Origin of the sequence: Brevundimonas sp., from assembly GCF_032055285.1 — a bacterium.
In the GTDB taxonomy this organism is placed as follows: domain Bacteria; phylum Pseudomonadota; class Alphaproteobacteria; order Caulobacterales; family Caulobacteraceae; genus Brevundimonas.
Genome location: NZ_DAMBRE010000009.1, coordinates 1 through 54824, shown reverse-complemented (window position 1 = coordinate 54824; position 54824 = coordinate 1). Strand labels below are relative to the sequence as shown.

General features: G+C 68.2%; 57 protein-coding genes and 1 tRNA gene (1 of these 58 running past the window's edge). 35 read left to right on the top strand and 23 right to left on the bottom strand.

Going from position 1 to position 54824, the window contains the following annotated elements; translation table 11 throughout:
• A protein-coding gene (gene recQ / locus RTY13_RS15995) for a DNA helicase RecQ (protein ID WP_312784939.1) crosses the window boundary here: on the bottom strand, positions 1–1135 show its 5' portion. The gene continues 740 nt to the left of window position 1, outside the view; 1135 of the gene's 1875 nt are visible here — the first part of the coding sequence; the start codon lies at positions 1133–1135; the stop codon falls past the left edge of the window.
• Positions 1136–1338: 203 nt separating this feature from the next.
• Here recQ and RTY13_RS15990 point away from each other — a divergent pair, with 203 nt between their 5' ends.
• The 8 genes from RTY13_RS15990 to RTY13_RS15955 all read left to right on the top strand — a co-directional run bounded on the left by RTY13_RS15990 (position 1339) and on the right by RTY13_RS15955 (position 8445).
• The gene (locus tag RTY13_RS15990; protein ID WP_312784937.1) at positions 1339–2238 is read left to right on the top strand and encodes a class I SAM-dependent methyltransferase; all 900 of its coding nucleotides are present in this window, start codon (positions 1339–1341) and stop codon (positions 2236–2238) included.
• 68 nt (positions 2239–2306) lie between these two features.
• Positions 2307–2996 carry a pseudouridine synthase gene (locus RTY13_RS15985; RefSeq protein ID WP_312784972.1) on the top strand — a complete coding sequence of 230 codons (690 nt, stop codon included), beginning with the start codon at positions 2307–2309 and terminating at the stop codon, positions 2994–2996.
• A 37-nt stretch (positions 2997–3033) separates the two neighbouring features.
• Complete coding sequence (locus RTY13_RS15980; RefSeq protein ID WP_312784935.1) at positions 3034–3672, top strand: phosphoribosylanthranilate isomerase; 639 nt, start codon at positions 3034–3036, stop codon at positions 3670–3672.
• 32 nt (positions 3673–3704) lie between these two features.
• Entirely contained in the window at positions 3705–4919 is a 1215-nt protein-coding gene (gene trpB / locus RTY13_RS15975; protein WP_312784933.1) for a tryptophan synthase subunit beta, read from the top strand.
• 2 nt (positions 4920–4921) lie between these two features.
• Complete coding sequence (locus RTY13_RS15970) at positions 4922–5410, top strand: hypothetical protein (protein ID WP_312784932.1); 489 nt, start codon at positions 4922–4924, stop codon at positions 5408–5410.
• A complete protein-coding gene (gene trpA / locus RTY13_RS15965) occupies positions 5407–6249 on the top strand; it encodes a tryptophan synthase subunit alpha (RefSeq protein ID WP_312784931.1) in 843 nt (280 codons plus the stop codon). Before RTY13_RS15970 ends, trpA begins: the two co-directional genes overlap by 4 nt.
• Positions 6250–6259: 10 nt before the next feature.
• The gene (locus tag RTY13_RS15960; protein ID WP_312784930.1) at positions 6260–7150 is read left to right on the top strand and encodes an acetyl-CoA carboxylase carboxyltransferase subunit beta; all 891 of its coding nucleotides are present in this window, start codon (positions 6260–6262) and stop codon (positions 7148–7150) included.
• A gap of 8 nt (positions 7151–7158) precedes the next feature.
• Positions 7159–8445 carry a folylpolyglutamate synthase/dihydrofolate synthase family protein gene (locus RTY13_RS15955; protein WP_312784929.1) on the top strand — a complete coding sequence of 429 codons (1287 nt, stop codon included), beginning with the start codon at positions 7159–7161 and terminating at the stop codon, positions 8443–8445.
• 62 nt (positions 8446–8507) lie between these two features.
• Here RTY13_RS15955 and trxA read toward each other — a convergent pair whose 3' ends face one another.
• The 7 genes from trxA to RTY13_RS15920 all read right to left on the bottom strand — a co-directional run bounded on the left by trxA (position 8508) and on the right by RTY13_RS15920 (position 18584).
• Positions 8508–8840, bottom strand: a complete 333-nt coding sequence (gene trxA / locus RTY13_RS15950) for a thioredoxin (protein WP_292085218.1) — start codon at positions 8838–8840, stop codon at positions 8508–8510.
• Between the two features lie 129 nt (positions 8841–8969).
• Positions 8970–12419: a double-strand break repair helicase AddA gene (addA, locus tag RTY13_RS15945; protein WP_312784926.1), complete on the bottom strand. Its 3450-nt coding sequence runs from the start codon at positions 12417–12419 to the stop codon at positions 8970–8972.
• Complete coding sequence (gene addB / locus RTY13_RS15940; RefSeq protein ID WP_312784924.1) at positions 12416–15493, bottom strand: double-strand break repair protein AddB; 3078 nt, start codon at positions 15491–15493, stop codon at positions 12416–12418. The genes addA and addB overlap by 4 nt, the downstream gene beginning before the upstream one ends.
• 2 nt (positions 15494–15495) lie before the next feature.
• Positions 15496–16209 carry an N-acetylmuramate alpha-1-phosphate uridylyltransferase MurU gene (murU, locus tag RTY13_RS15935; protein ID WP_312784922.1) on the bottom strand — a complete coding sequence of 238 codons (714 nt, stop codon included), beginning with the start codon at positions 16207–16209 and terminating at the stop codon, positions 15496–15498.
• Positions 16206–17294 carry an N-acetylmuramate/N-acetylglucosamine kinase AmgK gene (gene amgK, locus RTY13_RS15930; RefSeq protein WP_312784920.1) on the bottom strand — a complete coding sequence of 363 codons (1089 nt, stop codon included), beginning with the start codon at positions 17292–17294 and terminating at the stop codon, positions 16206–16208. Before amgK ends, murU begins: the two co-directional genes overlap by 4 nt.
• Positions 17287–17748: a tRNA (adenosine(37)-N6)-threonylcarbamoyltransferase complex ATPase subunit type 1 TsaE gene (gene tsaE / locus RTY13_RS15925; RefSeq protein ID WP_312784918.1), complete on the bottom strand. Its 462-nt coding sequence runs from the start codon at positions 17746–17748 to the stop codon at positions 17287–17289. Before tsaE ends, amgK begins: the two co-directional genes overlap by 8 nt.
• A complete protein-coding gene (locus RTY13_RS15920; RefSeq protein WP_312784916.1) occupies positions 17745–18584 on the bottom strand; it encodes a GNAT family N-acetyltransferase in 840 nt (279 codons plus the stop codon). The genes tsaE and RTY13_RS15920 overlap by 4 nt, the downstream gene beginning before the upstream one ends.
• 140 nt (positions 18585–18724) lie before the next feature.
• On the opposite strand from RTY13_RS15920, the gene RTY13_RS15915 reads away from it, so the two are divergent.
• Complete coding sequence (locus RTY13_RS15915) at positions 18725–20830, top strand: S9 family peptidase (RefSeq protein WP_312784914.1); 2106 nt, start codon at positions 18725–18727, stop codon at positions 20828–20830.
• A 71-nt stretch (positions 20831–20901) separates the two neighbouring features.
• Here RTY13_RS15915 and RTY13_RS15910 read toward each other — a convergent pair whose 3' ends face one another.
• Positions 20902–21234, bottom strand: a complete 333-nt coding sequence (locus RTY13_RS15910; RefSeq protein WP_312784912.1) for a hypothetical protein — start codon at positions 21232–21234, stop codon at positions 20902–20904.
• 203 nt (positions 21235–21437) lie between these two features.
• On the opposite strand from RTY13_RS15910, the gene RTY13_RS15905 reads away from it, so the two are divergent.
• From RTY13_RS15905 to RTY13_RS15895, 3 genes are all read left to right on the top strand, one after another.
• Positions 21438–23606: a TonB-dependent receptor gene (locus RTY13_RS15905; protein WP_312784910.1), complete on the top strand. Its 2169-nt coding sequence runs from the start codon at positions 21438–21440 to the stop codon at positions 23604–23606.
• On the top strand, positions 23606–24694 hold the full coding sequence (locus RTY13_RS15900; protein ID WP_312784908.1) for a PepSY-associated TM helix domain-containing protein: 1089 nt from the start codon (positions 23606–23608) through the stop codon (positions 24692–24694). Before RTY13_RS15905 ends, RTY13_RS15900 begins: the two co-directional genes overlap by 1 nt.
• Positions 24695–24764: 70 nt before the next feature.
• Positions 24765–25454, top strand: a complete 690-nt coding sequence (locus RTY13_RS15895; RefSeq protein ID WP_312784907.1) for an alpha/beta hydrolase — start codon at positions 24765–24767, stop codon at positions 25452–25454.
• Here RTY13_RS15895 and RTY13_RS15890 read toward each other — a convergent pair.
• A complete protein-coding gene (locus RTY13_RS15890; RefSeq protein ID WP_312784905.1) occupies positions 25451–25978 on the bottom strand; it encodes an SRPBCC family protein in 528 nt (175 codons plus the stop codon). The genes RTY13_RS15895 and RTY13_RS15890 overlap by 4 nt on opposite strands.
• A gap of 111 nt (positions 25979–26089) precedes the next feature.
• On the opposite strand from RTY13_RS15890, the gene RTY13_RS15885 reads away from it, so the two are divergent.
• On the top strand, positions 26090–27535 hold the full coding sequence (locus RTY13_RS15885; RefSeq protein ID WP_312784903.1) for an AMP nucleosidase: 1446 nt from the start codon (positions 26090–26092) through the stop codon (positions 27533–27535).
• A 108-nt stretch (positions 27536–27643) separates the two neighbouring features.
• Here RTY13_RS15885 and RTY13_RS15880 read toward each other — a convergent pair whose 3' ends face one another.
• Positions 27644–28390 carry a methyltransferase domain-containing protein gene (locus RTY13_RS15880; RefSeq protein ID WP_312784901.1) on the bottom strand — a complete coding sequence of 249 codons (747 nt, stop codon included), beginning with the start codon at positions 28388–28390 and terminating at the stop codon, positions 27644–27646.
• Between the two features lie 101 nt (positions 28391–28491).
• On the opposite strand from RTY13_RS15880, the gene RTY13_RS15875 reads away from it, so the two are divergent.
• Genes RTY13_RS15875 through RTY13_RS15860 form a run of 4 tightly spaced genes read left to right on the top strand, consistent with a single transcriptional unit; the run spans position 28492 to position 31573 of the window.
• Positions 28492–29118, top strand: coding sequence for a hypothetical protein (locus RTY13_RS15875; RefSeq protein WP_312784899.1), 627 nt, complete (start codon positions 28492–28494; stop codon positions 29116–29118).
• Entirely contained in the window at positions 29118–29432 is a 315-nt protein-coding gene (locus RTY13_RS15870; RefSeq protein WP_292085233.1) for a transcriptional regulator, read from the top strand. The genes RTY13_RS15875 and RTY13_RS15870 overlap by 1 nt, the downstream gene beginning before the upstream one ends.
• 33 nt (positions 29433–29465) lie before the next feature.
• On the top strand, positions 29466–30248 hold the full coding sequence (locus RTY13_RS15865; protein WP_312784896.1) for a tyrosine-protein phosphatase: 783 nt from the start codon (positions 29466–29468) through the stop codon (positions 30246–30248).
• A complete protein-coding gene (locus RTY13_RS15860; protein ID WP_312784895.1) occupies positions 30245–31573 on the top strand; it encodes a chorismate-binding protein in 1329 nt (442 codons plus the stop codon). Before RTY13_RS15865 ends, RTY13_RS15860 begins: the two co-directional genes overlap by 4 nt.
• Here RTY13_RS15860 and RTY13_RS15855 read toward each other — a convergent pair.
• The 3 genes from RTY13_RS15855 to RTY13_RS15845 are packed head-to-tail and all read right to left on the bottom strand — an operon-like array spanning position 31570 to position 33079.
• Positions 31570–32127, bottom strand: coding sequence for a TadE/TadG family type IV pilus assembly protein (locus RTY13_RS15855; RefSeq protein WP_312784894.1), 558 nt, complete (start codon positions 32125–32127; stop codon positions 31570–31572). The genes RTY13_RS15860 and RTY13_RS15855 overlap by 4 nt on opposite strands.
• On the bottom strand, positions 32124–32633 hold the full coding sequence (locus RTY13_RS15850; protein WP_312784893.1) for a TadE/TadG family type IV pilus assembly protein: 510 nt from the start codon (positions 32631–32633) through the stop codon (positions 32124–32126). The genes RTY13_RS15855 and RTY13_RS15850 overlap by 4 nt, the downstream gene beginning before the upstream one ends.
• A 44-nt stretch (positions 32634–32677) precedes the next feature.
• Positions 32678–33079 (bottom strand): pilus assembly protein N-terminal domain-containing protein, encoded by a 402-nt coding sequence (locus RTY13_RS15845; RefSeq protein WP_312784891.1) that lies wholly within the window; start codon positions 33077–33079, stop codon positions 32678–32680.
• On the opposite strand from RTY13_RS15845, the gene RTY13_RS15840 reads away from it, so the two are divergent.
• From RTY13_RS15840 to RTY13_RS15795, 10 genes are all read left to right on the top strand, one after another.
• Positions 33078–33368 (top strand): hypothetical protein, encoded by a 291-nt coding sequence (locus tag RTY13_RS15840; RefSeq protein ID WP_312784889.1) that lies wholly within the window; start codon positions 33078–33080, stop codon positions 33366–33368. The two genes, RTY13_RS15845 and RTY13_RS15840, sit on opposite strands and share 2 nt — an antisense overlap.
• A complete protein-coding gene (locus RTY13_RS15835; protein ID WP_312784887.1) occupies positions 33361–33531 on the top strand; it encodes a Flp family type IVb pilin in 171 nt (56 codons plus the stop codon). The genes RTY13_RS15840 and RTY13_RS15835 overlap by 8 nt, the downstream gene beginning before the upstream one ends.
• A 117-nt stretch (positions 33532–33648) precedes the next feature.
• Entirely contained in the window at positions 33649–34161 is a 513-nt protein-coding gene (locus tag RTY13_RS15830) for a prepilin peptidase (protein ID WP_312784885.1), read from the top strand.
• 106 nt (positions 34162–34267) lie between these two features.
• Complete coding sequence (gene cpaB / locus RTY13_RS15825) at positions 34268–35221, top strand: Flp pilus assembly protein CpaB (protein ID WP_312784884.1); 954 nt, start codon at positions 34268–34270, stop codon at positions 35219–35221.
• Between the two features lie 11 nt (positions 35222–35232).
• Positions 35233–36774: a type II and III secretion system protein family protein gene (locus RTY13_RS15820; protein ID WP_409450324.1), complete on the top strand. Its 1542-nt coding sequence runs from the start codon at positions 35233–35235 to the stop codon at positions 36772–36774.
• 5 nt (positions 36775–36779) lie between these two features.
• Positions 36780–37472 carry a CpaD family pilus assembly protein gene (locus RTY13_RS15815; RefSeq protein WP_312784880.1) on the top strand — a complete coding sequence of 231 codons (693 nt, stop codon included), beginning with the start codon at positions 36780–36782 and terminating at the stop codon, positions 37470–37472.
• 5 nt (positions 37473–37477) lie between these two features.
• Positions 37478–39040 (top strand): pilus assembly protein CpaE, encoded by a 1563-nt coding sequence (locus RTY13_RS15810; protein ID WP_312784878.1) that lies wholly within the window; start codon positions 37478–37480, stop codon positions 39038–39040.
• A 4-nt stretch (positions 39041–39044) separates the two neighbouring features.
• Entirely contained in the window at positions 39045–40622 is a 1578-nt protein-coding gene (locus RTY13_RS15805) for a CpaF family protein (RefSeq protein WP_312784876.1), read from the top strand.
• Between the two features lie 6 nt (positions 40623–40628).
• A complete protein-coding gene (locus RTY13_RS15800; protein WP_312784875.1) occupies positions 40629–41606 on the top strand; it encodes a type II secretion system F family protein in 978 nt (325 codons plus the stop codon).
• A 22-nt stretch (positions 41607–41628) separates the two neighbouring features.
• Complete coding sequence (locus RTY13_RS15795; RefSeq protein WP_409450325.1) at positions 41629–42603, top strand: type II secretion system F family protein; 975 nt, start codon at positions 41629–41631, stop codon at positions 42601–42603.
• A gap of 13 nt (positions 42604–42616) precedes the next feature.
• On the opposite strand, the gene RTY13_RS15790 is transcribed toward RTY13_RS15795, so the two are convergent.
• On the bottom strand, positions 42617–43048 hold the full coding sequence (locus tag RTY13_RS15790) for an SRPBCC domain-containing protein (protein WP_312784873.1): 432 nt from the start codon (positions 43046–43048) through the stop codon (positions 42617–42619).
• A gap of 28 nt (positions 43049–43076) precedes the next feature.
• Entirely contained in the window at positions 43077–43451 is a 375-nt protein-coding gene (locus tag RTY13_RS15785) for a hypothetical protein (protein ID WP_312784872.1), read from the bottom strand.
• An 82-nt stretch (positions 43452–43533) separates the two neighbouring features.
• Between RTY13_RS15785 and RTY13_RS15780 the strand changes: the two genes are divergently transcribed.
• From RTY13_RS15780 to RTY13_RS15765, 4 genes are all read left to right on the top strand, one after another.
• Entirely contained in the window at positions 43534–44853 is a 1320-nt protein-coding gene (locus tag RTY13_RS15780; RefSeq protein WP_312784870.1) for an amidohydrolase, read from the top strand.
• Between the two features lie 66 nt (positions 44854–44919).
• Positions 44920–45063: a hypothetical protein gene (locus tag RTY13_RS15775; protein WP_312784868.1), complete on the top strand. Its 144-nt coding sequence runs from the start codon at positions 44920–44922 to the stop codon at positions 45061–45063.
• 30 nt (positions 45064–45093) lie between these two features.
• Entirely contained in the window at positions 45094–45435 is a 342-nt protein-coding gene (locus RTY13_RS15770) for a RidA family protein (protein WP_312784866.1), read from the top strand.
• On the top strand, positions 45435–45644 hold the full coding sequence (locus RTY13_RS15765) for a hypothetical protein (protein ID WP_312784864.1): 210 nt from the start codon (positions 45435–45437) through the stop codon (positions 45642–45644). Before RTY13_RS15770 ends, RTY13_RS15765 begins: the two co-directional genes overlap by 1 nt.
• On the opposite strand, the gene RTY13_RS15760 is transcribed toward RTY13_RS15765, so the two are convergent.
• The 3 genes from RTY13_RS15760 to dapE form a co-directional block, all read right to left on the bottom strand.
• Complete coding sequence (locus RTY13_RS15760) at positions 45641–46546, bottom strand: sigma-70 family RNA polymerase sigma factor (protein WP_312784862.1); 906 nt, start codon at positions 46544–46546, stop codon at positions 45641–45643. The genes RTY13_RS15765 and RTY13_RS15760 overlap by 4 nt on opposite strands.
• Positions 46533–46997, bottom strand: a complete 465-nt coding sequence (locus RTY13_RS15755) for a carboxymuconolactone decarboxylase family protein (protein WP_312784860.1) — start codon at positions 46995–46997, stop codon at positions 46533–46535. The genes RTY13_RS15760 and RTY13_RS15755 overlap by 14 nt, the downstream gene beginning before the upstream one ends.
• A 78-nt stretch (positions 46998–47075) precedes the next feature.
• Entirely contained in the window at positions 47076–48269 is a 1194-nt protein-coding gene (dapE, locus tag RTY13_RS15750; protein WP_312784858.1) for a succinyl-diaminopimelate desuccinylase, read from the bottom strand.
• 49 nt (positions 48270–48318) lie between these two features.
• Between dapE and RTY13_RS15745 the strand changes: the two genes are divergently transcribed.
• Positions 48319–48795, top strand: coding sequence for a cupin domain-containing protein (locus RTY13_RS15745; protein WP_312784856.1), 477 nt, complete (start codon positions 48319–48321; stop codon positions 48793–48795).
• Entirely contained in the window at positions 48792–50096 is a 1305-nt protein-coding gene (locus tag RTY13_RS15740; protein WP_312784854.1) for an MFS transporter, read from the top strand. Before RTY13_RS15745 ends, RTY13_RS15740 begins: the two co-directional genes overlap by 4 nt.
• Before the next feature lie 40 nt (positions 50097–50136).
• On the opposite strand, the gene RTY13_RS15735 is transcribed toward RTY13_RS15740, so the two are convergent.
• The 3 genes from RTY13_RS15735 to RTY13_RS15725 all read right to left on the bottom strand — a co-directional run bounded on the left by RTY13_RS15735 (position 50137) and on the right by RTY13_RS15725 (position 52251).
• Positions 50137–50442, bottom strand: coding sequence for a hypothetical protein (locus RTY13_RS15735; RefSeq protein ID WP_312784852.1), 306 nt, complete (start codon positions 50440–50442; stop codon positions 50137–50139).
• 70 nt (positions 50443–50512) lie between these two features.
• Positions 50513–51799, bottom strand: a complete 1287-nt coding sequence (locus RTY13_RS15730) for a hypothetical protein (RefSeq protein WP_312784850.1) — start codon at positions 51797–51799, stop codon at positions 50513–50515.
• A 74-nt stretch (positions 51800–51873) separates the two neighbouring features.
• Positions 51874–52251, bottom strand: a complete 378-nt coding sequence (locus RTY13_RS15725; RefSeq protein WP_312784848.1) for a nuclear transport factor 2 family protein — start codon at positions 52249–52251, stop codon at positions 51874–51876.
• Between the two features lie 199 nt (positions 52252–52450).
• Here RTY13_RS15725 and RTY13_RS15720 point away from each other — a divergent pair.
• Positions 52451–52527: transfer RNA gene (locus tag RTY13_RS15720), tRNA-Arg, on the top strand.
• A gap of 53 nt (positions 52528–52580) precedes the next feature.
• Complete coding sequence (locus RTY13_RS15715; RefSeq protein WP_312784846.1) at positions 52581–54077, top strand: site-specific integrase; 1497 nt, start codon at positions 52581–52583, stop codon at positions 54075–54077.
• A gap of 29 nt (positions 54078–54106) precedes the next feature.
• On the opposite strand, the gene RTY13_RS15710 is transcribed toward RTY13_RS15715, so the two are convergent.
• The gene (locus RTY13_RS15710) at positions 54107–54559 is read right to left on the bottom strand and encodes a surface-adhesin E family protein (RefSeq protein ID WP_312784844.1); all 453 of its coding nucleotides are present in this window, start codon (positions 54557–54559) and stop codon (positions 54107–54109) included.
• Positions 54560–54824 lie beyond the last annotated feature (265 nt).

Sequence of the window (54824 nt, the reverse complement as noted above, 5' to 3'; positions counted from 1 at the left end):
TGCGGGTCTGGACCTGCTTGACCTCCTCGGCCATTGGGCGGCCTTCGAGGCGGCGCAGGGACCAGGCGATGTCGGACGGGCCATACAGGGTGATGCCCTCGGCGGGTTCGCCGTCGCGTCCGGCGCGGCCGATCTCCTGCCAGTAGGCCTCCAGCGAACCCGGCGGATCGGCGTGGATGACGAAGCGGACGTCCGGCTTGTCCACCCCCATGCCGAAGGCGATGGTGGCGACCATGACGGCGCCGTCCTCGGCCAGGAAACGCTCCAGCCGCTTGTCGCGCTCGCGGGCGTCGAAACCGGCGTGATAGGCGATGGCGTTGGTCCCGGCGTCGCGCAGGGTTTGCGCCACGCGCTCGCAGCCGTCGCGGCTGCCGCAATAGACCACGCCCGACTTGCCGCGCCGTTCGCGCACCAGATCGACCACGGCGGCGTCGGTGCGGGCGCGCGAGCCGTTGATCTTGCGCTCGGCCGACAGCTGCAGGTTCGGACGGGCGAAGCTGTCGACGAAGACGCGGGCCTCGCCGAGGCGCAGCGAGGCGAGGATGTCGTCGCGGGTGCGGGCGTCGGCGGTGGCGGTCACGGCGATGCGCGGCACGCCGGGGAAGATCTCGGCCAGACGACCCAGCGAGCGATAGTCGGGGCGGAAGTCGTGGCCCCACTGACTGACGCAGTGGGCCTCGTCGATGGCGATCAGGCTGAGGTCGATCTCGGACAGGCGCTCCAGCATGGAGCCTGCGGCAAGGCCTTCGGGCGAGACGTAGAGCAGGTCCAGTTCGCCCGAGCGGGCGGCGCGCCAGATGGCCGAGCGCTCCTCCATCGGTACGCCGGAATCGAGGCGGGCGGCGGCCACGCCCTGCTGCTTCAGGGCCTCGACCTGATCGGTCATCAGGGCGATCAGCGGCGACACCACCAGGCCGACGCCGGGGCGCAGGATGGCCGGAATCTGATAGCAGACGCTCTTGCCGCCGCCGGTCGGCAGGACGGCCATGACGTCGCGCCCGGCCAGAACCTCGGCTACCACATGGGCCTGCAGACCGCGAAAATCGGCGTGGCCCCAGACCCGGCCCAGAACCTCGCGCGCGGCGCTCAGGTCAAGCGGAGCGGGGGATGAGGAACGGCGGGGGTCAGCGAGCATCGGCGGGTTGTGCCTGATCCGTTCCGGGGTGTCACCCGCTCTCCTCCCTGTTGCGCAGCAATGGGGAGGTGGCGCGGACGCGCAGCGGCCGTGACGGAGGGGGCGTCTCGAGGGTCGAGCACTGTGCCGCCCCCTCCACCACTGCGTGGTCCCCCTCCCCATTCGCTTCGCGAACAGGGAGGAAAGCGTTATAGGCCCGCCCCATGACCACGATCCTCTATGGCCGCCCGCCCGCGGTGTTCGACGTTCCGACCGGCGCGGTGCAGACCTCGCCCCTGATTCCCGGCGCGACCGCGCTGGAAGACCTTGCCCCCGGTTCGGTGGACGAGGCGATGATCTATGCCCCGCCCGGCGTGGTGGAGCGGCGCTATACCTTGGCGATGGCGCTGCGGGCGCTGAAGGTCGGCGGACGCCTCGACGTCATGGCGCACAAGAGCAAGGGCGGCTCGCGTCTGGGCAAGGAGCTGAAGGATTTCGGCCTCGAGTTCGGCGAGACGGCCAAGGCGCACCATCGCCGCTGTGTCGTCACCCGCCCCGAGACCATCGAGGGGCTGGATGCGGCCATCAAGGCGGGCGCCCTGCAACAGGTCGAAGGGCTGGAGGCCTGGTCGCAGCCGGGCGTCTTCGCCTGGGACCGCGTCGATCCGGGCACGGCCCTGCTGGCCGGGGTCATGCCGCCGCTGAAGGGGGCGGGCGCCGATCTGGGCAGCGGCTTCGGGGCCCTGTCCCTGGTGGCGCTGCGCTCGCCGGCGGTGACGAGCCTGCGTCTGGTCGACATTGACCGTCGCGCCGTCGCGGCGGCGAGGAAGAACGTCGAGGACCTGCGCGCGACCTTTGAATGGGCCGATGTGCGCACCCTGCCGACAGCGGGCGAACTGAATTTCATCGTCAGCAATCCGCCCTTCCATGACGGCGGTACGGAAGACCGGCGTCTGGGCCAGAACTTCATCCGTCAGGCGGCGGCCCTGCTGAAGACCGGCGGCGTGCTGTGGCTGGTGGCGAACCGGCATCTTCCCTACGAGGCCGAGCTGAACGCCGCCTTCAAGCGGGTGCGGATGGTCGCCGACCAAGGCGGCTACAAGATCTTCGAGGCTGTGAAGTGAACACGTCCTCAAGCAGCCCGAAGGGCGGTAGGACGCCAACAAGCAGAGTGGACAAGCTGCTCGGCTCCATGGGCTACGGCTCGCGGGCCGAGATGGCGCGGCTGGGCAAGGCGGGGGGCATCGTGCTGGACGGCGCCGACCTGACCGATGTCTCGAAACGCATTCCGGTGACGCCCGACCTGCCGGGCCGGATGGAGATCGACGGCGAGCCGCTGGACCCGGTGGCCGGTCTGGTCATGCTGCTGAACAAGCCGCTGGGCATGACCTGTTCGCGCAAGGAAGACGGGGCGCTGGTCTATGACATCCTGCCGGACCGGTGGAAGCGTCGCGACCCGGCCGTCTCGACCATCGGCCGGCTGGACAAGCAGACCTCGGGCCTGCTGCTGCTGACCGACGACGGCGACCTGCTGCACCGGGTGATCAGCCCCAAGCGTCATGTGGCCAAGGTTTACCGGGCGACGCTGGCGCGACCCCTGACCGGGACCGAGGGGGCGCTGTTCGCCTCGGGCGATCTGGTGCTGGAGGGCGAGGACAAGCCGCTGGCGCCGGCCGTTCTGGAGGTCGTGTCGCCGACCGAGGCCCTGCTGACCGTCACCGAGGGCCGCTATCATCAGGTGCGCCGGATGTTCGCGGCGGCGGGCAACCACGTCGAGGCCCTGCATCGCGAGCGGCTGGGCGGGTTGGTGCTGCCGGATGATCTGGGACCCGGGGAGTGGCGGCTGCTGACGCCGGAAGATGTCGAGCTGATTTTCGTCTGAGCTTGACCTCTCGCTCGGGGGCGCGCACCTCACCTTCATGACCCTCGCCAAGATCTGCGGACTGACGACGCCCGAGACGCTGGAGGCGGCGCTGCACGGCGGCGCGGCCTTTGTCGGGGCGGTGGTGTTCGAGAAGAGCCCGCGCCACATCCCGCCGCTGCACGCCGCCACCCTGTTCGACCGGGCGCGCAAGCGGGCCAAGATCGTCGCCGTTCTGGTCGATCCCGACGACGCCCTGCTGACCGAGGTGGGGCTGATCCTGCGGCCGGACCTGATTCAGCTTCATGGGCACGAGACGCCGCAGCGCGCGGCCGAGGTGCGGCGGCTGACCGGGGCGGGCATCATCAAGGCCCTGCCGATCCGCAGCGAGGCCGACTTTGCGTCCGTGCCGGATTGGGCCGACGTGGCCGACCATCTGCTGTTCGACGCCAAGCCGCCCGAGGGTGCGAACCTGCCGGGCGGGGTAGGGGCCTCGTTCGACTGGTCGCTGATGCAGAACCGGACGCTTCCGGCAAACTGGTTCCTCGCAGGCGGGCTGGATCCGCAAAATGTCACCGAGGCGGTGCGGATTTCGGGGGCGCCGCTGGTCGATGTCTCCTCTGGTGTCGAAAGCGAACCCGGTGTTAAGGACCCTGACCGCATCCGCGCCTTCCTTGAGGCCGTATCCCGGTCCTGATTTCGTCGCCTTCCCGCGAAAGACTGCCGCTCGTGAACGCTATCCTTCCCAATTCCTACGCCTGGCCTGACGCTGAAGGCCGCTTCGGTCCCTATGGCGGCCGCTTCGTGCCTGAAACCTTGATGCCGCTGATTCACGAGCTGAACGCGGCCTATGAGGCGGCCAAGGCCGACCCGAGCTTCCAGGCCGAGCTGGACGGCTTCCTGACCCACTATGTCGGTCGCGAGAGCCCGCTCTATTTCGCCGAGCGACTGACCGATCATTTCGGCGGGGCCAAGATCTGGCTGAAGCGCGAGGACCTGAATCACACGGGCGCGCACAAGATCAACAACTGCATGGGCCAGATCCTGCTGGCGCGGCGCATGGGCAAGACGCGGATCATCGCCGAGACCGGCGCCGGTCAGCACGGCGTGGCCTCGGCCACCGTCTGCGCCCGCTTCGGCCTGCCCTGCACCGTCTATATGGGCGCGGTGGACGTCGAGCGTCAGCAGCCTAACGTCTTCCGCATGAAGCTGCTGGGGGCCGAGGTCGCGGCGGTGACGGCGGGGGCGGCGACGCTGAAGGACGCCATGAACGAGGCGATGCGTGACTGGGTCACCAACGTCGAGGACACCTATTACATCATCGGCACGGCGGCGGGCCCGGCCCCCTATCCGGCCATGGTGCGCGACTTCCAGTCGGTGATCGGCAAGGAGATCAAGCGTCAGTCGCTGGCCCAGATCGGGCGCCTGCCCGACGCCGTGGTCGCCTGCATCGGCGGCGGCTCCAACGCCATCGGCGCCATGCACCCCTTCATCGAGGACGAGGGCGTGCGCCTGATCGGCGTCGAGGCGGCGGGCCATGGTCTGGACACCCCCGAACACGCCGCCAGCCTGAAGGGCGGCCGCCCCGGCGTGCTGCACGGCAACCGCACCTATCTGTTGCAGGACGCCGACGGGCAGATTCTGGAAGGCCACTCCATCTCGGCCGGGCTCGACTATCCGGGCATCGGGCCGGAGCACGCCTGGCTGAATGATCTGGGGCGCGGCGAATACCTGTCGGCCACCGACGACGAGGCGCTGGAAGCCTTCCAGCTGCTGTCGAAACTGGAAGGCATCATCCCGGCCCTGGAGCCCTCCCACGCCCTCGCCCGCATCGGCGAAGTGGCGAAGGAAGTCGGCAAGGGCGGCGACGTCGTCCTGGTTCTGTCGGGCCGGGGCGACAAGGATATTTTCACGGTGGCCAAACACCTGGGCGTGGAGCTTTGAGCATGAAGACCCTTCTGATCGCGGCCCTGGTCGCCGCCGTTTCGCCGACCCTGACGATGGCCAAGACCCAGGCGGCGCCCGCCGCGCCGGCTCCGGTTCAGGCGGCAGCCCCCGGACCGCAAGGCGTGCCCGCGGCCGACACCCCGCTTCTGGGGGTCGCCAAGGCCGCGCCGGACTGCGGCAACCTGCACGGCCTGAACGGTCGCGCCTTCTGCGTCACCGCGCCCCTGGCTGGCGTCGGCGCCCTGGCCGAAACCTATATCGCTCATTTCGAGAGCCAGGGCTGGTTGGCGGCCGGCGGCGACGACAACCGCGTGGTCCTGATCAAGCGCAAGGAAGGCGGCGTCTGCGACGGCCTGCAGATGGTGGCCTTCTATGACACCTCGGGGCCTGCCGCACCGGAAACGCCGGGCTATCTCGGTTTCGCCACCATTCCCGGCAATGTCTGCGCCGGTCAGCAGGCTCCGGCCGCTGGAGTGACACCTCAGTGACGACGGCTCGCATCGACGCCCGCTTCGCCGCGCTGAAGGCCGAGGGCCGGGCCGGCTTTATTCCCTATGTCATGACCGGCGATCCCAGCCGGGCTGAGGCGCTGGAGATCCTGCGCGGCCTGCCCGCCGCCGGGGCCGATCTGATCGAACTGGGTCTGGCCTTTTCCGACCCCATGGCCGAGGGGCCGCCGATCCAGCGCGCCGCCCTGCGTGGTCTGGCGGCGGGGATGACCCTGCGCGGCACGCTGGATCTGGTGGCCGACTTCCGGGGGGGCGACGACGCCACCCCGGTCATCCTGATGGGCTATCTGAACCCGGTCGAGAGCTACGGCTACGACGCCTTCGCGCGCGACGCCGCCGCTGCCGGGGTGGATGGCCTGATCGTGGTCGACTGCCCGCCGGAAGAGGCCGGACCCCTGGCCGCCGCGCTGGACGCGCAGTCGGTGTCGCTGATCCGTCTGGCTACGCCGACCTCGGACGACGACCGGCTGAAGGTCATCGCCCAGGGCACCTCGGGCTTTGTCTACTACGTCTCGGTCGCGGGCGTGACGGGGGTGAAGGAGGCGCAGGCCGCGTCGGTCGCCCCGGCGGTCGAGCGCGTGCGCAAGGCCGCGAACCTGCCAGTCGCTGTCGGCTTCGGCGTCAAGACGCCGGAACGTGCCGCCGAGATCGCCCGCGTGGCCGATGCGGTGGTGGCCGGCTCGGTCTTCGTTGATGAAGTGGCGGCGGCTCTGGCGGCGAACGAACCGGCCGTCCCCCGCGTTCTGGCCAAGGTGAAGGCCCTGGCCGATGCGGTGAAAACCGCCAGAACTAGTGCTTCCGTCGCGGAAACCGTCTAAAGGCGCGCTCATGGTCGACAAGAATCCTGAGAACAAGCCGCGCGGCGGCTGGCTGTCCCGCTTCGCTCCGGGCGTGCGCAAGATCGTCAGCCGGCGCGACACGCCCGACAATCTGTGGGTCAAGGACCCGGACAGCGGCGAGATGCTGTTCCGCACGGACCTGGAGGCGGCCCTGTGGGTCACGCCGTCGGGCCGTCACATGCGGATTAATGCCCCGACGCGCCTGAAGGCCACCTTCGACGACGGCGTGTTCGAGAGCATCGACACTCCGGACGTGCCGGAAGACCCGCTGAAGTTCTCGGACGGCAAGCCCTATCGCGATCGCCTGAACGCGGCGCGCAAGGCCGCGGGCCGCAAGGACACCATGGCGATCGGCTTCGGCAAGATCGACGGCGTGGCCGCGGTCGTCATCGTCCAGGACTTCACCTTCATGGGCGGGTCGCTGGGCATGGCGGCGGGCGAGGCCTTTGTCGCCGCCGCCCGTGAAGCCGTGAAGCGCGGCGTACCCTTCGTCTGCTTCACCGCCGCCGGCGGCGCGCGGATGCAGGAAGGCGCGCTCAGCCTGATGCAGATGGCCCGCACCACCCTCGCCGTGCAGGAAGTGAAGGCGGCGCAGTTGCCTTATATCGTGGTCCTGACCGACCCGACCACGGGGGGCGTGACCGCCTCCTACGCCATGCTGGGCGACGTTCACCTGGCCGAGCCGGGCGCCCTGATCGGCTTCGCCGGTCCGCGCGTGATCGAGACCACCATTCGCGAGAAACTGCCGCCGGGCTTCCAGCGCGCCGAGTATCTGCAGGGCAAGGGCATGGTCGACAAGGTCGTGGCGCGCGGCGATCTGCCGACGACCCTGGGCCAGATCATGTCCATGCTGATGGGCGGCAAGCGCAAGGCGGCCTAAGGGCGTCTATGGACCCGATCTCGGAACGCCTGCGCGCCCGCCATCCCCAGCGCATCGACCTGTCGCTGGACCGGATGCGGGCCCTGTGCGCGGCGCTGGGAAATCCGCAGGATCGTCTGCCGCCGGTGGTCCATGTCGCCGGGACTAACGGCAAGGGTTCGACGGTTTCCCTGATCCGCGCCATCGCCGAGGCGGCGGGCCTGCGGGTTCACGCCTACACCTCGCCGCATCTGGTGCGATTCAACGAGCGCATCCGTCTGGCCGGGACGCTGATCAGCGACGACTATCTCAACGACGTGCTGGATCGTATTGAAGCCGCCATGGCCGAGACCGGGGGCGAGGCCACCGTGTTCGAAAGCACGACCGCCGCCGCCTTCCTGGCCATGAGCGAGACCCCCGCTGACCTGGCCATCATCGAGGTGGGTCTGGGCGGATCGCTGGACGCCACCAACGTCATCGACCGACCGCTGCTCAGCGTCATAACCCCCGTCGATCTGGACCACGCCGAGTTCCTGGGCGACAGGATCGATGGCGTCGCCGCCGAGAAGGCGGGCATCCTCAAGGCCGGGGCGCGCGGCGTCATCGCCCGTCAGTCCGAGGCCGTCATGGCCGTGATCGAGCGGCGCGCGACCGAGGTCCATTCGCCCCTGACCGTCATGGGTGTGGATTTCGACGCCTGGGCCGAGCGGGGCGGGCTGGTCTATCAGGATCAGGAGCGCTTCCTCGACCTGCCGGCCCCGGCGCTCAGCGGCCCGCACCAGTTCGACAACGCCGGCGTGGCCGTGGCCGCCGCTCTGGAACTGGATCTGCCTGAAGCCGCCATCGCCGAGGGGCTGAAGTCCGTGCGCTGGCCCGCGCGAATGCAGCGTCTGACGGCGGGCCCCTATGCCGAGAAGGCGCAAGGCTTCGACGCCGAGCTGTGGCTGGACGGCGGGCATAATCCTCATGCTGGGCGGGCCCTGGCCCGGACCCTGGCCGAGCGTCAGGCGCGGGCGCCGCGCCCCCTGGCTCTGATCGTCGCCATGCTGGCCAACAAGGACGCAGGCGGCTTCTTCGAGGCGCTGAAAGGCATCGAGGCCCAGGTCTTCACCGTGGCCTTCGACGGCGCCGCCGCCGATCCGGCGGCCCTGGCCGCCGTGGCGCAGGGGCGCGGTTTCGGCACCATGCCGACCGGATCAGTGGACGAAGCGATCGATCGCGCCCTGGCTCTGGGCGCCGGCCGCATCGTCATCTGCGGCTCGCTCTATCTGGCGGGCGAGGTGCTGGGCGCCAGCCCCGAGTCCTGGCCCCTTTAGGCGCATGAAAAAGGCGGCGGGCCTTTCGACGCCGCCGCCTGATCTTCATCGTCTGAGCCGTTTTAGTCGGCCTTGACGCCGGCCTCGGCCAGCCATTCGACGATCTTGCCCTTGGGCATGGCGCCGACCTTCATCGAGGCCAGCTGGCCGTCCTTGAACAGCATCAGGGTCGGGATGCCCTTCACGCCCATCTTGGACGGGGTCATGGGGCTGTCGTCGATGTTGACCTTGGCGATCGTCACCTGACCGGCCAGCTCGTCGGCGATCTGCTCCAGCGCCGGGCCGATCTGTTTGCAGGGGCCGCACCACTCGGCCCAGAAGTCCACCAGGACGGGGGTCGAGGATTTCAGGACGTCGGCGTCGAAGCTTTCGTCGGTGACTTTCACGGTCGCCATGAATGGCTCTCCTTTAGGGGTGCTATCGCTCGGCCCGCGGGGCGGGGCCTCGCTGCTTGAGCACCAAATAAGTGGCGCGCTGAGTGCGCTCAGCGTTCCCGGCAGATGTGGGAGCGATTCCCCCACAAATCAACGCGCATTTGAAAGGGCGGCGTCCATCAGGCTCTGCGGCACCGCCATCAGCTTGGGTCCGTCGGTCCAGACCAGGGCCGCCTCGACCGTACGGTCGGGGTAGAGGCGCTTCAGCACCGCCGTGTAGATCGCCATCTGCAGGACATAGGCCGGGTCGGCGTCCTCGACATGGTCCGGGGCCGGACGGTTGGACTTGAAGTCCACCACCAGCACCCGTTCGGGCGTGACCACCAGCCGGTCGATGCGGCCCGAGATGGAGACTCCAGCGGGCAGGTCGGGCGAGGAGCCGGTCAGGGCGACCTCGGCGCGGGAGCCCTCGCCGAAGACGGGCGCGAAGCGGGCGTCGTCCAGAACGGCGAAGGCGGCGCCGATCATCTCGGTGCGCTGGTCGTCCGACAGGTCGCGCTCGCGCGCCAGCATCCGCACGGCGGCGTCGGGGCGGTCGGCGGCGGCGATGTCGGGCAGGCGCTCCAGCAGGCGGTGGATCAGGTCGCCGCGGCGGAAGCGGCCCAGCCCTGCGCCGGGACCTTCGCCGCGCGCCAGCGGGGAAGGGGCGGGGATGCGCTTCTGCTCCTGCATCTGCGACGGCGAGGCGAAGCGGGCGGCGGCGTCGCGGGCGGGGATGTTGCGGGTCCAGTCGGGAGCCGCGGGGCGGGCCTCGGTCGCGGCGGCCACGGGGGGCAGGACGTCCAGATCGACGCCGTAGCGGCGGACATTGTTGTCCAGCGTCCGCACCTCGTCGCCGAGGCGGTCGAAGGTCTCTTCGATGACCGACCACCAGTCGCCGGCTTCTGGAGCCTTCTTGGAGCCTCGGCCCATGACGATGACCCGGTCGCGGGCGCGGGTCAGGGCGACGTAGAGCAGGCGTAGGGACTCGTCGCTGACCCTCGCCTCGCGCGCGTCGCGGGCCGCTTTCGAGGCGGCGCAGTCATCGCCCTTGGCGCCGGGGCACATCAGCCAGGCCTCGCCGTCGCCCATGCCGATGGCGTCCAGCGCGACCGGCATCAGGCTCGGCCCCTGCGCCTTCGCCTTCATGGTGGTGTCGGGCAGGATGACGACGGGCGCCTCCAGCCCCTTGGCGCCGTGGACGGTCATGACGCGAACCTCGCCGCGCGGACCTTCCAGCTCGCGCTTCACCTCGACGTCGGCGGCTTCCAGCAGGGCGAGGCAGGTCTCCAGATCGACCCCGCCGCGGTTCTCGGCGGCCAGAACCTGATTGAGCGTCTCATCGATGGCTTCCTCGGCCTCGCGGCCCAGCCGCGTCAGCACGCGCGCGCGGCCCGAGACCCCGGTGTCGTCCACGCGATTCAGCAGGGTCGAGAAGAAGGCGAAGGGATCGCCGTCGCGCGCGGCGCGGGCGCCCAGGCACAGGTCCAGCGCGCGGCGCCATTCGGGGCGTTCGCCGGCGCGGGTCTTCAGTTCGCGCCACAGGCCCTGACGTTTCTCGCGCCCGGCCAGATCATAGAGCGAGGTCTCGTCCACGTCGCAGAAGGGGCTGCGCAGCACCTCGGCCAGCGACAGGTCGTCACCGGGGAATAGGGCGAAGCGGGCCAGGGCCTTCAGGTCGTCGAAGACGATGTGGCTGGAAAGCTTCAGACGGTCGGCCCCGGCGACGGGCACGCCCGCGCTCTTCAGGGCGCGGATGATCTCTTCAAACGTTGCGTCGCGGCGGCGCACCAGGATGAGGAAGTCGCCATAGCCGCTGGCGCGCGGCTGGCGGGTGTTGCGGTCATAGACCGTGGCCCCGGTCTCGACCTGACGCTTGAGCTCCTGGGCCAGGGCGGCGGCCATGCGCTTGCGGGCGCCGGCGACGCTCTCCTGATCGACCGGGTCGTCCCAGGCGTCGCGTTCGGGCGGGGCCTCGTCCATGAACAGGGGCCACAGGTCGACGCTGCCGCGCTGGCCGAGGCGGGCGGGCAGGTGGCGGGGGATGTCGCCCGCCTCGCCCACCAGGGCGCGGGTGCGTTCGGGATCATGGAAGGCATGATCGACGAAGGCGAGGACGTCCTCGGTCGAGCGATAGGAGGTCTCCAGCGGCACGCCCTCGAAGGCCGAGCCGGAGGCCCGGATCAGGGCGTCATAGATCTGGGCTTCCTGACGCAGGCGTTCGGGGCGGGCACCCTGGAAGGAGTAGATCGACTGCTTCTCGTCGCCGACGGCGAAGACGGTGCGGTCGGTCGCCTCGGTCGAGAAGAACTCGCCGGTCAGGGCGCGCATGATGGCCCATTGCTCGGGCGCCGTGTCCTGGGCCTCGTCGATCAGGACGTGGTCGATACCGCCGTCCAGCTTGTACAGCACCCAGGCGGCGGTCGAGCGTTGGGTCAGCAGGTCGACGGTCTTGGCCACCAGATCGGAGAAGTCCAGCGCCCCGCGCTCGGCCTTGGCCGCTTCGTAGAAGGCGGCGTGAGCCACGGCCAGGGTCAGCAGTTTGACCGTGTCGGCGGCGACCTTGGCGGCGCGCACCACGTCCAGCGTGGCCAGATACTTGTCCTGAAGATCGGTCAGCCAGCCGCCCGCGTCGGGCGGGGCCTGTTTGGTGGCCATCGACTTGCGCGGCGAGCCTGAGCCGGTGAGGAAGACGACGCCGAGGCCGTGAAAGCTCCACTCATGATCCAGCGCGTGGATCAGTTCGGCGGCGCGGTCCTTGTCGGTCTTGCCGCCGGTCGCCATCAGCTCGGCCATGCGGCGGACCTCGCCCCGGTCCAGCCAGCGGATGAAGTCGGCCTCGATGTCGTCGGGCGTCTGTTCGGGATCGGCGCCGGTCAGGGCGTGCGGGCCGGGGGCCGCGCCGTCGCCGACGCGGGCGACATAGTCGGTCAGGTCGGCGCGTCGGGCCTCGATCATGGCCAGCAGGCTCTCGAAGCGGCCCCAGTCCAGCTCGACGGCGAAATGGCTGTAGGCCTGACCGACCGGACCGTCCGGGTCCTTCAGCGCGGCGCGGGCCAGCTCCTCGCGCGCGGCGTGGCTGAGGGCGATGGCGGCTTCGTTCTCCAGCACGGTGAAGCGGGGCGAGACGCCGGCTTCAATGGGGAAGCGGCGCAGCAGCTTTTCGCAGAAGGCGTGGATGGTCTGGATCTTCAGCCCGCCCGGCGTCTCCAGCGCGCGGGCGAACAGGCGGCGCGCCTCGGACAGACGGGCCGGGTTGAGGCCGGCGGGATCGCTGGCGTCCAGTTTGGCCAGTTCGGCGGACAGGGCGGCGTCGTCCATGACCGCCCACCTGCCCAGGGTCTCGAACAGGCGGGCCTGCATCTCGGCGGCGGCGGCCTTGGTGTAGGTGACGCAGAGGATGGCCGAGGCCCCGGCCCCGCCCAACAGCAGACGGGCCACGCGGCTGACCAGGGTGGTGGTCTTGCCCGAGCCGGCGTTGGCGGTGACGAAGACCGACAGGGCCGGGTCGGCGGCGCGGATCTGCGGGTCAGGGCGCATCTGCGGAGTGGCGATGTTCATTCGCTGTCGCCTTCCTCGCCGCCGACCACGTGCCATTCCCAGACGCGGGCCAGATGGTCGTAGTTGCCGCCGTAGTTGCCCATGAACTGGGGCGCGGCCCAGGAGACATAGGGGGTGTCGGGATGGTCGAAGCGGGCGACCCGCTTCTTCAGTCCCTCCAGCGCGGCCTCGCCCAGCGCCGCCGCTTCGGGACCGGAGGCGCGCATCGCGACCTCGCCCGCCTTCTTGCGGCCGACGACGCGGACATAGGTCAGTTCGTCGGCAGGCACGGGTCCGTTTGTGTCCTTAAAGCCGCCGTCAGCGAGGATGGCGGCGGTCAGGGTCAACTGGGGTGCGAAGCCCGCCTTGATCTGCTTGCCCGAGGGGGCACCGCCGGTCTTGAAGTCCATGATGGCGGCACCGCTGGCCCCGACCTCGATGCGGTCGGCGTAGGCCTTCATGGTGAAGGGACCGGCGGGGGCGTCGAAGGTCATGGTGCCCTGCTGCTCGATCAGCAGATTGACGCCGCGCGCCCGGCGCTCGGCCTCAAACCCGGCCAGCCAGCGGGCGCAGTTGCGCGCCAGCGGCGTCTCGCGGGCCATGGCGGCTTCTTCGAAACCGTGGGCGGTCAACTCCTCGATCAGCAGTTCCTCGATCTGGGCTTCGCAGTCGTCGGGCAGGACGTGGGGCCACATCAGGGTCATGCGCTCGATGGCCTTGTGCACGGCGTTGCCGCGCGCCATCGCCTCGGCTGAGGCGCCGGGGCGGTCCATGATGTTCAGGCCCAGCACCCATTGGGCGTAGATGGCGTAGGGGTCGCGCACCCAGCGCTCGATGCGGGTGACATAGAGGCTGCGCGGGCGGCGCTCGACCGGCGGGCGCGGCATGGGGCGCGGCGCGAAACGGGCGGCGCCAGGCGGCGGGGCGTCGAGCGCCCGGGTCCAGTCGGCCAGACCCTCGGGCGCTGCGATGGCGACCGGGGTGGCCGGGGCGTCGGCGCCGCGCGTCAGCATCTCCATGCGCCACAGCCAGCGCGAGCGCACGGCGGGCTGGCCGCCGCGTCGCTCGCAGTGGATCAGGATAGCCTCGTCGGCGCAGGCGGCCTGGACGAAATCCTGCGCCGTCTGGCCCAGACGCCGCTCGGGCGTGGGCAGGCCGAGGGCCTTCCTCATCGGGCGTGACAGGAAGGGATCGACCGGGGCGGGGCGAGGCCAGCCGCCTTCCTCCAGTCCGGCCAGGATCATGCGGTCGGCGCGCGTCAGGCGGGCCTCGATGGCCCCCAGAATCCGCAGACGCGGGTGGGTGGCGCCGCCGGTGCGGACCGTCTCCTCGCCCAGCAGACCGGCCACCAGGGCGGCGAAGTCGGCGCGGGTGACGGCGCCCAGCGAACCGCCGCCGTCGATCAGGGCGGACAGCAGAGAGGCGGCGGCCTCGCCGTCGGGACCGGCCCAGGCGTTCTGACCCGCAAGCGCCTCCATCAGGCTGGTCAGGGCGCGGGCGGCGGCGTCGGGGGCGGCGGTCGGCGAGAAGATCGCGAGGGCCTCTGCGGCGAGCGTCTCCAGCCGCGCGGCCAGGGCGCGGGCGCCGGACAGGCGGGCGGCCTTCCACTCGGGCAGGGGCTGGCCGCCGCGACCGGGCTCGGCGGCCTTCAGCAGACGTTTCTGCACCTCGGCCCAGTCGCGCGGACGCGGGCCGCGCAGGGCGTGTTCCTCCAGCGCCGAGGCGGCGTCGGGCAGGCTGGCGCCGTCGAGCTCGAGCCGGGTCAGCGGGTGCTTGATCAGCCCAAGCAGGGTCTGGGGCTTGAGCGGCGTCTCGATGAAGCGGGCGGCGAGGTCGACCAGAACTCCGGCGCTCATCCGCGACAGGGGGGCGCCGGTCGAGGCATCGGGGATGATGCCCCAGCGCGCCAGCCGCGCTTCGACGCGACGCGACAGGTCCAGGTCTGGGGTGACGAGGGCGCAGGTTTCGCCGGGTCGTTCCAGCGTCTCGCGCATCAGCAGGGCGATGGCGGTCGCGGCCTCTTCCTCGGCGCGGACGGAGAGGGCGGACAGGCCCTTCAGGCCCTCGTTGATGGGGTCGGCGGCCTGGCCGGCCTCGGCGGCGTCGGCGCGCAGGCGGGCGATCTCGGCGCGCCAGTCGTCGGTGGCCTCGGCCGGGCGCAGGGCTTCGTTGATCAGGCGCTGGCGGGCCAGACCGCGCGCCTCGATGCGGGGTTCGACGGCGGGCTTGAACCAGGGGCGGACCTGATCGCGCGAGACCTTGGCGCGCTCCAGAAGGGCCTTCAGCGCGGCTTGGGGGTGCTGGTCGTCGATGCGGTCCCAGACGCCGTCGGCCAGATCGAGATCGAGGCCGGGCAGGACGACCACGCCCTGGGGGCTGCGGGCCACGGCGGCCAGGACGTCGGCGGCGGCGGGGACGGTGCCGGTGGAGCCGGCGGCGATCACCGGCTGCTGCGGCGGGCGCGCGTCCCAGGCCTCGGCTAGACGGCGCAGCAGCGCAGCGCGGCGCCAGGCGGGATCGACCAGACCGAGGGCCTCCAGCCGCTTGGGCCAAGCCTCGACGGCGAGGCCGAGGAAGCGGGCGCTGTCCTGCCAGTGGGCGGCCAGGTCCTGTTCGGCCAAGCCGGCGATACGCGACAGGTCGGGGACTTCCTCCAACTGGCAGGAATCGAGGAAGCCACCCAGAGCATCGGCCATTTCCAGCGCGCGCAGGGGCTTCATCCCCGGCTCGAACTCCTCGGCGATCATCCGCGCCATCTCGAAGCGGCGCGTCAGGGCGGGAATGGCGGGCGGCAGGTCCAGACCCAGTTCGCCAGGGGCGAAGGGCGGCTCGTCCTCCTCCAGATCGCCGAGCGGGCGGACCTGGGGCAGCAGGACGGGGCGGTCGCCGGCCAGCTTGCCGAGCGCCGAGGAGAAGGCGCGGGCGGCGCGGCGGTTGGGCAGCAGTATGGTCGCGTCGGTCAGGGTCTCGGGCGTCTGATCGCCCAGCCAGTCCAGCACCCCCGCCGCGAGGTCTTCGAGGAAGGGCCGCCACGCCGGCACGGCGCGCCAGCGCGGCCCGGTTCCTGCGAACGGATCGAAGCGGCCCCTCGACATGGTCAGCCCTCGTCTTTCAGCCGCGCTTCGGCCGCGTCGCGGGCCTGCGGGTCGCCGACGTGCATCCAGTCGCCGTCCAGCACGCAGCCGAACAGGCGGCCTTCGGCGGCCGAGGCGCGCCACAGAGGGCTGAGCGAGAAGGGACCGTCGGGGCCGGCGTCGGCGTAGCCGGGCCGGGTGATGTGGACGCCCATGTAGGCGTAAGGCGCATGGGGGGCCTCGCCCCGGAAGGTCAGGGTGCCGTCGTCGGACAGGAAGAAGTCACCGCCGCCCTCGAAGCCGATGGCGCCCTCACGTCGGGCCAGCAGCAGGGCGGCGTCCATGCGTTCGGGATCCCACAGGCGGATCAGGTCGCCCAGAGCATCGCCCCGGTCGATCCAGACGCTGTCGATATTGGCCACGAAGACGGGATCGTCGCCGAGCAAGGGACGGGCCTTCTTCAGACCGCCACCGGTTTCCAGCAGTTCGGTGCGTTCGTCAGAAATGGTGATGGCGGGGCGGGTGCGCGTGGACAGATGGCTCTCCAGCCGGTCGGCGAACCAGTGGACGTTGACCACGGCCTCGGTCACTCCCGCCTCGGCCAGCCGGTCGAGAACGTGGTCGATCAGGGCGCGGCCGCCGACCTCCACGAGGGCCTTGGGCCGGTCGTTAGTCAGGGGCCGCATCCGCGTGCCGAGCCCGGCGGCGAGGACCATGGCGGTCTTGGGAGCGGTCATCGACGGAGATCCTCCGGCACGTGGCGGTTCATCCAGCCGGCGACAGCCTCGAGGCCCGGGGCCTTCAGGTTGGCGTTCAGGTGGGCCCACATGCGGGGCATGAAGGCGGCGTACTTGGGCTTGGCGTCGCGGGCGATCAGGCGGGCGAAGACGCCGAGGATGCGCGCCTCGTTCAGCGCCGCCAGACCATTGTAGGCCGCCATGAAGGCCTGGCGGTCGGTCTCGGGCCGCAGGGCGAAATAGTGGTCGAGCGCCAGGGCTTCCAACTCGGGCGAGACGTCGCGACGGGCGTCCTGCAACAGGGAGTGGAGGTCCCATGACGGGTGGGCCTTCACCGCGTCCTGGAAGTCGATCAGGCCGACCGAGGCGGCGCCGGTCTTGCCGTCCAGCCGGATCAGGTTCTCGGCGTGATAGTCGCGGTGGGCCATGACGGATGCGCCCGCCTCCCCCGCCGCCGTGATCGGGGCCCAGACGGCGCGCCATTCGGCGACGGCGTCATCGCTGAAGGCCAGCGACGGGATCAGTTTAGGCAGCCATTCGACGAACAGGTCGGCCCCGCCCTGCAGCGCCGTCTGGTCGTAGGTCAGCAGGGGCCAGTCGCCCGCCGTTCCCGTCAGGACCTCGGGCGTCGGGGCGATGTGCAGGACGGCAAGGACCTCGACAGCGGCGCGATATAGGGGGGCTTCCTCGGCGCCTTCAGCGATCACGTTGGCGAACAGGGCGTCGCCGAAGTCCTCGATCACGGCCAGCCCCTTGGGGGCGTCGACGGCGACGATCTCGGGCGCCGACAGGCCCAGCGACTTCAGGTGGGCGGCGACGGCGGCGAAGGCCTCGATGCGGCCGGCGGACAGGCGAGCGACGGCGTTCCAGCCGTGGGCGTGCCGCTGCTCCGGCGTCCACGACGGATCGCAGGGCTGGCTCTCAGCGGCGGGGGCTTGATCCATCAGCATCAGCGAAGCGCCGGTCGGTGTGGTCAGGCGCTCGTAGCGGCGCGTCGAGGCGTCGCCGGGCAGGGGCGCGCGGGCGGCCTCGGCCAGACCGGCCGAGCGCAGAAAATCGAGACGGAGGGCTTCGCGGTCAGACATGAACTTCCTTCAGTTTCGCTTCCCACGCCCCTGCGCCAATAACGGTCGCACGGCGGCCCTCGCCGTCTTCGGCGATGGTGATGACCAATCGGTCGGGGCCGAGCATATGGCCGGGGTCCTCTCCCAACCGTTCGGGCCATTCGATCAGGGCGCAACCCTCGTCCAGGGCCTCGTCCAGTCCAATCTCGAAGGCCTCTTCGGGACGGCTGAGGCGATAGAGGTCGAAATGGGCGATGGGCGGGTCGCTTTCGTAGAACTGCACCAGGGTGAAGGTGGGGCTGGGCACGTCCTCGTCGGGCGAGGTCAGGGCGCGGATCAGGCCGCGCGCCAGGGTCGACTTGCCCATGCCGAGCGGGCCGTAGAGCAGGACGGATTCGCCGGGTTCCAGCAGGGGGGCGATGGCCTGACCCAGACGGGTGGTGGCGTCGGCGTCGGAAAGTACGAAGGTCGTCATGCGAACACCGCGTCGGGATCGGCGGCCAGGGTGCGCTCGACGAAGCTCTTCAGCGCCTCGGTGGCGCGGGCGGCGTCCACGTCCAGTCGCGCGGAGGGAATGGGCAGGCCGACGCTGAGGTCGAACTCCCGCCCCTGTTTGTTCAGCAGTTCGTGGAAAAGGGTGATGTCGCGCAGTTCCTGCGAGAAGCGGTCGAACAGGTGGAACAGGCGGCTGGTCGGCCCAGCGACGTGGATGGGGACCACGGGGGCTTCGTATTTGCGCGCCAGAGACGCTGCCGTCGTGGCCCATTCGGGATCGGTCAGGCGGCCGTGCTCGTCGACCCTGGCCAGCCGTCCAGCGGGGAACATGACGACGCAGCGCTCGGCCTCGAAGGCGTCCTTGGCGGACTGCAGCGTGGCGCGGGTCTTCTCACGGGTGCGCTTGGCCGTGACCCACTCGACCGGGACCACGGTTTCCGCCAGGCGCGGCGAGACGCGCAACGCATCGGCGTTGGCGAAATAGATCAGGTCGTCGCGCACGGTCCTCAGGGCGTCGTGCACGGCCAGGCCGTCGGCGATGCCGGTCGGGTGGTTGCAGATGACCAGGCAGCGCCCCGTCGCGGGCAGGCGGTTCAGGTTCTGCGTCTCGACCGTCAGCTTCAGCAGGTCGGAGACGTAATCGAGCGCCTGTCGTCCGCCCATAGGGCCGATGGCGTCGGCCATGCGCCGGGCCTTGGCGTAGTCCAGCAGACCGTAGAGGGCCGGGCGCACGACCGGCCAGGCGGGGGAGCGCGTCAGGCGCGGCGCGCGCTCGGCGATCAGCACGTCGACGATATGGGGCGAGGCGGGACTCATGACCCTGCTTGTCGCCGCTCCGGGCGATGGCGGCAAGCGGTCGTGACCATCGCCGCGAACCGGATCGCGGGTTTGACGTCGTCGCCGCCGGTGCTACGCCTGCCGCCAAGAATTTCGCGAAGCCGAGAGGATCATCGCTCATGCGTCATCTGCCCCATCTCCTGAGCGGCCTCAGCGCCGTCGCCCTGCTGACGGCCTCGGCCCTGCCGGCCCTGGCCGAGGCGCCCGTGCCCGCCGCCGCGACCGCCCCGGCTGCGTCGAACGCCTTCACCTATCAGGACATGATCTCGGCCAACCGACTGGGCGATCCCCAGGTGTCGCCGGACGGCGAGTGGGTGGTCTATGCCCTGACGCAGACCGATGTTGCGGCCAACCGCCGCTCCAGCGCCCTCTACATCCTGAGCCTGAAGGGCGCGGGCGAGGCGCAGAAGCTGGCCATTTCCGAAAGCGGCGCCAACACGGCCCGCTGGGGCGCCGACGGCAAGCTCTATTTCCTGTCGGGCCGTTCGGGTTCGAGCCAGGTCTGGGTCTCGGCCGACAGGGGCGCGACGGCGACCCAGGTCACCAGCCTGCCGACCGACGTCAACGCCTATCGCGTCAACGCCGCCGGCGACGCCGTGGCCATGTCCCTGGCCGTCTATCCCGAAGCCGCAGACCTGAACGCCTCGGTCGAGCGCGCCAAGGCCGCCGCAGAGGTCAAGTCGACGGGCCAGGTCTATGATCGCATGTTCGTGCGCCACTGGGATACGTGGAGCGACCACACCCAGAACCACCTCTTCGTCCAGACCATCGGCGCGGACGGCAAGGCGGGCGGCGATCCGGTCTGGGTGACCAAGGGCTTTGACGGCGACACCCCCTCCAAACCCTTCGGCGACGAGAGCGAGTTCGTCTTCGCCCCCGACGGCCGTTCGCTGGTCTTCTCGGCGCGCGAAGCGGGCAAGAGCGAGCCGTGGAGCACGGACTTCGACCTCTACAGCGTCGCCGTCTCGGCGCCGGGGCAGCTGACCAACCTGACCGAGGCCAACCCGGCCTGGGACACCGGCCCGGTCTTCTCGCCGGACGGCCAGACCCTGGCCTATCGCGCCATGGCCCGTCCGGGCTTCGAGGCGGACAAGTATTCGATCTTCCTGCGGGACGTGGCCACCGGCCAGACGCGCCAGATCGCGGCCAACTGGGACCGCTCGGCCGACGGCCTGCAGTGGTCGGCGGACGGCAAGACCCTTTACACCACGGCCGGCGACGTCGGTCAGACTCGCCTGTTCGCCATCGACACGCGCAATGGCTCGGTCATGCCGCTGACGGGCGAAGGCCATGTCGGCGCCTTCCAACAGACGCCCTCGGGCTTCGTTATGGCGGTCGACACCCTGACCTCGCCCGCCGACCTCTATTTCAAGACCTGGCGCGGTCGCGAGATGCCGCGTCGCCTGACCAATGTGAACCCTCAGCTGGCGAACAAGGCCTTTGGTCAGTTCGAACAGTTCAGCTTCCCCGGCTGGAACGACGAGACGGTGTATGGCTTCGTCATCAAGCCGGCCAACTATGTCGAGGGTCAGAAATACCCGGTCGCCTTCCTGATCCACGGCGGTCCGCAGGGCTCGTTCGGCAATAGCTGGTCCTATCGCTGGAACCCCGAGACCTATGCCGGCGCGGGCTATGCGGTGGTGATGATCGATTTCCACGGCTCGACCGGCTACGGTCAGGAATTCACCGACGCCATCAGCCAGCACTGGGGCGACCGCCCGCTGGAGGACCTGCAAAAGGGCTGGGCCGCGGCTCAGGCCAAGTACAGCTTCCTTGACGGCAATAACGCCTGTGCGCTCGGCGCCTCCTACGGCGGCTATATGATCAACTGGATCGCCGGCAACTGGTCGGATGCCTTCAAGTGCCTGGTCAACCATGACGGCGTCTTCGACACCTTCGGCATGGGCTACTCCACCGAGGAACTGTGGTTCACCGAGTGGGAATACGGCGGCACGCCGTGGGAAAACCCTGAGGGCTATCAGAAGTTCAACCCGGCCAACCACGTCCAGAACTGGAAGACGCCGATGCTGGTGGTCCAGGGCGACCTCGACTACCGCATCCCGACGGCCCAGGGCCTGTCGACCTTCACCGCCCTGCAACGGCGCGGCATCGACAGCCGCCTGGTCTTCTTCCCCAACGAGAACCACTGGGTGCTGAAGCCGGCCAACAGCCTGCAATGGCACAACGAGGTGTTCGGCTGGCTGGACAAGTATCTGGCCAAGTAGGCCGATCATCCGACCATGAAGAAGGGCGCGGCCAGCGATGGCCGCGCCCTTTGTCGTTCTGGAAGATGCCCTTAGTGGGCGGCGTAGGCCTGGGTCAGTTGGACGTAACGGCTGTGCTCGCGCTCCGTCATGCAGCGCGGCGTGGTCCAGGTCTGGCCGGCGGTCTTGGCCGCGGCGGCTTCGCGCGCAGTCAGGAAGACCGGCTCGGCGCCGTACTGACGGGTGAAGGCGCTGCGCGTCGCGGCGTCGCTCTCGCAGATCAGCACCACGCGTTGCGGCTGCACGGTCGAGACGCGCGTCGGCTGCGGCCTTTGGTCCTGCGGACTCTGCTCGGGGCTCTGAGCCAGAACGGGCGCGGCTCCAGCGAGCAGCAGGGTCGAGACGGCGACGGCGATCAGGCGCATGCGGTATCCTCCCTTGGCCGGAATTCGCTCCGGACTCAGAGCGAATTATGCGCTCAATTTTTTCAATGTAAATATTTTACGACAAATTGGTGAGTGAAGTGTGACGAACAGGGCGTTCCCACGCCTCCAGCCGGGCGGAATTGTATTGCAAGTCGCTCGCAATTGCATTTAAGCGCGGGGCCTTCTTCTGGAGTCTCCCCCTCATGCCCTTCGCCTCGCCCGTCTTGTCGCTGCGCCGATCGTCCGGCCTTGTCGCTGTTTCGGCCCTGCTGGCCGGGACCGCATTCGCCTCGACCGCCGCCGCCCAGACGACGCGACAGGAGCCCGAGGTCAGCACTGTGGCGGAGGTGGTCGTGACGGCGGCGCGCACGATCCTGCCGCCCAGCGCCCTGCCGATGACGGTGGACGTGATTGATCGCAAGACCCTGTCGGAACAGGTGGCCATCAGCGGCTCGGTGATTGACGCGGTCGCGACCCTGTCGCCGTCCTTCTCGCCGACGCGGCAGAAGCTGACCGGCTCGGGCGAGAGCCTGCGCGGCCGCTCGCCGCTGTTCGCCATCAACGGCATCCCGCAGTCGACCCCGATCCGGGACGGCTCGCGCGACGGCTATACGATCGACCCCTTCTTCGTGGACCGGGTCGAACTGATCTACGGCTCCAACGCCCTGCAGGGCATCGGCGCCACCGGCGGCGTGGTCAATCAGGTGACGGTCGGCGCGCCGACCGAGGACGGCCTGACCGGGCGGATGCTGGCCCAGCTATCCAGCTCGGGCGGGCCGGAAGGCGACGGGATCGGGGCCAAGCTGGGCGGTCTGGCCGCCTATCGCCAGGGCGACTTCGACGGGGTCTTCGGCGTGGCCTATGACCAGCGCGGAGCCTTCTATGACGCCAACGGCCGCCGCGTCGGCGTCGACAACACCCAGGGCGAGGTGCAGGATTCCAAGGCCCTGTCCTTCTTCGGCCGCTTCGGCTGGGATCTGACGGACACGGTGCGCCTGGACCTGCTGGCCAATCGTTTCGAGCTGAAGGGCGACGGGGACTATGTCCGTGTCCCTGGCGATCGCACCATCGGCCGTCCGGCCAGCAGCGAGCGCGGCCAGATCGAGGGCGAGCCCGCCGGAAACAGGGTCGAGACGGTTTCGGCCTCGCTGACCGACAGTGATCTGTGGGGCGGCGACTTCAGCGCCCAGGTCTTCTTCAACCGCACGCGCGACACCTTCGGCGGCGACCGTTCCGCCACCATGCAGGACGCCAGCATCGCCCCGATCGGGACCCTGTTCGACCAGTCGTCGAACCGCTCGCGCAAGCTGGGCGCGCGCGCCAGCTATGAGCGCGCCGTGCCCGGCGTGCCGGGCCTGACCGCCACCCTCGGCCTGGACACTCTGAAGGACCGCACCGAACAGCTTCTGATCGCCACCAACCGCGCCTGGGTGCCGCCGACCGAGTTCCAGAGCGTCGCCCCCTTCGTTCAGGCCAACATGCGTCTGTTCGACGGCAAGGTTCGTCTGGCCGGCGGGGTGCGTCAGGAAAACGTTGAACTGTCGGTCGACGACTTCACCACCCTGGCCTCCTACGGCTCGCGCCGGGTGACGGGTGGCAAGCCCAAGTTCGAGGCGACCCTGGTCAACGGCGGCGTGGTCTATGAGCCGATGGACGGCGTGCGCGCCTACGCCAGCTACGCCGAAGGCTACACCGTGCCGGACGTCGGCCGTATCCTGCGCTCGATCAATGTGGACGGCGTCCAGGTCGACAGCTTCCTCGACATCAGCCCGGTGGTCTCGGACAATCAGGAGATCGGCCTGGAGGTGAAGCGCGGACCGTTCGAGGCCGGAGCGACCTATTTCTGGTCCTCGTCGGACCTGGGGCAGTTCCTCGTTCGCAACCCTGACGGCGTCTATGACGTCCAGCGTCAGGCGGTCGAGATCGAGGGGCTGGAGCTGAACCTGCGCGCCCGCACCCCGATCGAGGGGCTGACGGTCTCGACCGGCTATGCGCGCCTGCGCGGCCAGACCGACACCAATGACGACGGGCGGGTGGACCAGGATCTGGACGGGGCCAACATTTCGCCGGACCGGATCAATGCGGCGGCCGTCTACGCCAACGGCCCGCTGTCGGCGCGTCTGCAGGTCCAGGCCTATCTGGCGCGGGATTTCGAAGGCGGCGACGTGCGCAACAACTTCGAAGGCTACACCGTGGCCGACGCCTATCTGCGCTACGACTTCTCGTTCGGGGGCGTGTCGCTGGCGGTGCAGAACCTCTTCAACGAGGACTATGTGACCTATAGCTCCGACACCAGCAATCCGGCCGACAACCTGCGCTACTTCGCCGGTCGGGGCCGTTCCTTCACCCTCGGGTGGGACCGTCGCTTCTGATGCGTCTGGTTCGACTGGCGCATCGCTGGACCGGGGGGCTGATCGGCCTGCTGCTGTTCGTCCTGGGGCTGACCGGAACCGTTCTGGTGTTCAAGGACGACTGGCTGCGCGCCGTCGTGCCCCACGCGACCGAGGCGCGGGTTTCGGACCCCCGGCTGATCGGGGCCGCGCTGGACCAGGCCTTTTCGGCGTCCGACCGGCCACGTTCCGTCATCCTTGCGGACGACCGTCTGGGCATTCATCGCCTGAACTATGAGGACAAGGCGCGCGGGGCCTATGCGACCCAGTCGGGCCAGATCGTGGCGCGCTGGGACAGCCTGTGGGCGCGGCCCGAACTGTGGCTGTTCGACCTGCACCACTATCTGCTGATCGGCGATGTCGGAAAGACCATCGCCGGGATCGCGGGCCTGGCCGGTCTGGGCTTTGTCATCACCGGGGTGATCCTGTGGTGGCCGACGCGCCGGACCTTCGTCTTCGCGGTCCTGCCGAAGACCTGGAAGCGGGCCGGGATCGTCAAGCACCACCGCGACCTGGGGGTGTGGAGCGCGCCGGTGCTGGCGGTGGTCCTGACGACGGGCGCCATCCTGGCCCTGCCGCTCTACGAGGGCCTGGCCGTGGCCCTGTCGCCGGGCAAGGACCTGAAGGCGATCATGGCCGCGCCCAAGCATGAGGGCGGCGCCCTGTCGCCCGACCTGGACTGGTCCGCCATGATGAGCGAGGCGCAAGGCCGCTTCCCCGACGCCGCGCCGCGCATCATCTCCCTGCCGACCAAGCCCGGCGGCCTTATCAGCCTGCGGATGCAGCGGGCGGCGGAATGGCTTCCCAACGGCCGGACCCAGGTCTGGTTCGACCCGGCGGACGGCCGCATCGTGGGCGCGCGCGACGCCCTGACCCTGCCTCTGGGACTACGGGTGGCCAACGCCCAGTATCCGATCCATGCGGCCAAGGTCGGCGGCCTGACCTATCGCCTGGTGGTCGCCGCCTCGGGCGTGGCCCTGACTCTGCTGGGCTCATTGGCCGTCTTCACCTTCTGGGGCAATCCGAGTGGATTGCCGAAACGGCGACGGCCGGCGGCGCGCAAGACCTGAAGACGAAGCGGGGCGGTTGAGCGGTGCGCGGTCTGTGGCGATAAGAGGCTTCCTCAGTCGTCGGAGCGCCATGACCCGTCGCGGTCTTTTCCTCTCCCTGCTCGGCGGTCTCATGGCCGCGCCGCTCGACAGCGCATGGGCGGCTGCGCGCGTCGGCTCGAGGCTGGGCTATGGCCCCGATCCGCGTCAGACGGTCGAGATATACGCTCTTCAGGGCGCGACCGGGCGGCCGTTGCTGATGCTGTTCGATGACGGGCGCGGCGAGGGGCGTCGGACCGCGCGGCGGCTGGCGCGACGCGGCTTCGTCGCCGCCCTGGCGGACATGCGGACGATGCGCGGTTCGGAGGCTCTGGTGATCGCGGACGCCGCCTTGGCGACCGCCTGGGTCGCGGAACGGGCGGCGGGGTTCGGCGGCGACCCGGCGCGGTTGGGCGTGCTGGGCCTGGGAGCGAGCGCCAACGCCGCCCTGATGCTCGCCCTGGATCGGCGCTATATGGCTGCGCAGGGGCGTCCCGATCTGATCCGGGCGGCGGGCGCGCTGGAGCGGTCGCCGACGACGAAGCGCGACCTGACCGCCACGCAGCCCGAGGCCTATGTCCGGGCCGACGCCGCGCCGCTCTGGCTGGGCGGCCGGGATCAGGCCGCGACCACGTTGGCGTCCCGGATTGAGGCCGTCGGTCGAGTCCAGAGCCTGGTCGAGTCCCGCGAGGCGAGACTGACACGGGCCGCGATAGCCTTCTTCAGTCGCGAACTGGTCTAGTCGGCGGTCTCGACGCGCGTTTTCAGATTGGCCAGTTGCGCCGACAGGACGCCGTCGACTGGCGTGGCCCAGTTCTCCAGACCGCCGGGCGTATATCCGCCCACGATGTATGACCAGGTCAGGACGCTGCCCCTACCTTCAGCCTTGAGGTCGAAGGTCAGACCGCCGCTTGCGCCCTGGCCCTGAAGCGGACCCAAGCCGCCGCGCAGGACCAGTTTCGATCCCGGTTCGACCAGGGCCGTCTCCAGATGGCGCGAGACGCGGCCGTCGACCGCCGTTTCGCACCAGCAGCCGCCGGGAGCGAGGTCGAGCGACAGGGTCGAGTTCCTGAACCAGCGGTGGTCGCGGCTCCACCAGTCGTCAGGGGCTGTCAGGACGGCCCAGACCCGTGCGGGCGGGGCCTCGATAGCGACCGCGCCTCCGACTTGGAACCCGCCGGGCGTCGCCGATTTGACCTCGGCCAAGGCGGGCGTGGCGGCTAGGGCCGACAGGGTGGCGGCGGCGCAGATCAGGCGTCTCATCATGGGCGTGTCCTCCTGACGACAGCGGAACGCCAACCGCCGCTTCCGGTCAACAGTCGTGTCCTTGTGTTTCCCCCGTCTCGCCATGGTCACGGTTTTCCGCTAGAGGAAGTCATGACAGACAAGATGACCCCCCAGGCGGCGCTGGACCGCCTCGAAACCCTCTACAATCAATCCGTCGCCAATCTGCGCAATGCAGTGAAGCGCTTCCTCGAGACCGACGAGCGCGCCGATCCCGAAGCCCGGGCCGCGGGCCTGTTCGCCTATCCGCGGCTGACCGTCAGCTGGTTCGGCGACCGCCCTCACGATCTGGAAATGCGGGCCTTCGCCCGCCTGTCGCGGCCCGGCGTCTATACGACCACCGTCACCCGCCCTGACCTCTACCGCGACTACCTGCTGGAGCAGCTGACCCTGCTGACGACCGAGTTCGGCGTCACCATCACGGTCGAGCCGTCGGATCAGGAAATCCCCTTCCCCTATGTGCTGGACGGCTCGGGCGTGGCGCTGGACAGCACCATGACGGCGGCCATCGCCCGCTGGTTCCCGACCACGGACCTGGCCCATATCGGCGACGAGATCTCGGACGGCCTGTTCGCGCCGGGCGAGGACTTCCCCCTGGCCCAGTTCGACGGCCTGCGCACCGACTTCTCTCTGGCCCGCCTGCGTCACTACACCGGCACCCCGGTCGAGGACGTGCAGTCCTATGTCCTGTTCACCAACTATCACCGCTACGTCGATGAGTTCGTGCGCTGGGCCTGCGCCCAGCTGGCCGATCCGACCAGCGTCTATCAGACCCTGTCGTGCGCCGGCGGCGTGGTCATCGACCGCGAGACCCCCGACCCGGAACGCGCCATCATGGACGCGGCCTGGCGCCGCCACCAGATGCCCGCCTACCACCTGACGCGGGCCGACGGTCAGGGTATCACCCTGGTCAACATCGGGGTCGGACCGTCGAACGCCAAGACCATCTGCGACCACCTGGCCGTCACGCGGCCGCACGCCTGGATGATGATCGGTCACTGCGGCGGTCTGCGCGCCAGCCAGACCATCGGCGATTATGTCCTGGCCCACGCCTATCTGCGCGACGACCATGTGCTGGACGCAGTCCTGCCCGCCGACATCCCTGTGCCGAACATCGCCGAGGTGCAGCGCGCCCTCTATGATGCGACCAAGCTGGTCTCGGGCGCACCGGGCGAAGAGGTCAAGAAACGCCTGCGCACCGGCACCGTCGTCACCACCGACGACCGCAACTGGGAGTTGCGCTATTCCAAGTCGGCCCTGCGCTTCAACCAGAGCCGCGCCGTCGCTATCGACATGGAATCGGCCACCATCGCCGCCCAGGGTTATCGCTTCCGCGTGCCCTACGGGACCCTGCTTTGCGTTTCGGACAAGCCGCTGCACGGCGAGATCAAGCTGCCGGGTCAGGCCAACCGCTTCTATGAAGGCTCGATCTCGGAGCACCTGCAGATCGGCATCCAGGCCGTGGATCTGCTGCGGGCCGAGGGCGCCAGGCTGCACTCGCGCAAGCTGCGCGCCTTCGACGAGCCGCCTTTCCGGTAAGAAGAAGGGCGCTAACGCGCGCGACGCGGTCGCGCGCTGCTTGAGCGCATTTCAGGACTAGATGAAAAGGGCGTCCGGGCATCCTCGGGCGCCCTTTTCCGTTGGGCGTCAGCCCTTTCGGAACAGGTAGTGGGCGAAGCCGATATAGGGCGCGCCGAAGTCGAACATCATCTTGATTCGCGCGGCGGTCGCGGCGACCGTTGGCGCGTCGGGGTGGTCGGGGCAGGTGTCCAGCCAGTCGGCGATCGCCGTCTCCATGCCGGTGCGATAGGCGGCCCATTCGGCCTCGCCGCTGATTTCAGCGGAGACGACCTCCAGCCCCGCCTCGCGGGCGGCGGCCTGCCAGGCGTCGTGGCTGACGTAGTAGCCGCCGGTCTCGACCAGTTGGCGCAGGGGCGCAGGCGGTTCGTCCTTCCAGAACAGGTCGCCCCAGAGAAGCGAGCCGCCCGGCGTCAGGTGCCGGCTCAGGGCGGCGAAGACGGCGGCAGGCTCGCGCACGCCCTTGCCCGCCGGTTCGGTCGAGCCGATGGCGACGATCAGATCGAACGGGGGCAGGGCGGCCAGCGCCGCCGCCGAGGTCTCGCGTCGCACGGCGATCCCCTCTGACAGGCCCGCCGCCTGGATCCTCGCCTCTGCGCCCTCGGCCATGACCGGGTCCAGTTCGACCGCCGTGACCTGCGCGTCGAAGGCTCGCGCCAGATGGATCGACACCTCGCCATAGGCGCAACCGATGTCCATGACCGCCGCGCCGGGGGGCAGGCCCGCCTTTCGCACGGTCGCCTCCAGTCGATCGATCGACAGGGCGTTGCAGATGGTCAGGGGCTGATAGGCGATGTGATGAAAGGCGACGCGCATGGCCAAGGCCTAGAATGTGTCGCGCGCTTCGTCCTAGAAAAAGAACTTTACAACATAAAGCTCTTGTCGCAGTATCCACTTAACAGGCAGGGAGAAGCGCCATGACCCGCGACCAAGTGCAGTCCGTCCACGACGACATCGCCTATATGAAGGCCCTGGCCCAGGAAGGGCGTCAGACGCCGCTTCTGGGGGGGCGAATTCTCATTTCGGCCGGTCTGATCTTCGGCCTGGCCTCGGTCGTGGCCTATGGCATCGACAGCGGCATTCTCGCCGTACCGCCCGTCGCCTACGCCGTCCTGTGGGGCGGGGCCATGCTGGTCTTCTTTGGCGTTCTGATCGTCCAGATCCGGCGTTGCGACCGCAAGCCTGGTGCGCAGTCGGCGGCCAATCGCGCCTCGGGCGCCGGCTGGATGGGCGTTGGCCTGGGCGTCTTCGTCATGTCGTTGTCTATGGCCGTCATCGGCTGGAAGACCCAGAGCGCGGTCCCCTCGCTGATCTTCCCATCGCTCATCTTCGCCCTCTACGGCTCGGGCTGGGCGGTGTCGGCGACCATGAGCGACCAGAAATGGCAGTGGAAGCTGGCCATTGGCTGCTGGATCGCGGCGCCCCTGATCGCCTTCCTGACGGGCAGCCCGCTGATGTGGCTGGGCTACGCGGCCGGCCTCTTCCTCTTTGCGCTTCTGCCCGGCGTCCTGCTGGTGCGTCAGGAACCCTCGGAGGTGATCTGATGGCGACAGATACGGTTGACGCCTTCGACATCGGCCGCATTGACGAGGTCATCCACGGACGGGTGCGTCTGGGGATCATGGCCTATCTGTCGGGCGTCGGGACGGCGGATTTCAACGAGTTGAAGGCCCGGTTGCAGACCACGGACGGCAATCTGTCGGTCCACCTGCGCAAACTGGAAGAGGCGGGCTTCGTCGAGGTGGCCAAGACCTTTCAGGGCCGCAAGCCCCTGACACGCGCGACCATGACCGATGCCGGGCGCGACGCCTTCGTCGCCTATCTGGACGCCATGTCCGGTCTGGTCGGCGCCCGTTAGCCTTGGCGCGTGAATAGTCCTAGGAAGGCGGTCATGAACGACCGCCTTTCGCCGTTTCAGGCCATCGACAACTTCCGTGACTATGGCGACTACGCCGTCGGCGGGGCCGGCGCGCGGATCGCGCGCGGGCGTCTGTATCGTTCGGCCCATCAGGCCAAGGCGACCGAGGCCGATCTGGCGCAGCTGGCGGCGCTGAACCTCGCCATCGTGGTCGATCTGCGCCGTCCCAGCGAGCGCCGCGACCAGCCCTCGCGGCGACCTGTCGGCTGGGCCGGTCAGGTGATCGAGAGCGACCATGACGACGGCGGCGAGGCCCCGCACATCACCTTCCTGAAGACCGCCGATCTGACCGAGGATTCCGGTCGCGCCTTCATGACGGGGACCTATCGCCGCCTGCCGTTCGAGACCGCACACATCGATCTGTTCAGCCGCTATTTCCGAGCTCTGGCTGAAAGCGACGGCCCGGTCCTGATCCACTGTGCAGCGGGCAAGGACCGCACCGGCCTGCTGGCCGCCCTGACCCACAGTTTGCTGGGCGTGTCGCGCGATGACCTGATCGCCGACTACCTGCTGACCAATGTGGCCGTCGATCTGGAGGGGCGGGCCGAGGGGATTGCGAAGAAGCTGACCGAGATGACGGGGCGTCACGCTTCGCACGGCGCGGTGGTCGCCTTCCTCGGCGTCGAGGCGGACTATCTGGACGGCGCCTTCGCCGAGATCGCGGCGCGCCATGGCGGCGTCGACGGCTATCTAACGCAGGCCCTGGGCGTCGACGCCGCCATGGCCGAGCGCATCCGGGCGCGACTGACGGCATGAGCTTGCCGGTCGTCCATATCACGCAGCTGGATTGGGTCGAGCCGCTGGCCGTCGCCGCCGGGCTGAACCGTCGCGAAGGGGCGCTGGCCCTGCTGGCCGGCGCGGGTGATCCCAGGGCCCACGGTGGGCGCTGGTCCTTTGTCGCCTGCGAGCCGGATCGGCTCTTCGTGGGCGCTGTCGAGGCGGGCGCCCCCTTCGCCGCCCTGCGCGACCCGGATTTTGCGGGCGGCGGGGTCGTCGGCTTGATGAGCTATGACGCCGGGGCGCGTCCGGCGACGGGATCGCGCACCGAGGTCTGGCCGGACCTGATGCTGGCCCGCTATCCGGCCCTTCTGGCCTTTGATCATGCGGAGTCTGCGGTCTTCGCCGTGGGTCGAGGCGCGGATGCGGCTGAAGCTGAAGCGGAGAGGCAAGTCCGCCGGGCGGCGGCCTGGCTGACCGAGGCGGTTGCGCCTTCCGCGCCGTCGGCGCCGGCAACTGAGTTCACGGAGGAAGCTCCATCCGAAGCCTATGAGGCCGCGGTGGCTGATGTCGTGACGCGGATCGCGGGGGGCGAGCTGTTCCAGGCCAACATCGCTCGCGCCTGGAGCGGGGTGCTGAAGCCAGGGCGCGATCCGTTCGAGGTCTTCGCGCGCCTGGCGACGGAACGCGGCGCCGCCTATGGGGCCTTCTGGCGGCTGGACGAACGGGCGCTGGTGTCCAATTCGCCGGAGCTGTTCCTGACCTTTGATCCTGCTTCAGGTCGGATCGAGACCCGACCGATCAAGGGCACGCGGCCACGCCACGCCGATCCTGCACGCGACGCCGACCTGGCCGCTGAACTGGTCGCCAGCGCCAAGGACCGGGCCGAGAACCTGATGATCGTTGATCTGATGCGCAACGACCTGGCGCGGGCGGCGACGCCCGGCACGGTCCGGGTCGAGCGTCTGTTCGAGGTCGAGAGCCACCCGACCGTGCATCATCTGGTCTCGACGGTGACGGCGACCGCTTGGCCCGGCGTCGGCGCTGCCGAGGTGCTGGAGGCGACCTTCCCGCCCGGCTCGATCACCGGAGCGCCCAAGCATCAGGCCATGAAGGTGATCGCCGGGCATGAGGCGCCGCGCGGTGCTTGGTGCGGCTCCCTGTTCGGGGTGGGCTTGGCGGGCGACGACGCCCTGACGGCTTCGGTGCTGATCCGCACGGCGTCGTTCGAGCGCGACAAGGCAGGCTGGCGCTGGCGGACTCTGGCCGGGGCCGGCATTGTCGCCGACAGCAACCCGCATGCGGAGTGCGAGGAGACCGCGGCCAAGATAAGGGCCCTAAAGGAGGCCCTGGTCGGCCTCTAGCAGTTGGCGCAGGGAATCCGGTCCTGGGTGCGCGGTCGCAGGTAGTAGCTGCGGCGGAAGGTGATCGGCGTCTTGATGATCTGGGCGAAGGCCGAGGTGTAGACGAATTCGGTTTCACCCAGGATCAGGCTTTCGCCATTCTCGATCAGGCCCGACGGCAGGTCGGTGACCGCAGAGCCTTTGGAAAGCGCAGTAAGGGCCTTGTTGTTGCCCCGACTCCAATCGACGCGGGCCACGCCGTTGGTGTCGCGCGTGACGCTCGAGACACGAATGGACAGCGGCGCCGAGGGGAAGGGGCGCATGATCATGTCGCCGATAGCGAAGACGCTGGTGAGGTCCTGGGTCGAGGTTTCATCAGCCTGGGCCACCAGGTCGGCGACAATCGAAGCAGTGTGTCCGGCGCGGCGATTGGCCATGTAGCCCTGGCAAAGCTCGACCAGGCCGAAGTAGATCACCAGCATCAGGGGCGCGATCAGGGCGAACTCGATCGCTGACACGCCGCGTCGGTCGCGCCAGAAGCCCGGCAAGCCGCTCGAAGGAGGGCGCCGCCTCATTGGTAGGGCTCGTTGCGGAAGGCCAGGGTCGTGGTCAGCCACACCTTGTGGTCGGTTGAGCGTGACAGGGCTTGGGCGATGAAGGGCGTGACGATGGGCTGCTCGTACCAGATCCGCACCATCACGCGGTCGCCGGGAGCGCCGGGCTGATAGGTGAGCTTGCTTTGATCGAACACGCCGGACGAAAGGGGGTTGGGCGCGATCGGCGTGGTGAAGCTGTCCACCACGCGCACGTCGATAAAGGCGCGGGAGGGGCAGTCGGCGGAGAAGACGCTCATGCGTGCACAAAGCTTCTGCTTGATGTCCGCCGTCGTCAGGGTCTGCTGCTGGGCCTGCCCGGTCCGCACCAGGCGGCCGGTGTCGGACACGGCGGTCTCAACCACGGCGTCGAGCAACAACAGCATGCCGATCTCGAGAATGCCGAACAGCAGGAAGAAGAAGGGCATGGCGAGCATGGCGAACTCGATCGCCGTCGAACCTTCACGGTCGCGTTTGCGCCGTCGCATCTGCGACGAACGGCGGAGAAGGCGGACGGCCGGGCCCATTTTGGTCAGGGCGCCGGCGCGGCTCGGACGCTCGGCGAGCAACTGGCGCCGCAGGCCATCTCGGTCGCCTGGGCGCCGCGCCAGACGCGGACCGAACCGGCGGACCCGGCGCTGACCACGACCTGGCTCTGGAACAGGGGGCGGCCCAGGGCGTCGACGGCGACGATCTCGGTCACGCCATAGCCCTTGCCGGTGATGAAGAGCGTGTTGGCGTCCACCACGGTGACGTCCGCGATCTTGGGGTTGGCCACGATGACGGAGCCGGCCGGCGCGCGCAGTTGCACGCGTGTCGCGTGGTCGATCTCGACGTTCAGCGGTCGTGACTGGGCCTGTGCCTGGGCCGAGGCGCCGAGCACGAGCAGGGCGGCGGCGCCAAGGGCGAGGGTCCGGAAGGGACGGTGGGGCATGGGCGGCTCCGGAGGAATGAATGAGCGCGCGCGAGCGCTAGGCGTGAAATCTCGACCGGAAAGATCAAGAAATCCTGAAGGTCAGCGGTATCGGTGCTTACAGGATGAAATCTATAGTAAACGCATCAGTAACCATCAAAATCGAGAGACGGGTTCTTTCGTTTTACTCGGCCTTAATGAACGGCGGCGCATGGTCGCCTTGCAAACGGGGGTCAAGCGGGCAAAACCGGTGACCCTGACGGTGGAACTGTTGCTCGCTGAGACAAAGAAGGAAGATATTCATGCGTAACTTCATCAAGAACTTCGCCAACGACGAATCGGGCGCCACGGCTATTGAATATGGCCTGATCGCTGCTCTGATCGCCGTCGCCATCATCGGCACCCTGACCCTGATCGGTCCGAAGCTGGACGGCGCCTTCAAGAAGGTCGAAGAAGGTCTGCCGGAAGCCTAAGCCGCTCCGCAGAGTTACAAGGACGGGGGCCGGAACGGAGACGTTCCGGCCCTTTTCCAATTTCCCCGTCGGCGGGTGGAAACCCGGCCTTAAAGATTGTCGCCTCAGGGTGGCGGCATGACTGAACTGTCGCTTGTCCTTCTGAGCATCCTGCCGGTGCTGGTGATCATCGCCGGTCTGCACGATCTGACGACCATGAAGATCCCGAACTGGATCTCGGGCCTGCTGGTCCTTGGCTTCGTGCCGGCTGCGGCGGCGTCGGGCCTGTCGTGGACGGACATAGGGATCGGGTTCGGCGTCGGCTTCGCTGCGCTTCTGGCCGGCATGGCCTTGTTCGCCCTGCGTTGGGTGGGCGGCGGCGACGCCAAGCTGCTGGCGGCGGCCAGCCTGTGGTTCGGGCTGGAGGGCGTGGCCCCTTTTCTTCTCTACACGGCGCTGATCGGCGGCGGCTTTTGCATGGTGCTGTTGGCGGCGCGCGCCCGTCTTCAGGTCTTCGCCATGAACGGTCCGACCTGGGTGACGCGTCTGATGCAGCCGAAGGGCGACATCCCCTATGGCGTGGCGATCGCCGTCGGCGCCCTGCTGGCCTATCCGTATAGCCCGCTGCTACAGGCCTTCTCCGCCGCCTGAGCCCTTATATGGCGCTTAGGAGCGCGTTAACCGGCGAGCCTCATTGTCGTTAACGGCAGAGGGCGAAGAACTGAATCCACGTCGCCGCGCCTGCCGGAGACCGTCGATGAAGCCCGCCAAGATCGCCGTCATCTGTATCGCCGCCGTATCGGCCATCGGCCTGGCCCTCGTGGTTCGGGCCATGGGCTCGTCCGGCGAGCCGACCGCCGTCGCCACCGCCGCCGTCCAGGCCCCGCCCATGGCCAGGGTTCTGGTCGCCGCCAAGGACCTGGAGCCGGGCGCGCGTCTGACCGATTCCGACCTGGCGTGGAAGGATTGGCCGGTTGCCGAGGTCAATCCCGTCTTCATGACCGACGGCAGCGTGCCCGTGCCCGCCTCGGCGGCCAAGGAAGCGGCGGACGCCAAGCCTGAAGCCAAGACCGACGCCAAGGTCGAGGGCGCGGCGGAGCGCGTCACCCGCGCGGCGACCGAACTGGCCACCGGCGGCGCCAAGGCCGACTTCATCGGCGCCGTGGTGCGCGAACCCATCCTGGCCGGGGAGCCCATTGTCGCCCGCAAGATCGTGCGCGCCGGCGACAGCGGCTATATGGCCGCCTACCTGGAGCCGGGCATGAGGGCCATGGCGATCCGGGTCACCGTCGAAACCGCCGCGGGCGGCTTCATCCTGCCGGGCGACCGCGCCGACGTGCTGCTGACTCGCGAGGTCAAGCTGGCGAACGTACTGAACGGGGCTGCAGGTGAAGCCGGGACCAAGTTTGTCTCCGCCACCGTGATGCAGAACGTCAAGGTTCTGGCCATCGACCAGAACACACGCGCCGCCGAGAACGAGCAGGCCGTGGTCGGGGCCACCGCCACCCTGGAAGTCAGCGGTCGTGACGCCGAGGTCCTGGCTCTGGCCAAGTCCGAGGGCGAGCTGTCGCTGGTGCTGCGCTCCTATGCCGACACCGCCGGCCCGTCAGGCCGTACCGCCGCCGCCACGGCGCGCTCCAACTCAGGCGGTTCGAGCGGCGTCGTGCGTGTCTATCGCGAAGGCCAGGCCGAGGCTGTCGCCGTCCCATGAGGAAACCGGGCATGAATCGTTTGATCGCGGCGGCCTGCGCCTCCTTGATCGCCCTGGGCGGAGCGGCCTCGGCGCCCCTGGCCCAGACCCGCGCCGCCGTCTCGACCGGCACGGCTCCGCAGTTGGTCAATCTGCCGCGAGGGACGTCCTTCGCCGTCGATCTGCCCGCGGATGCGCGCGACGTGATCGTCTCCAACCCGCAGGTGGCCGAGGCCATGCTGCACTCGCCGCGCCGCATCACGGTGATCGGGGTGGCGGCGGGCGAAACGGACGCCGTCTTCCTCGACGCCGCCGGCCGCACCATCCTGGCCCTGCGCGTGCGTGTCGACGCTGGGACGAGCGCCCTTCAAGATACGCTCAGCCGCGTCGCGCCCGGCTCAAACCTCCACGCCGAAGCGGTCAATGACAGTATCATCCTGACGGGAACCGCCGCCAGCCCAGCCGAGGCCCAGCGCGCCGCTCAGGTCGCCCGCGCCTTCGTCTCGACCCCTGAGAAGGTGGTCAACATGATCAGCGTGGCCGGCTCGGACCAGGTGACGCTGAAGGTGCGCGTGGTCGAGGTGCAGCGCAGCGCCGTCAAGCAGTTGGGCTTCGACACCCAGGCGGTCATCGGCCGCGTGGGCGACACTCAGTGGCTGCTCGGCAATGCGGCCACCTGGGGCGTCAACGGCGAGTTGCTGGGCGGGATCACAGGCGGCGTGTCGCGCGACACGACCAAGAATTTCCAGATGCAGGCGCCGTGCGGCGCCGGCTGGCCGGCCGACGCCCTATGCCCCCACACAGTTCACGGGGGCGCTCCCGGCGATCCTTCGAACTGGGACACCGCCCAGCCCGGCACCGGCCCTGGCTCGGATGGTTTGAACAAGGGCAACGCCACGATCAAGGCCTTCGAGCGCGTCGGTCTGGTGCGCACCCTGGCCGAGCCGAACCTGACATCGGTCAATGGCGAGGCGGCCAGCTTCCTGGCCGGCGGCGAGTTCCCCGTGCCGATCGGTCGTGACCGCGAAGGCCAGATTTCCGTTGAGTACAAGCCCTACGGCGTAGGTCTGTCGTTCCGTCCGGTGGTTCTGAGCAGCGGGCGCATCTCCCTGCAGGTCAAGGTCGAGGTCTCCGAACTGACGTCGCAGGGCGGGCTGACCATCGGCGCGGGAACGGCGTCCTCAATCGGCTTGCCGGGCCTGTCGGTGCGCCGCAGCGAAAATACGATCGAACTGCCCTCGGGCGGCTCGATGATGATCGCCGGCCTGCTTGAGGAATCGACCCGCCAGAACATCGACTCCCTGCCGGGCGTGACCAATCTGCCGGTCTTGGGTCAGTTGTTCCGCTCTCGGGACTATCTGATGGGCGAAACCGAACTGGTCGTCATCGTTGAGGCCTATATCGTCAGCCCGACGTCGCCGGGACGGATGCAGACGCCGGCCGACGGCCTGCGCATCGCTCATGACGCCCAGACCATCTTCTTCGGCCAACTGAATCAGGCCTATGGCTCGCCAGCGCCGTCCGCCCAGACGGGCGCCGGGTGGCAGGGCCCGGTCGGCTATGTGATCGAGTGAGCGCGATGACCCGCAACATCAAATCCATCCTCACCCTTTCCTCCGTCCTGACGTTTGGCGGCCTGCTGCTGGCCGGTTGCGTCGGCGGCCCCGCCAGCCTGGACGGCGAACCGCCCCTGACGCCGGCTTCGCGCTACAGCCTCCAGGTCGAGCCCGGTCTGGATCGCATCGCCCTGGCCGTCCATGAAAACGGTCTGTCTGGCGGTCAGCAAGCGGCCCTGGCCGATCTGGTCGCTCGTTTCGCCATTGAAGGCGCGCCGGCCCTGGTGGTCGAGGCGCCGGCGGGCGGCGACCCAGTGGCCGGGCAGGCGGCCTGGAACGTCAAGGCGGGCCTGGTGGCGGCCGGCGCCCCGGACCATCTGATCCGCATCGTCAGCTATGTCGGTCCGGACCCACGCGCCCCCATACTGGTCGGTTTCGAGACGCTTCGCGCCGCTGTGCCGCAATGCGGAACCCAATGGGGCAATTTGAGCCGGACGGGCGACAACCAGTCCTCGGCCAATTTCGGCTGCGCGGTCACGGCCAACCTCGCCGCCCAGATCGCCAATCCGCGAGACATCGTCTCGCCGCGCGCCATGACTCCTGCCGACGCTCAGCGCCGCGCGGTGGTCTTCGACCGTTACGCCAAGGGTGAGGTCACTTCCGCAGAACGCGAAGCGCTGATCATAGGCACGCGCACCTCCGACGCTGTGGACTGATGGATATGACCAAACCCTTCGCTGCACGGGACTTCGACGCCCTGGACGCGTTCGAGACTGACGACGACTTCATCGACGCCGTTGCGACGCAGGTCCCTGAAGCTGCTCCTTTCCTGGTCCCACCCGAGCCAATGACGGCTCAGGCGTCGCCGCATGAAGAGACGTCCTACAATCCGGTCGGGCGTCTGGTGGCTGAAACCGAGGCCGCGGCCGCCGTCGTTGTTTCGTCCGCCGCGTCCGTTTCCACGGAGACCGCCACGAGAGGCTCGGCGCACCCCGCGCCCGTGGCCTATGAGCCGGCCAGTTTGCCGATCGCTTCAAGCGCCTCGGTCGAGGTGTCGATCCCGCGCATCGCCGTCCACGTCTTCGCCGAGCGTCAGGACACCCTGGCGTCTGCCGAGCGCGCTGGACAGGATCGCCGCATGTCGCGGGCCACGACCCAAATCCGCGTCGGCGGCGTGGCTGCAGCCATCGAGGCCTATCAGTCCGAGCCGACCCCGCCGCTGATCGTCGTCGAAAGCATGAAGGACGCCCAGACCCTGCTCTGGGAGATCGATCAACTGGCCGAGGTCTGCGACGCGGGGACCAAGGTCGTCATCATCGGCGCCGCCAACGACATCCTGCTGTTCCGCGAACTGATGCGGCGCGGCGTCAGCGAATATCTGGTCGCGCCGGTTCAGCCGCTGCAGCTGATTTCGGCCATCGGGGGCCTGTTCGCCGATCCGGCTCAGCCCTTCGTCGGCCGCTCCATCGCCTTTGTCGGGGCGCGCGGCGGGGCCGGGGCCTCGGCCGTGGCCCACAACACCGCCTATGCCATGAGCGAGCGGATCGGCGTCAACACGGTCATCGTCGACTATGACCTGCCGTTCGGCACCGCCGGCCTGGACTTCAACCAGGACCCGCTGGGCGGCGTCGCCGACGCCTTGAGCCAGCCGGACCGGCTGGACGCCACATTGCTGGACCGGATGATGGTGCGCTGCACGGACAAGCTGAGTCTGTTCGCCGCGCCCGCCACCCTGGACGCCGACTGGGACATCCAGCCGGACGCCTTCGAGGAGGTGACCACGCGGATCCGCTCGACCGCGCCTTTCGTGGTCCTGGACCTGCCGCACCTCTGGTCGGGCTGGATGCGCAAGACCCTGATCTCGGCCGACGAGGTGGTGATCGTGGCGACGCCGGATCTGGCCAGCTTGCGCAATGCCAAGAACATGATCGACCTGATCAAGCAGGGTCGTCCCAACGACGCCCCGCCGCGACTGGTGCTGAACCAGGTCGGCGTGCCCGGTCGTCCCGAAATTCCGGCCAAGGACTTCGGCGCGGCCCTGGGCGTCCACCCCAGTCTGATCATTCCCTTCGACGCCAAGGTCTTTGGTGCGGCCGCCAACAACGGCCAGATGATCGCTGACGCCGGCGCCAAGTCGAAATCCGCTGAGGCCTTCGAGACCCTGGCCCAGATCGTGTCCCGCCGCGAACTGCCCAGCACGCCCGCCAAGGGGCGCCCGGCTGCGTCGCCCGCCAACAAGAAGGGGGGGTCGATCCTGGCCTCCCTGTTCAGCAAGAAGCGCTGAGGCCATGTTCGGCAAGCGCACCGCTCAGCCTGGCGTGGCGGTCGCATCGCGACCCGCGCCCGCACCGCCTCCACAGCCGGCTGCGGAGCCGCGTGTTCTTCAACCGGTTGACGCCTTTTCCCAGGAAGAATTGGAAGCGCCGGCGCGGGCGCCTTCGGACGCCGCCGATCGACTGGACGCCCTGGCGGGGCGCCCTCGGCCCGAGGCCGCCGCGCCCGCGCCGGGCGGTCCGGTCAAGGGGCCGCGCGCCACGGCAGGGCTGGAGCAACTGAAGAAGGCCCAGGCGGTCGCCGAGATCGTTCGCGAGCAGTCCGACTATTATCACGCCACGAAGACGACCATCTTCAACGCTTTGATGAACACCATCGACCTGTCGCAACTGGCCCAGCTGGACCAGAAGGCGGCGTCCGAGGAAATCCGTGACATCGTCGCCGAACTGGTGGCGATCAAGAACGTCTCCATGTCGGTGGCCGAGCAGGAGCACCTGGTCCAGGACATCGTCAACGACGTCCTCGGCTACGGCCCGCTGGAGCCGCTGCTGAGCCGCGACGACATCGCTGACATCATGGTCAACGGCGCAGGCCGGGTCTTCATCGAAGTCGGCGGCAAGGTGCAGCTGACCAATGTCCGCTTCCGCGACAACACCCAGCTGATGAACATCTGCCAGCGCATCGTGTCGCAGGTCGGCCGCCGCGTCGATGAGAGCAGCCCGATCTGCGACGCGCGCCTGCCCGATGGCTCGCGGGTCAACGTCATCGCCCCGCCTCTGGCCATCGACGGCCCGACGCTGACGATCCGGAAGTTCAAGAAAGACAAGCTGACGATGAAGAACCTGGTGGAGTACGCCTCCATCAGTCCCGAGGGCGCGCGCGTCCTGGGCGTCATCGGCGCGGCGCGATGCAATCTGGTCATCTCGGGCGGCACCGGCTCGGGCAAGACCACTCTGCTGAACACCCTGACGGCCTTCATCGACCCGACCGAGCGCGTCATCACCTGCGAGGACGCCGCCGAACTGCAACTGCAGCAGCCCCACGTGGTGCGCCTGGAAACCCGTCCGCCCAACCTGGAGGGTCAGGGCCAGATCACCATGCGCGACCTGGTCAAGAACTGTCTGCGGATGCGTCCCGAACGCATCATCGTCGGCGAGGTGCGCGGACCCGAGGCCTTCGACCTGTTGCAGGCCATGAACACTGGCCACGACGGCTCGATGGGGACGCTGCACGCCAACTCCCCGCGTGAGGCCATCAGCCGGATGGAGTCCATGATCACCATGGGCGGCTATGGCCTGCCGTCCAAGACCATCCGCGAGATGATCGTCGGCTCGGTCGACGTCATCGTCCAAGCCGCGCGTCTGCGCGACGGCTCGCGCCGCATCACCCACATCACCGAGGTGGTGGGCCTGGAAGGCGATGTCATCGTGACCCAGGATCTGTTCGTCTACGAGATTACCGGCGAGGACGCCCACGGCAAGATCACCGGCCGCCATCGTTCGACCGGCATCGCGCGGCCCCGTTTCTGGGATCGTGCCCGCTACTACGGTCTGGAGCGCGAACTGGCCGAAGCCCTGGATGCGGCGGAGTAGGGCCTGATGCTTCCCATTCTCGCGGCCTTCCTGGCCTTCATCACCATCGGCGGACTGGGCTGGGTCCTAGTAGGCGGCGGCGACGACGGCTCGGGCCAGGCCGTCAAGCGCGCCAAGGCGATCGGCGCGGCCCGGCCAGAGGCTGTCGGCAAACGCGCCGCCGCGGTCAATACGCCCGAAGCGCGGCGTAAGCAGATCATGCAACAGTTGCAAGAGGTCGACCGCCGCAACCGCAAGGCGCGCATGACCATGGGCGCCAAGCTGAAGCAGGCGGATCTGGCGATCAGCGTGCGCACCTTTGTCATCATCAGCGTCGCCCTGGGCCTGGTCTGCGCCCTGATGGCCTTCCTGCTCCATCTCAATCCGATCGTGTCTCTGGGCATAGGCGTCGCCATGGGCCTGGGCCTGCCGCGATGGATCGTGAGCATGAAGGGCAAGAAGCGGATGAAGAAGTTCTCGCTCGCCTTCCCTGATTCCGTCGACATCTTGGTGCGCGGCATCAAGACGGGGCTGCCTGTCCACGACTGCTTCAAGATCATCGCCCGCGAAAGCCCCCAGCCTCTGGCGGGTGAATTTCAGCAACTGGTCGAGGGCCTGGGCGTCGGGATGACTCTGGCCGAGGCTCTGGACAAGATGTTCGAGCGCATGCCGGTGCCTGAACTGAAGTTCTTCGCCATCGTGATCGCTATTCAGCAGAAGAGCGGCGGCAACCTGGCCGAAGCCCTGGGCAACCTCACGACTGTCCTGCGCGCACGGCGGATGATGGGGGAGAAGATCAAGGCCATGTCGTCCGAAGCCATAGCCTCGGCCGGCATCATCGGTTCTCTGCCCCCGGTGGTCATGATCCTCGTGATGCTGGCCAGTCCCGCCTACATGATGCTGCTGTTCACCGACATGCGTGGTCAGGTGATGCTGCTGGGGGCGGCCGTCTGGATGAGCTGCGGCGTCTTCATGATGAAGCGCATGATCTCGTTCAAGTTCTGAGGAGGGCGTCGTGAACGGCTTCATGCGCTTCATCACCGACCCGCAGAATCTGCTGAGCATCGGCGTGGGAATCGCCGTCTTCGCCAGCGTCCTGACCCTTCTTGGTTCTCTCACGGGCGGTCAGCGTCTCGACAAGCGCATGAAGGCCGTGGGCGAGCGTCGTGAGGAATTGAAGCGCCGCTCACGTCAGGCGATCAAGGGTGGTCCTGCGAATACGGCGACGCTGCGCCACTCGGACGAGGGCTTCAAGAAGCGCGTCGTCGAACGGCTGAACCTGACCCAACTGCTGGAGGACCCCAAGGTCGCCGAGTACATGGTCCAGGCGGGGTTCCGCGGCCCGCGGCCTCTGACCACCTTCTATTTCTTCCGTTTCGCCACGCCCTTCATCTTCATGGTGCTGGCGGCGGTCTACTTGTTCCTGATCAACGATTTCGGGTTCAATCTGACCTTGAAGCTGTGCGCCCTGGTGTTTGCGGCGGCGGCGGGATTCTACGCGCCCAATCTCTATGTTCAGAACGTCATCGCCAAGAGGAAGCAGTCGATCGTCGCGGCCTTCCCCGACTCGCTGGACCTCCTGCTGATCTGCGTCGAGTCCGGCATGTCGATCGAGGCTGCGATCCAGAAGGTCAGTCAGGAAGTGGGAAGCCAGTCGATCGAACTGGCTGAGGAACTGAGCCTCTTGTCCGCCGAACTGTCCTATCTGCCCGACCGCAGAATGGCCTATGAGGGGATGGCCAAGCGGACCAATCATCCGGGGGTCCGGGCGGTCGCCACGGCCATGACCCAGGCCGAGACCTATGGCACGCCTCTGGGCAATGCTCTGCGGGTGATGGCCAAGGAGAATCGCGAACTGCGTCTGGCGGCCGCCGAGAAGAAGGCCGCGGCCTTGCCCGCTCAACTGACCGTGCCGATGATCGTCTTCTTCCTGCCGGTGCTGTTCGTGGTGATCCTGGGACCGGCGATCATCAATATCCAGGACATGATGAAGGGCGGCTGAGCCGCCTTCGCATCTAGCCTTCGGCGGCGCGCCTCAGGGCCTCGGCGATGTCTTCATAGGCGCTGCGGATGCTCTTGCGGTGTTTGTCATGGAAAAGCTCGCCGCGCAGACCCGAGAAGATGACGCCGTTGGAGACGATGCAGGCGCCGCGCTCCAGCTCCTCGATCTCGTAGTAGCGGATGGCGTTGAACATGAAGCCGCGCCGCTCGGCCCAGACCAGTTGCGAATAGGGCTGCCAGTCGCCCAGGCGGGCCTGGACCTGACGCTCGGCCATGCCGGGCAGGGCTTCGGTAAGGCTGATGCCCGCGCCAAAGGCCAGCGCTCCCGTCACCCCGGTCTCATAGGGGTTCCAGGCGTGCCAGTTCTCGAGATCCGACAGGATCTCCCAGATGCGGTCCGACGGCGCATTCACGCCGATACGCTTCTCTATACGGGTCGTGTCCATGCTCTGCCTCTGACACGGCTTTTCGACTTTAGGAAGTCGTCTCGATCGGAGCCGGGCTTGGCGCAGGCGGCTTGAGCCGGCGACCGTCGTCCAGGCCCAGCCGCGCCTTGACCTCGAACAGGTCGGCGCCGGCGGGCACGATCAGCAGTTCTTCAGGGCGGCGAGCATTGACCGCCACCACCGCATTCTTGGGGCAGACGTCGAAACAGTCGGCGCCGACGATGGCGAGATCCGCCTTTCGGCCCTTGCCCGCATGCAGATAGCGGCGCAGCGCCTTCCTTAGGGTCTTGTCGCCATCGGGGCCGAAACCGCCGTCCAGTTTCTTGGAGCATTTGCGGCACACCAGAACCACCTCGTTCCAGCGGGTCTTCGACACCTTGAAGGGTTTGGGCGTCTTGCTCATGGGTTTGAAGATCGGCGTTCGCGGCGACTTGCACAAGCGGCGTTCGCTTGTGCAACATGAACTTCACAAAGGGGAGTTCGTCATGACCATTCGCCGTCGCCTGATTGGCGCCGCCGTCGCCGCTGTGGCCCTGTCGGGAGCGAACGCCGCCGCCGCCCAGGTCCTTGCCGCCAACGTCAATGCGGCCGTGGACCGGGTCATGCCGGAGGTCGTGGCCTGGCGGCGTGACCTGCATCAGAATCCTGAACTGGGCTTCGCCGAGACGCGCACGGCGGGCGTGGTCGCCGATCACCTGCGCGCCCTGGGGCTGGAGGTGCGCACGGGCGTGGGCAAGACCGGAGTGGTCGGCGTGCTGCGGGGCGCAAGGCCCGGTCGCACGGTGGCCCTGCGCGCCGACATGGACGCCCTGCCGGTCAAGGAGGCGACCGGCCTGGCCTTCGCCTCGACCGCGACCGGAACCTATATGGGCGAGACGGTGCCGGTGGCCCACGCCTGCGGCCATGACGCCCACGTCGCCATGCTGATGGGGGCCGCAGAGGTGCTGGCCGGGATGAAGGACCAGATCAGCGGCACCGTCGTCTTCATCTTCCAGCCGGCCGAGGAAGGCGCGCCTCCGGGCGAGCCCCTGGGCGGGGCGGCCCTGATGATCCAGGAGGGGGCGTTGAAGGACCCGGCGCCCGAGGCCATTTTCGGCCTGCATGTCGTGCCGGGCGTTCCGGGCACCATCTTCTATCGGCCGCAGGGCTTCATGGCGGCCTCGGATCGGGTGGATATCGTCCTGCACGGCAAGCAGACGCACGGGGCCTGGCCGTGGAAGGGGGTCGACGTGATCGCCGCCGCCGCCAATGTGGTCCAGACCGTCAACACCCTGACGGCGCGCACCATCGACCCGACGACCACGCCGACCGTCTTCACCATCGCCACGATGGATGCAGGGGTGCGCTACAACATCATTCCCGACGAGGCGCGCCTCAGCGGCACCTTGCGCACCTTTGACGTGGCCCAGCGCGACGCCCTGGTGGCGCGCGCCGAGGCCGCTATCGACAATGTGGCCGAGGCCTATGGCGCCACCGCCGATTTCGCGGTCAGGCAGAACGCCGCCCTGGTGTTCAACGACCCGGCCCTGTCGGCCTGGCTGGCGCCGGTGCTGGAAGAGGCGGCGGGGGCCGGCCAGGTCAATCCGGCCACGCCCCCGACCACGGTGGCCGAGGACTTCAGCTATTTCCAGCGCGTGGTGCCTGGCGTCTTCTATCACCTGGGCGGCAGTCCCGACGGCGTCGATCCGGCGACCGCAGCGCCCAATCATTCGCCGCAGTTCGACGTGAACGAGAAGGTTCTGCCGCTGGGCGTGAAGGCTCATGTCTTCAGCGCTCTGCGCTTTCTGGAACGTTCTGAAAACTGATTGTTTCTGTTTATCAAGGGGTAAGCATGGGGGCGCATCCTCTCTGTTCCTGACGAGGGTTCGCCGATGCCACGCTTGCCGATCAACCTGCCGTCCGCCGCACCGGCCCGCCCCACACGCAGTCGCCTGCGCGAGGCGATCTTCTTCTGCATTTCCTTCGCGGCGGTCTTCGGCGCCGCCCTGCTGGTGATGGAGATGATGCTGGGCTAAGCCGGGGGCTCGATTTCAGGAGTCCTCCCCATGATCACCCGCATCCAGCCCGGCGCCCGCATGAGCGAAGCCGTCATCCACGGCAACACCGTCTATCTGGCCGGTCAGGTCGGCGAGCCGGGCGACGACATCACGGCCCAGACCAGGACGACCCTGGCCGAGATCGACGCCCTGCTGGCCCAGGCCGGCACCGACAAGTCCAGGATCCTGATGGCCACCATCTGGCTGGCCGACATCGCCGACTTCGACGCCATGAACGCCGTATGGGACGCCTGGGTAGACAAGGCCAACCCGCCCGCCCGCGCCACCAGCGAAGGCAAGCTGGCCTCGCCCGAATACCTGGTCGAGATCATCGTCGTGGCGGCCGTCTGATGGCCCTCGACAAGGACAGCGAACTGGAGCGCTTCAAGGCGACCCGCGTCACCGCCCTCTATCGCCTCGACCTGATCGAGAAGGGCGCGCAACTGACCTATGAGGACGGCACGCCCGTCGACATGGTCTCGGAAAAGCAGCGCCTCAAGGACCAGGTCGCGGACATGGACCGCCGTATCGCGCGTCTGGAGGCGGCGGGCGAGGCCTAGTTCGCCGTCTCGCGGCCGGGCAGGTCCAGCAGGGCGGCGATGCGCGCCAGCTTGTCCGGATTGCGGGTGATGAAGATGTCGACGATGCGCCCGTCCTCGATGGCCAGGGCCGTCGTCTGCAGGATCCCGCCCCTCTCGCGGCTGATGTAGCCGGGCAGGCCGTCGATCCAGACGGGGCGTATGAACTCGTGGGCGTGCGATCCGTATTTGCGATGCAGCCCCGCGCACAGGCGTAGCAGTTTCGGGGCGCCGTGGATCGCGTTGTAGAAGGCGATGACCTTGCCGCCGCCGTCGGACTTCAGCGTCACGCCTTCGGCCACAAGCACGCTCAAGGCGGTGAGGTCGCCTGTTCGCGAGGCCTCGAAGAACGCGCGGGCGAGGCGTTCACCTTCCTCGCGTTCGACGGCGTAGCGGGGGCGGGCGGCCTGGATATGGCGACGTGCGCGGCTGGCCAGCTGCCGGACGGAAACGGGGTCGCGTTCAAGGGTCGCCGCCACCTCGTCAAAGCCGACATCGAAGACGTCGTGCAGCAGGAAGGCCGCGCGCTCCAGCGGCGACAGACGCTCCATCGCCGTCATCAGCGACAGGGTCAGGTCGTCGGCGAAGGCCTCGGCGTCCGCCTCCGGGCCGGTGATCAGGGGCTCGGGCAGCCAGGAGCCGACATAGGTCTCGCGTCGGGCGCGGGCCGATTTCAGCAGGTCCAGCGCCAGGCGCGTCGTGGTCCGCGTCAGCCAGGCGGCGGGTTCGCGAATCTCGGCCGGATCGACCCGGCTCCAGCGGAGCCAGGTGTCCTGCACCACGTCCTCGGCCTCGGCCAGGGAGCCCAGCATGCGGTAGGCGAGGCGCGCGAGCCGGGGCCGGTGCGCCTCGAAGACGTCGGTGGCGAGGTCAGGCCGCGACACGCGTCGGTTCCGCCGGGTGGGCCAGACGGAAGCCGACCGCCAGCCGGTTCCACACATTGATCGCCCCGATGGCGAAGGTCAGATTGACCTGGTCGGCCTCGCTGAATTCGGCCTTAAGGGCTTCATAGTCGGCGTCGGGCGCCTGGGTCTGTTCGATGCGGGTCAGGGTCTCGGCCCAGGTCAGGGCGGCGCGCTCGCGCGGGGTATAGAGCGAGGACTCGCGCCAGGCGGCCAGCAGGTGCAGCCGCACCTCGCTCTCGCCGGCCTTGCGGGCGTCAGCGGTATGCATGTGCAGGCAGAAGGCGCAGCCGTTGATCTGCGAGACGCGGGTCTTCAGCAGTTCCAGCAGGCTGTGTTCCAGGCCGCAGGCGCCGATGGTCTGCTCCAGCTTCATCATGGCCTGATAGGCGTCGGGGGCGGCCTTGAAGGGGCTGGCGATACGCGGGGTCATGTCGTCTCTCCTGCGCGCCTGATTGCGCGTCGCACTCATGACGAGACAGGCCGCCTGACTGTGACATGGCCCGTCGAATTATGTCTCCAGCCGCTCGAACACGGTCGTGATGACCGCCTGATAGGCGTCGGTCAGGGCGCGCAGCTCAGCCTCGGGCACGCGCTCGTCGACCTGGTGCATGGTCTGGCCGACCAGGCCCAGCTCCAGCACCGGGCACAGGGCGCGGATGAAGCGGGCGTCCGAGGTGCCGCCAGTGGTCGAGGCCTCGGGGCGGCGGCCCAGGGTCGCCTCGACCGCGTCCTGCACCGCCGTGACGAAGACGCCCGGCTCGGTCAGGAAGGCCTCGCCTGAGCACATGTGCTCCAGCTCGATGCGCAGGCCGGTTTCGGCCTGAACGGCGCCCGCCTCGCGGTTCAGCCAGTCGATCAGCCCGTCGCCGGTATGGGTCGGGTTGAAGCGGATGTTCAGGCGCGCCTTCGCCTCGGCCGGGATGATGTTGGTGGCCGGATTGCCCACGTCGATGGTGGTGATCTCGAGGTTCGACGGCGGGAACTCCGGGTATCCCTCATCCAGAACGTGGGCGTCGAGGCGGGCCAGGAGTTTAGCGATGACCGGGGCCGGATTGGCGGCGCGGTCGGGATAGGCGACGTGGCCCTGCTTGCCATGGACGGTGATCCAGGTGTTGAGCGAGCCGCGCCGCCCGACCTTGATCATATCGCCGAGGTGGTGGGCCGAGGAGGGCTCGCCGACCACGCAGGCGTCGATGACCTCGCCCTCGGCGGCCAGGGCCTCGACCACGCGCTTGGTGCCGTGCAGGGCCGGGCCTTCCTCATCGCCGGTGATCAGGAAGGAGAGGGAACCGGGGATGTCGCCTTCGGCCAGAATGCGCGAGACGGCGGCGACCCAGGCGGCGATGCCGCCCTTCATGTCCACGGCGCCACGTCCGTAGAGGATGCCGTCGCGCGTCTCGCCCTCGAACGGGGCAGCGGTCCAGGCGGTCAGGTCGCCCGTCGGCACCACGTCGGTGTGGCCGGCGAAGCAGAGGTTGGGCGAGGCCGTCCCGCGTCGGGCGTAGAGGTTCTCGATGCGGGCGTCGTGACCCACGCCGGTCGGGCCCTCGAACACCATGCGGCGGCAGGTGAAGCCCAGGCTGGTCAGGGTGCGCTCCAGCACGTCCATCGCCCCTTCGTCGGCGGGGGTGACGGAGGGAATGCGGATCAGGTCGCGGGTCAGTTCGACAGGATCAATGACGGAATGTGATGCGGCGCTCATGGGACTAATGCTTTAGGCATATCCCGCATCCGCGAGAAGGCCTGAAACCGTGCCGAAGATCGACATTGAAACTGCGCCGACTGGCCACGGGACCGGATACCCCGAGGAATTCGCCGCGCCGTGCAAGTCGCGGCGGCGCTGGCGGCTGGGCGACGCGGTCGGTCTGGACCAGTTCGGGGTCAATCTGCTGCGCCTGCCCGCCGGGGCCTGGTCCAGCCAGCGGCACTGGCATTCGGCGGAAGACGAGTTCGTCTGGGTGGTCGAGGGCGAGGTGGTCCTGGTCGAGGAGGACGGCGAGACCATCCTGACCGCTGGCGACTGCGCCGGCTTCAGGGCGAGCGTCGCTGACGGCCACAAGATCGAGAACCGCAGCGACCGCGAGGCGGTGCTGCTGGAGGTCGGCTCGCGCCGCCCTGCTGCAGACGCCTGCGACTATCCCGACATCGACATGATCCTGCCCAAGGGCGCCGACCGCTACTTCCATCGCGACGGAACCCCCTTTCCGAAGACGCCCCGAAGAACGTGACCACAGACAGTATCGACACCGCCCCGACCGTTCCGCCCCAGCCGCCGACGCCGCCCGGTTCACACGACGGTGGGCCGTCCAGCCCGTGGGCCATTCGCGATTTCCGCCTGTTGTGGGTCGGGCGCGTGGCGGCGGTCCTGGGCATCCAGATCCAGTCTTCGGCCCTGCTGTGGCAGGTCTATGAGATCGCCCGGCGCGACCATCCGATCGCCGAGGCCAGCCTCTATCTGGGGCTGGTGGGCCTGTGTCAGTTCCTGCCGCTGCTGGCCTTCACCCTGCCCGCCGGGGCCATGGCCGACCGGCGCGATCGCAAGCACACCGTGACCCTGTCCATCGTGGTCGAGAGCCTGTGCGCGCTCGCCTTCCTCGCCATGGCCCTGCACGGTTCGCCGCCGCTGTGGGGGTTGTTGGCGGTGGCCGCCGTCTTCGGCGCGGCGCGCGCCTTCCTCGCCCCGGCCAGTCAGGCCTTCCTGCCCATGGTGGTGGGGCGCTGGGCCCTGCCGCCGGCCATCGCGGCCCAGTCCATCGCCTTCCAGACGGGGGCCATCGCCGGCCCGGCGCTCGGCGGCGTCATCGTCGGGTTTGCGGTGCCCTGGGCCTACGCCTCGGCCATGGCGCTGTTCCTTGTCGCCATCGGCTGCTTCCTGCTGATCCGCACCAGGGGCAAACCGCAGTTCGTCGAGACGGGCGTCGGGCCGCTGGAACTGGTCAAGGAAGGTCTGTCCTATGTCTGGAAGACCAAGATCGTCCTGGGCGCCATCTCGCTGGACCTGGTGGTGGTGCTGCTGGCGGGGGTGGCCCTGCTGACGCCGATCTTTGCGCGCGACATCCTGCATGTAGGGCCGCAGGGCTTCGGCCTGTTGCGCGCTTCGTTCGGGGTGGGGGCTTTGCTGGTCGCGCTCTATCTGAGCCGCTTCCCCATCGTGAAACATGGCGGGCGCTGGATGTTCGCGGCCGTGGCCGTGTTCGGCCTGTCCACCCTGACCTTCGGCCTGTCGCACTGGGTCTGGCTCAGCGCCCTGGCCCTCTTCGTCGGCGGCGGGGCGGACATGATCAGCGTCAATATCCGCCAGACCCTGATCCAGCTGGCCACGCCGGATCACATGCGCGGGCGGGTGTCGTCGGTGTCCATGCTGTTCATCGGCGCCTCCAATGAACTGGGCGAGGCCTATTCCGGGGTCATGGTGCGCCTGCTCGGCCCGGTCGGGGCGGCGGTGTTCGGCGGCGTCGGCGCCCTGGCCGCCACCGGCATCTGGGCCAGGGTCTTCCCCGGCCTGCGGAAGGCGAACAAGCTGACCTGATGGTCGGCCCTTCTCTGGCGGGAGAAGGGCCGCTGCCCCATCAGTTCTTGGCGGGGACCCGCGTGTCCGTGGCCGGGTCGACGGCGCCGGGGCGGCCTTCGGCGGCGGCCTGGGCCTGATTGTCTTCCAGCTTGTCGGCGACCTTGCCGGCGCCTTCCTCGACGGCCTGAGCCGCCTTCATGGCGCCGGACTCGACCACTTCGCCGGTCTGGGCGGCGACGTCGGCGGCCTTGTCGCCGGCGGCTTCGGCATTGGCCTCGGCCTTGTTCTGCTCGGCCTGGGTGCAGGCGGCGGCGCCGAGCGCCAGAACTGAGGCGGCGGCGATCGTCAGGATACGGATGCGCATGGGATATCCCCCTTCGTGCGTTGAACCTTGGCGGTAAACGCGGTCGGCCGAAGGGGGTTGCCTCGCGTCCCTAGTCCAGATCGACCGGAAGCGTCTGGCTGGCCAGCAGCCGCTCGGTCGTGGCCCAATGATCCGGCCCCTGACCCTCGACCCAGGTCTGAACCATGTCGCGGCCCAGACCATAGTTGATGATGTAGCTGCGGTAGGTCTCGATGAAGTTCAGCCGCTGCGTCGCGCGGTCGCGCGCCACCAGATTGTATTTCTGCAGCTGGTCCAGCGCCGTCTCGCGATCGATGCGCCCGGCCAGATAGGCGTCGGCCACGGTGTATTCCGCCCGGCCCAGCTCGCGCGTCAGGGCCAGAAGCTGCGTCTGGGCCTCGGCCGTCGCCGGGTCCAGACCGGCCAGCGGATAGAGGACGCGCTTCTCGAAATCGGTGCGCTCATGGCCGGGGAAGGCCAGATCGATGCCGTAGTTGGCGCTGCCCTCGGCGATGAAGGACATGGGGCTGAACAGGGGATAGACGCTCATCTCGACCCAGCCCTTCTGCTTGACGAAGGTCTGTTCCAGCAGGGCGTTGTAGACGTGGTGGCCGGGATAGCCCTCGTGGCAGCCCAGATCGACGGCGCGGTCGATGAAGATGGGCAGGTCGGTGTTGACCTGGATCAGGCTGAAGGCGTTCCCCTTGTACCAGTTGTAGCCCGACCAGGGCTTGTTGTTGACGAACTCCAGGGTGAAGGTTTCGTTGGCGGGCAGGGTCATGTGCCGCTCGGTGCGCGCCTTGCATTCGTTGATGGCGGCCCGCATCACCGGCTCCAGCCGATCCTTGGGAATGACGTAGCGGGCGCGGAAGGCCGCGACCCGGTCGGCCAGGGGGCCTTCGCCGGGGACCAGGGCGTCGATGCGCGCCAGCACCGGATCATAGCTGGACAGAGGGCGCAGTTCCGGCCGCACCCCGAACAGGGCCTCGGCCTCGTCGGCGAAGCCCATCTTCTCGCCGCCCAGCATCCGCAGACGCGACGAAGCCGCCGAGACATGGGCCGACAGATAGGCGCGGCGTTGCAGACTCTGGGCGTCCAGCCCTCTGGTCGGAATCGCATTCAGCCGCTGGGTCAGGTCGCGCGCCCCCTCGGCCAACTGGGGCAGGGCGCGCGGATGGGCCTTGGCCGCCTCGGCCCATTCGGCCGGGCCGTAATAGGCGTCGACATAGCCCGGCTCGCGCTCGCCGATCTCCAGCGTCAGGGCGACATAGTCGCGGGCCACGGCGTCGAGACTGTCCGTCGCCGCCGGCGGCGTCGAGGCGCAGGCGGTCAGCAGGGCGGTCGCGGCCGTGAGAACGGCGATGGAGACGATACGCATGGAAGCTCCCTCTCTTCGGCGGGGACGCTAGGCGTTCGCGAGCGCGCCGCCAAGACCGGGCGATGCTGGAAAGGTCAGGGCCGGGGCTTGATGTTCTGTGGCCCCCAATAGGCGCGCATCTCGACGATCCGGCCCTCGGCGTCGAGGCGGAAGACGTCGATCACCTCGATGATTTCGTCGCGCCCGCCGCTTTGGCGATGGACGTGGAAGGGAAAGGCGACGCTGTCTCCCGACGTGCGCGGGGAGCCGGACATTTCGAGCTTGATGCCCCGGGCGACAGCGGTGCGGTAGAAACCACGGATGGCGTCGCGGCCCATGATGCGGGCCGCGCCCACAGGATCTTCGACGGTTGCCTCCTCGGCGTAGAGATCGGCGAGAGCTTCTGCATCGGCGCGGTCAAACCCGTCCACATAGGCGGCGATGACGTCGAGCTTGTGATCATGATCGGTCATCGTCTGCGGCCTTGGGCTGGTTTGAGGCCATGAAGTCTGCCGTCCCGCGGCGCTTCGATCCAGCCCGGACCCGGAAACAGAGAGTTGCCGCTTGGCGCCAGCAGCCCGGCAGCGAGGTTTTCTGGGCGCCGGGTTTTGCGGCCCGACACACAAATGTCTTTGCCCGCCCCTTCAAAGGCTGCTAACCGGACCGCCTTCCGCACCCGTAGCTCAGCTGGATAGAGTGCTGCCCTCCGAAGGCAGAGGTCACAGGTTCGAATCCTGTCGGGTGCGCCACTTCTCCAAAACACGTTGAAAACGCTACGGATTTACCGTCCGCAGAACCGTTTTTGGACGTTTGCTACACGACCCTGCTACACAATTTACTCGACGATCAGGGCGTAACGTCTTCTGATCATTCAGGAAAACGGGCCGAGGATTGCTACACAAAGCTGCTACACAATGTTCGAACGCATTTGGTCGAACGGAGTGGCGGTCGCATCTATTACCGGCGTCGAGTTCCCGACGCTCTGCGAGGGATTGTCGGCAAGAAGGAGGTCTGGAAATCCTTGGGGACGGACAGCCCCACGGTAGCCAAGCGTCGTGCTTTGCGAGTCGCGGCAGAGGTCGAGCATGAGTTCGAGGTGGCCCGTTCGAGGGTCGGCCATATCGTCGATCAGATCGTGCTGGATGGATTTTCCAAACGGGCGCCAATTGCTGAACCCGTCGCGGAAGCGGAGCCGCTGCCGGGCATCACCTTCGGCGATCTCTACGACGCCTACATGAACGATCCGACGCGGGATTGGTCGCCCACCACCCGGATGGCCTACCAGACGACCAAGCGGATCGTGATGGCGATCCTCGGGAAGGACGCTCCGATCCGCAGCATCACACGGACCCAGTGCCGCGAGATGATTGAAGTGCTCCGCTGGCAACCCCGCAATGCCTCGAAGCTGTTTCCCAAGCTCGGCCCCGTCGAGATCGCGGAAAGAGCGAAGGCTGAGCAGCGCACAGACCTGATCAACCCCGCCAACATAAACACCTACCTGAATAAGCTGGGCGGTGTGCTGAACTGGGCCGTGAAGGAGGAGATGCTTGACCGAAATCCTGCCCAAGGATTGCGTGTGCCCGATCCGACCGCCCGTCGTGACAAGCGGCTACCATTCTCGACCGATCAGCTACGGGCGATCTTCGCGGCACCTCTCTACACCGGCTGTCGCGACGATGAGCATGGCTACGCTGTGCGCGGCCCTGCTCGTCCACGGAACGCACGCTTCTGGATTCCACTGGTGTCGATGTTCGCCGGGCTTCGTCTGAACGAGGCGTGCCAACTTGATGTGGCGGACATTCGGCGCATCGAGGACGTTGACTGCTTCGCCATCACCGAACGGTCAGGTGAGAGCGCGACCGACAAGCGGCTCAAGACAGCATCCAGCGAGCGCGTCGTCCCGATTCATGCCACGCTGATCGATCTCGGCTTCATGGACTTCGTTCGACAGCGGAAACGAGATGGCGAGACCAAGCTGTTTGCGGAAGTCGGGATGGGTGCCACCGGTTATCGCTCGACGACCTTCTCCGCGTGGTTTCGCCGCTTCGTCGCGAAGGCTGGGGCCGACTCCCCGAAGACCTGCTTTCACAGCTTTCGTCATGGTTTCCGCGACGCCCTGCGTGAGTCTCGGATAGACAGGGACATCGCCCTTACGCTCGGCGGGTGGACGACGGCGAGTGGGGCCTCCTCGGTTTCGGATGCGTATGGCAGCGGCTACCGAATCGCCACGCTGAAGGAGGCAATCGACCGAGTTCACTATTCGGGCCTCGACCTCTGCCACCTCTATGACGGATCGTGACGGCGCTCGCCCCGCATCGCCTCCGGCGGTCAGTCTTGAACCGCGCGATAGGCCGCAACAAATGCTGCCGGATTGTCCCAGCCCTTGTCGCCGTAGGCCTCGTTGAAACAAGCAGCACGCATATTGGCATAGCCAACACTGTCGGGGACGAGAGGTGTCCACTCAACCCGCCCACTAACGGACCCAAGACTCGTCCCATCTTCGGCGTATTCTACGATTGTGGTGAAAGCGCTTTCGTCTCTCTGGCAGTCAAAAAGCGTTCGAATCAGCGAGTAGCCGACCCCTTTGTTGTCAGGCGTTGGGTTCACTGCCAGAACCCAAGCAGATAGACCCTTTGCCTCTGTTCGAACCGAGCCAAAGTCGACCCCAAAGGCACCCGTGTTATTGATGGTGACTATTCGCCAATCGCCAGCGTGAGCCACGCTCGCCAGCATCGACATTGCCGCCACGGCACAAGCCATTAGCTTCATAATCGCTCCCATTCAGACCCGCTCTGATAACAGCGGGTTCCAAACAAATCATGACTGTGGGAGCCGTTTCCGTCGCGCAATCCTCGGCCCGTTTTCCTGAATGATCAGAAGACGTTACGCCCTGATCGTCGAGTAAATTGTGTAGCAGGGTCGTGTAGCAAACGTCCAAAAACGGTTCTGCGGACGGTAAATCCGTAGCGTTTTCAACGTGTTTTGGAGAAGTGGCGCACCCGACAGGATTCCTCGTGCCGACCTGCTGGTAGGCCGAGCTATCGGC

Bases quoted from the DNA above. Each gene is read 5' to 3' on its own strand.
- RTY13_RS15960 (WP_312784930.1), top strand. From the start codon at position 6,260: ATGGTCGACAAGAATCCTGAGAACAAGCCGCGCGGCGGCTGGCTGTCC.
- RTY13_RS15730 (WP_312784850.1), bottom strand. From the start codon at position 51,799: ATGCGTATCGTCTCCATCGCCGTTCTCACGGCCGCGACCGCCCTGCTG.
- RTY13_RS15865 (WP_312784896.1), top strand. From the start codon at position 29,466: ATGAACGACCGCCTTTCGCCGTTTCAGGCCATCGACAACTTCCGTGAC.
- RTY13_RS15770 (WP_312784866.1), top strand. From the start codon at position 45,094: ATGATCACCCGCATCCAGCCCGGCGCCCGCATGAGCGAAGCCGTCATC.
- RTY13_RS15810 (WP_312784878.1), top strand. From the start codon at position 37,478: ATGACCAAACCCTTCGCTGCACGGGACTTCGACGCCCTGGACGCGTTC.
- trxA (WP_292085218.1), bottom strand. From the start codon at position 8,840: ATGGCGACCGTGAAAGTCACCGACGAAAGCTTCGACGCCGACGTCCTG.
- RTY13_RS15845 (WP_312784891.1), bottom strand. From the start codon at position 33,079: ATGCCCCACCGTCCCTTCCGGACCCTCGCCCTTGGCGCCGCCGCCCTG.
- RTY13_RS15875 (WP_312784899.1), top strand. From the start codon at position 28,492: ATGACCCGCGACCAAGTGCAGTCCGTCCACGACGACATCGCCTATATG.
- RTY13_RS15870 (WP_292085233.1), top strand. From the start codon at position 29,118: ATGGCGACAGATACGGTTGACGCCTTCGACATCGGCCGCATTGACGAG.
- RTY13_RS15765 (WP_312784864.1), top strand. From the start codon at position 45,435: ATGGCCCTCGACAAGGACAGCGAACTGGAGCGCTTCAAGGCGACCCGC.
- RTY13_RS15955 (WP_312784929.1), top strand. From the start codon at position 7,159: ATGGACCCGATCTCGGAACGCCTGCGCGCCCGCCATCCCCAGCGCATC.
- RTY13_RS15710 (WP_312784844.1), bottom strand. From the start codon at position 54,559: ATGGGAGCGATTATGAAGCTAATGGCTTGTGCCGTGGCGGCAATGTCG.
- tsaE (WP_312784918.1), bottom strand. From the start codon at position 17,748: ATGACGACCTTCGTACTTTCCGACGCCGACGCCACCACCCGTCTGGGT.
- RTY13_RS15840 (WP_312784889.1), top strand. From the start codon at position 33,078: ATGGGCGGCTCCGGAGGAATGAATGAGCGCGCGCGAGCGCTAGGCGTG.
- RTY13_RS15880 (WP_312784901.1), bottom strand. From the start codon at position 28,390: ATGCGCGTCGCCTTTCATCACATCGCCTATCAGCCCCTGACCATCTGC.
- RTY13_RS15755 (WP_312784860.1), bottom strand. From the start codon at position 46,997: ATGACCCCGCGTATCGCCAGCCCCTTCAAGGCCGCCCCCGACGCCTAT.
- RTY13_RS15795 (WP_409450325.1), top strand. From the start codon at position 41,629: ATGCGCTTCATCACCGACCCGCAGAATCTGCTGAGCATCGGCGTGGGA.
- RTY13_RS15910 (WP_312784912.1), bottom strand. From the start codon at position 21,234: ATGCGCCTGATCGCCGTCGCCGTCTCGACCCTGCTGCTCGCTGGAGCC.
- RTY13_RS15785 (WP_312784872.1), bottom strand. From the start codon at position 43,451: ATGAGCAAGACGCCCAAACCCTTCAAGGTGTCGAAGACCCGCTGGAAC.
- RTY13_RS15735 (WP_312784852.1), bottom strand. From the start codon at position 50,442: ATGCGCATCCGTATCCTGACGATCGCCGCCGCCTCAGTTCTGGCGCTC.
- RTY13_RS15915 (WP_312784914.1), top strand. From the start codon at position 18,725: ATGCGTCATCTGCCCCATCTCCTGAGCGGCCTCAGCGCCGTCGCCCTG.
- addB (WP_312784924.1), bottom strand. From the start codon at position 15,493: ATGTCGAGGGGCCGCTTCGATCCGTTCGCAGGAACCGGGCCGCGCTGG.
- RTY13_RS15790 (WP_312784873.1), bottom strand. From the start codon at position 43,048: ATGGACACGACCCGTATAGAGAAGCGTATCGGCGTGAATGCGCCGTCG.
- RTY13_RS15890 (WP_312784905.1), bottom strand. From the start codon at position 25,978: ATGATGAGACGCCTGATCTGCGCCGCCGCCACCCTGTCGGCCCTAGCC.
- addA (WP_312784926.1), bottom strand. From the start codon at position 12,419: ATGAACATCGCCACTCCGCAGATGCGCCCTGACCCGCAGATCCGCGCC.
- amgK (WP_312784920.1), bottom strand. From the start codon at position 17,294: ATGTCTGACCGCGAAGCCCTCCGTCTCGATTTTCTGCGCTCGGCCGGT.
- RTY13_RS15800 (WP_312784875.1), top strand. From the start codon at position 40,629: ATGCTTCCCATTCTCGCGGCCTTCCTGGCCTTCATCACCATCGGCGGA.
- RTY13_RS15815 (WP_312784880.1), top strand. From the start codon at position 36,780: ATGACCCGCAACATCAAATCCATCCTCACCCTTTCCTCCGTCCTGACG.
- RTY13_RS15970 (WP_312784932.1), top strand. From the start codon at position 4,922: ATGAAGACCCTTCTGATCGCGGCCCTGGTCGCCGCCGTTTCGCCGACC.
- murU (WP_312784922.1), bottom strand. From the start codon at position 16,209: ATGACCGCTCCCAAGACCGCCATGGTCCTCGCCGCCGGGCTCGGCACG.
- RTY13_RS15805 (WP_312784876.1), top strand. From the start codon at position 39,045: ATGTTCGGCAAGCGCACCGCTCAGCCTGGCGTGGCGGTCGCATCGCGA.
- RTY13_RS15990 (WP_312784937.1), top strand. From the start codon at position 1,339: ATGACCACGATCCTCTATGGCCGCCCGCCCGCGGTGTTCGACGTTCCG.
- RTY13_RS15780 (WP_312784870.1), top strand. From the start codon at position 43,534: ATGACCATTCGCCGTCGCCTGATTGGCGCCGCCGTCGCCGCTGTGGCC.
- RTY13_RS15920 (WP_312784916.1), bottom strand. From the start codon at position 18,584: ATGAGTCCCGCCTCGCCCCATATCGTCGACGTGCTGATCGCCGAGCGC.
- RTY13_RS15855 (WP_312784894.1), bottom strand. From the start codon at position 32,127: ATGAGGCGGCGCCCTCCTTCGAGCGGCTTGCCGGGCTTCTGGCGCGAC.
- RTY13_RS15905 (WP_312784910.1), top strand. From the start codon at position 21,438: ATGCCCTTCGCCTCGCCCGTCTTGTCGCTGCGCCGATCGTCCGGCCTT.
- RTY13_RS15830 (WP_312784885.1), top strand. From the start codon at position 33,649: ATGACTGAACTGTCGCTTGTCCTTCTGAGCATCCTGCCGGTGCTGGTG.
- RTY13_RS15885 (WP_312784903.1), top strand. From the start codon at position 26,090: ATGACAGACAAGATGACCCCCCAGGCGGCGCTGGACCGCCTCGAAACC.
- dapE (WP_312784858.1), bottom strand. From the start codon at position 48,269: ATGAGCGCCGCATCACATTCCGTCATTGATCCTGTCGAACTGACCCGC.
- RTY13_RS15980 (WP_312784935.1), top strand. From the start codon at position 3,034: ATGACCCTCGCCAAGATCTGCGGACTGACGACGCCCGAGACGCTGGAG.
- RTY13_RS15775 (WP_312784868.1), top strand. From the start codon at position 44,920: ATGCCACGCTTGCCGATCAACCTGCCGTCCGCCGCACCGGCCCGCCCC.
- RTY13_RS15900 (WP_312784908.1), top strand. From the start codon at position 23,606: ATGCGTCTGGTTCGACTGGCGCATCGCTGGACCGGGGGGCTGATCGGC.
- RTY13_RS15820 (WP_409450324.1), top strand. From the start codon at position 35,233: ATGAATCGTTTGATCGCGGCGGCCTGCGCCTCCTTGATCGCCCTGGGC.
- RTY13_RS15725 (WP_312784848.1), bottom strand. From the start codon at position 52,251: ATGACCGATCATGATCACAAGCTCGACGTCATCGCCGCCTATGTGGAC.
- RTY13_RS15860 (WP_312784895.1), top strand. From the start codon at position 30,245: ATGAGCTTGCCGGTCGTCCATATCACGCAGCTGGATTGGGTCGAGCCG.
- RTY13_RS15895 (WP_312784907.1), top strand. From the start codon at position 24,765: ATGACCCGTCGCGGTCTTTTCCTCTCCCTGCTCGGCGGTCTCATGGCC.
- RTY13_RS15850 (WP_312784893.1), bottom strand. From the start codon at position 32,633: ATGCGACGGCGCAAACGCGACCGTGAAGGTTCGACGGCGATCGAGTTC.
- RTY13_RS15835 (WP_312784887.1), top strand. From the start codon at position 33,361: ATGCGTAACTTCATCAAGAACTTCGCCAACGACGAATCGGGCGCCACG.
- RTY13_RS15985 (WP_312784972.1), top strand. From the start codon at position 2,307: ATGGGCTACGGCTCGCGGGCCGAGATGGCGCGGCTGGGCAAGGCGGGG.
- cpaB (WP_312784884.1), top strand. From the start codon at position 34,268: ATGAAGCCCGCCAAGATCGCCGTCATCTGTATCGCCGCCGTATCGGCC.